The following is a 43,460-nucleotide window of genomic DNA, read 5'->3' as shown; positions in this document are numbered from 1 at the left end:
GGGCCGCGCGCCGAGCGTCTCCCGCGCCCAGTCGCGCAACCGCCGCACGCCCGGCAGCGCGGCCTGGAGATCGAGGATCTTGATCAACTGCTGGGCGCCGGCCTCGGCGCCCTCCTCGACCCGGAACGACACCGGCCGCGTGATCTCGGACATGGCCGCGAGCCTAACCGGATCGGGCCGGTCACGGCCTTGCAATAACCGCGGCGGACGTAGTAGGCAGTCGCAATGGATCACACAGTGCGGGCGTTCCTGACCCGGTTCAACGAGGCGGTCCGCACCGGGGATTGGGCCGGGTTCGCCGAGGGGTTCACCGAGGACGCGGTGGTGCAGTTCATGAACGTGCCCGTGCCGGCGTTGTGCGGGCGGGAGGCGGTCGAGGCCGGATACCGCGAGGCGCCGCCGGACGACACGATCACCGCGATCGGCTGCCGGTCCGACGGCGATGTGCACGAGGTGACGTTCCGTTGGGACGCCGAGGGCGCCGGCGGCGGCCGGCTGCGGCTGACCATGCGCGACGGTCTGGTCGCCCACAGCGTCGTCACGCTCACCCAGGAGGTCGCGTCGTCCGCGTGACGGATATACCCTCGCGCACGTGAGCGACCTGCCTGCCGTACCGGAACCCCACGAGCTGCGGGCGTCCAACGCCGACCGTGAGCGGATCGCGAAGATCCTCCACGACGCGATGGCCGAGGGCCGGCTCACCGTCACCGAGCTCGAGGAGCGACTCGACAAGGTCTACGCCGCCAAGACCATCGGCGAGCTGCAACCGCTCACCCGCGACCTGCCGGTCGCCCAGGCGCCGGCCCCGGTCGCCGCGCAGCGCGCGGTGGCGGTGCCGAACGACCGGATCGGCGGCCGGGGCACGTCGTCGGCCGCGGTCGCGATCATGTCGGGCACGACGCGCAACGGCGCCTGGACGGTCCCACCGACGTTCAACGCGGTCGCGGTCATGGGTGGAGTGGACATCGACCTGACCCAGGCCCGCTTCGAGGACCGCGAGACCACCATCCAGGCGTTCGCCCTCATGGGCGGCATCGACATCGTGGTCCCCGACGACATCACCGTGTACGTCAACGGCGTCGGTTTCATGGGCGCCTTCGAGGACAGCGCCCGGGTCGGCGAGGTGGCGGGCGCTCCGGTCGTGAAGATCACCGGCTTCGCCATGATGGGCGGGGTAGAAGTCAAGCGACCCAAGAAGAGGAAGCTCGGGAAGAGCCGCCCGGAGCTGGAGTCCTAACGAGACACCAGCAGCCCGGACAGCATCGTGATCAGCGCCGGCTCCACCGACCGGCGCGCCGCCTCCGGGTCGGACGAGTTGGCGATCAGCAGCGCCGCCTCGATGGTCACGCCGAGCACCAGCTGGGCGAGCACCTCCGGCGGCTGCGGCGTGATCACGCCCTCCGCGATGCCCCGGTCGATCATGCCGGTGATCAGCCCGAGGCCGTGCTCGGCCTCGATCGCCCGCCAGGTCTCCCAGCCGAGCACGGCCGGCGCGTCGGAAAGGCAGATGCGCACCACCTCGGGTCGCCGGCAGAAGTCGAGGAACGCCCCGACCCCGACGACCATGGCGCCGACGGTGTCCGGCGCCCCGGCGGCCACCGACCCCAGCTCGGCGGTGAGCTCGGCGTCCAGCTCCTCGAACACCGCCCGGAACAGACCCGCCTTGTCCCCGAAGTGGTGGTGCAGCGCGCCCCGGGTGAGCCCGGTCGCGGACACGATGTCGTCCGCGGACACGTTGGCGTAGCCGCGTTCAGCGAACAGCCCGCGGGCCGCCCGCATCAGCGCCGCCCTTGTTGCCCGGGAACGGTCGCGCTGGCTGCGCGGTGAACCGGTCAGCTCTCCTCCCGCCGATGAACTCCACGATCAGCTCGGCCAGCCGGTCGGGCTGATCCTCCGGCACAAAGGTATAGCTGTCCGGCAGGGCGATCAGGGTCGCGTCCGGCAGCACCGCGGCCAGCCGCCGGCCGAGGGACATCGGGAACAGCCGGTCCTCGGCCGCCCAGGCCAGCAGCACCGGCCGGTCGAAATCGGGCAGCGCGGCCGCCGCGGCCAGCGTGTACCGCCGGTGCACGGACGTGACGAACGCCCGCAGATCCCGGCGCACACCGGCGCTGCGCCGGCTCGGCGCCAGGGTAGGAATCCACAATGGACTCCGGGATCGGCCGCCTGGTGAGCAGCCCGAACACGAACGGCAGCCGGTGCAACGGCTTGAGCCGCAGGAGTTGGGTCTGCAGCCAGGTCGTCCCCGGCACCCGCAGCAGCCGGGTGAGGAAGTTGAACTGCGGTGGGAAGAACCTTTGGAAGCTGTCCGACGGGGTGAGCACCACCCGGCCGATCCGCTCGGGATGCCGGGTCATCAGGAGCTGGGTCAGCGCGCCGCCGGTGTCGTTGGCCACCACGGTCACGTCCTTCAGGTCCAGCGCGTCGAGGAACTCGGCGATCAGCCGGGCCATGCCGGGCGGGGTGAGGTCGGCGTCCGGCTTCATCGGGTCGGTGTGCGCGCCGAGCGGCCAGTCCGGCGCCAGGCACCGGTGCTCCCGGCTGACCGCCGGGACGACCTTGCGCCACAGATCCGCGTTGACCAGCAGGCCGTGCACGAACACGACCGGCGGGCCCGCGCCCCGCTCCCGGTAGCGGATCGTGCCCGCCGTCAACTCGACCGTGTGCTCCGTCCCCAGTTCCGCGCTGATCGCCACGGTCTCGAGTAAAACATACATACCGTATGTATGTACAGGCCCGCCTAGACTCGTCGCCATGGCAACCGCACCGCCGGAGCAGGCGTTACCACCCGCGCTGGCCGACGCCACCCGCGACGAGACCGCGCTGCGCCGGTTCCTGCACGGCCTGCCGGGCGTCGACCAGGTCGGCGTCGAGCAGCGCGCCGCGGGCCTGGCCACGCGCAGCATCAAGAAGGCGTCGAAGCTGTGGGCCATCGACTCCGCGATCGGCATGATCGACCTGACCACGCTGGAGGGCGCGGACACGGTCGGCAAGGTCCGCTCGCTGTGCGCCAAGGCCCGCCGCCCCGACCCGGAGCGCCCGGACGTGCCGCAGGTCGCCGCCGTCTGCGTCTACCCCGACCTGGTGGAGACCGCGGTCGCCGCGCTGGACGGCGCGCCGATCAACGTGGCCAGCGTGGCGACGGCGTTCCCGTCCGGCCGCGCCGCGCTGCGGGTCAAGATCGCCGACACCGAGGCGGCGGTCGAGGCCGGCGCGACCGAGATCGACATGGTGATCGACCGCGGCGCGTTCCTTTCCGGCCGGTACGGCCAGGTCTTCGACGAGATCGTCGCGGTCAAGCGGGCGTGCGGCACCGCCCACCTCAAGGTGATCCTGGAGACCGGCGAGCTGGTCACCTACGACAACGTGCGCCGGGCGTCCTGGCTCGCGCTGCTGGCCGGCGGCGACTTCATCAAGACCTCCACCGGAAAGGTGGCGCCCGCGGCGACCCTGCCGGTCACCCACGTGATGCTGCAGGCGGTGCGCGACTGGCACACCGCCACCGGCGAGCGGCGCGGGGTCAAGCCGGCCGGCGGCATCCGCAACACCAAGGACGCCATCCGTTACCTGGTCGCCGTGCACGAGGTGGCCGGGCCGGAATGGTTGTCCCCCAACCTGTTCCGCATCGGTGCATCCAGCCTGCTCAACGATCTGCTGATGCAGCGGCGAACCCAGCTGGAGGGCCACTACAGCGGCCCGGACTACGTGACGGTGGACTAGAACGATGACGACGTGGGAGTACGCCCCGGCGCCCGAATCCCGGGACATCGCCAACCTCAAGCCGGACTACCGGATGTTCGTCGACGGTCAGTTCGTCGAGGGCGCGGGCGAGCCGCTCAAGACGATCAACCCGGCGACCGAGGAGGTGCTCGCCGAGGTGTCCACCGCCGCACCGTCCGATGTGGACAGGGCGGTGAAGGCGGCCCGGCGCGCCTACGACCGGGTGTGGGGCAAGATGCCTGGAGCGGAGCGGGCAAAGTACATCTTCCGGATCGCGCGCATGATCCAGGAGCGGGCCCGCGAGCTGGCCGTGCTAGAGAGCCTGGACAACGGCAAGCCCATCAAGGAGTCCCGCGACGTCGACGTTCCCCTTGCCGCGGCGCACTTCTTCTACCACGCCGGCTGGGCGGACAAGCTCGGCTACGCCGGCCTCGGGCCCGACCCGAGGCCGCTCGGCGTCGCCGGCCAGGTCATCCCGTGGAACTTCCCGCTGCTGATGGCCGCGTGGAAGATCGCGCCGGCGCTGGCCTGCGGCAACACCGTCGTGCTCAAGCCGGCCGAGACCACGCCGCTGACCGCGCTGGTGCTCGCCGAGATCATCCAGCAGGCCGGCCTTCCGCCCGGCGTGGTGAACATCGTGCCCGGCGCCGGCGACGTCGGCGCCGAGCTCGTCAACCACCCGGACGTGGACAAGGTGGCGTTCACCGGGTCGACCGAGGTCGGCAAGCTGATCCAGCGCTCGACCGCCGGCACCGGCAAGAAGCTCACCCTGGAGCTGGGGGGCAAGGCGGCCAACATCGTGTTCGACGACGCGCCGCTCGACCAGGCCGTCGAGGGCATCGTCAACGGGATCTTCTTCAACCAGGGCCACGTGTGCTGCGCCGGATCCCGGTTGCTCGTCCAGGAGTCGGTGGCCGACGAGCTGATCGAGAAGCTGCACGCCCGAGTGTCCACTTTGCGCATCGGCGACCCGCTGGACAAGAACACCGACGTGGGCGCCATCAACTCCAAGGAGCAGCTGACCAAGATCCGTGAGCTGGTCTCCTCAGGGGAGGCCGAGGGCGCGAGCCGGTGGACCAGCCCGTGCCCGGTGCCGGACAAGGGGTTCTTCTTCGCCCCGACGGTGTTCGCCAACGTCAGCCAGGCCATGCGGATCGCCCGCGAGGAGATCTTCGGCCCGGTCCTTTCCGTGCTCACCTTCCGCACCCCGGACGAGGCCGTGGCCAAGGCCAACAACACGCCGTACGGCCTGTCCGCGGGGGTCTGGACCGAGAAGGGCTCCCGGATCCTGTGGACGGCGCAACGGATGCGGGCCGGCGTCGTGTGGGCGAACACGTTCAACCGGTTCGATCCGACCGCCCCGTTCGGGGGATATCAGGAGTCGGGCTTCGGCCGGGAGGGCGGTCGGACCGGGTTGGAGGCCTACCTCGATGCCTGACCGTATCTCGGTCGCCAAGACCTACAAGCTCTACATCGGCGGGGCGTTCCCCCGCTCGGAGTCCGGCCGGTCCTACCCCGTCCGCGACGCACGGGGCGCCTTCCTCGCCAACGCCGCCCAAGCGTCCCGAAAGGACGTTCGGGACGCGGTTGCGGCCGCCCGCAAGGCGTTTCCCGGCTGGTCCGGCGCCACCGCGTACAACCGCGGCCAGGTGCTGTACCGGGTGGCCGAGCTGCTTGAGGGCCGCAGGGAGCAGTTCATCGCCGAGGTGGCGGCCGGCGAGGGCAAGCGCAGTCAGTCTATTGTGGACGCCGCGGTGGACAGGTGGGTCTGGTACGCCGGCTGGTCGGACAAGGTCGCGACCGTGCTCGGCGCGTCGAACCCCGTCGCCGGCCCGTATTTCTCGTTCTCCGTCCCGGAGCCCACCGGCGTGGTCGGCGTGCTGGCGCCGCAGTCGTCCTCGCTGCTCGGGCTGGTCAGCGTGCTCGCCCCGGTGATCGCCACCGGGAACACCGCGGTCGTGATCACCAGCCAGGACCGGCCGCTGCCCGCGATCACCCTGTCCGAGGTGCTGGCCACCTCCGACGTCCCCGCCGGGGTGGTCAACATCCTGACCGGCCGGACCGCCGAGCTGGCCCCGTGGCTCGCCTCGCACGCCGACGTCAACGCCCTCGACCTCACCGGCGCGCCAGAGAGCCTGCGCACCGATCTCGAGCGCGCCGCGGCCGGCACCGTCAAACGGATCCTGCGGGCACGCAGCGGCGAGCCGGACTGGACCCGCCAACCCGACATCTCCCGGCTGCGCGCCTTCGTGGAGACCAAGACCGTGTGGCACCCGATGGGGGTGTGAGCTTCCCGCCCGAGTCGGGGGTGCTGCACTGCCACCAATCGGAGGAACTTCCCGCACGGACACCCCGTCATAGGGCAGTCTTGCTACAGGTCTGCGCACACGATGGGGAGAGGGGTCCATGGCGGGCGAGAGGGATCGCGTCGACGTCGATGACGAGGCGCTGCGCGGTTACAGCACCGCGGCCGGCCGGATCGCCGAGGAGGTGCGCTCGGTCGGCACGTCGACCCTGAGCGGCGCCAACACGATTCCCGACGACGCGTTCGGCAAGCTGGGCTCCGAGGTGGGGCTCAGCGCGGCGTTCAAGACCGCGGCGCAGGCCCAGCTCGACGGCGTGGCCGCGACCGCGTCCGGGATCGCCGAGCTGGCCGGCGCCGTCGGCGCCGGGCTCACCGGCTACCAGCACCAGGACGAGGACGCGGCGGCCAACGTGCGGCGGGCGGGGCAGCCGACATGAGCGGAGCTTGCGGAGCGAACCATTCGATACGCAGGCTCGGCGGAGCTTGCGGAGCGAATCATCGAACGCTTCCCCCTCGCCGAGGGACGAGGCGACAGGATCACCAGCACCGAGCTTGCGAGGTGCACCCGTGAGCATCGAGAGCTACGTCGCGCCGATGCGCGACCACCGCGCCAAGTTGGACGGCGACACCGGCAGCGGGACCAGCGCGGCCGACGCGTTCCGGCAGGCAAGCACCGCGCTGACCGAGATCGACGGCCGGCACGACGGCGCGGTGCGGGCCGCGCTCGGCGGCTGGTACGGGCAGCAGGCCGGGCTGTTCCAGGACCGCACGGGCAAGGTCAAGACCGCGATGACCACCCTGGCCACCAACAGCACCACGGCCAGCTCGGTCGCCAGCACGGCGACCACCGCGGTCACCACCGGCCGCGGCACGATCGACGGGCTGATCACCGAGTTCATCGGCAGGGCGACGCCGATGTTGGAGGCGGCCGCGGCCGCGGCGGCCAACGGCGACGACGGCGGGGCCATGCGCGCCTACGCCAACGTGCGCGCCCTGGCCGACGAGTACACCACCAAGACCGGCGAGGCCCTCGACGGCGTCCGCAACCAGCTCACTCCGCTGATCGCCCAGCTCACCGGCATGGCCGCGGTCGACGTCGGCTCGCTCGGCGGGCTCGGCGGCCAGCTCGGACCGGCCGACGTCGGCACCACCTCCCCGTCCTACGCCGACGGCAGCGGGGCCGGGCCCGGCGGCGACGGCAGGGGCGCCGGGGGTGGCTCCGGTTCCGGCGGTGGCGGTGGCGGCGGATCCGGCGGCGGCGGTGGGGGTGGTGGCGGCGGTGGCGGCACCGCGGTCGGGCCCCGGCTTCCGGTCGCGATCCCGCCCCAGCCGGGCAGCGGCGTCGGGGTGAACCTGCCGGACGGCAGCTCGGCCGAGGCGCCCAACGAGATCGCCGCGCAGGCCGTGCGCAACGCGATCAGCGCGCTGGGCACGCCGTACGTCTGGGGCGCCTCCAACCCGCCGGCCGGCACCGACTGCAGCGGGCTGACCTCGTGGGCCTACGGCAACGCCGGCCTGGAGATCCCGCGGCACTCCTCCGCGCAGGCGATCGGCGCGTCGGTCCCGGACGCCAGCCAGCTGCTGCCCGGCGACCTGGTGGTCTGGGACGGCCACGTGGCCATGGTCGTCGGCAACGGACAGATGATCGAGGCCGGGGATCCGGTGCAGATCAACCCCATCCGGACGTCCAACATCGGCATGCCGTTTCTGGGTTTCTACCGGCCGACGGGCTAACTTGTCAGTTCGATGAGCCAGTACAGCGACCGCCTCGACGCCGAGATCGAGCGCGCGGACCGGAAGATCCGGGAAACCGGCGCGCGAGTCGCGGCGCAGATTCGGCGAAGCGGTCCGGTCACCGGGCGCGCCACCTCCCAGGACGGCGCGATCACCGTGACGGTCGGGCCGGGCGGCCGGCTGGTGGATCTGGACATCGGGCACGCGGCGCTGACCATGCGGCCCGAGCAGCTCGCCGCCGAGCTGGTGAAGCTGGCGCAGCGGGCCACCCGGGACGCGAACTCCAAGCTGCACCGGTCGATCCGCGGGCTGGTCGACCGCGAGGTCACCGACAGCCTCGCCCGGCTGGGCATCGCGCCGGCCGCGGAGGCCGAGGACGCCGACGTGGACGTGCTGGACATGATCCGGAGGCAGCAGTGACCGAACCGCGCACCGAGGAGCTGGTCGCACGGGCCGAGCAGCGCCGGGCGGCGAGCGACCGGCTGCCGGAGATCATCGCCGGTACCACGGGCGTCGCGATGGACCAGCGCCGTCTCGTGCAGGCCACCACGAACGCGAGCGGAGAGCTGCGCGCGCTCACGCTGCACCCGGCCGCGATGTCGTTCGGGGGCCGCGAGCTCGGCCGGATGATCATCGAGGCGGCCCGGCTGGCGACCGACTTCGCCAAGCAGCGGTGCTTCAACGAGCTCGCCCTGGTTCTCGGCGACAACGCGACCGCGGAGCTGGAGGCGCTGATCGGACCGTCACCGGCCAGAGCCGCTGGCTGGGACACGGCGCCGACCGCCCCCGCGGCGCCGGCTCCGGGCGAGGCGACCGATTCGGCAACCCCGGCCGATGATTTCGATCCGGACGACCCGCTGGCATTCGACGTGTCTTCGCTTCGGTCCGACCGGTAATCTCTGATCTCACCTCCACCCCGTAGGCTTCCGTCGTTTGGTGCGCTCACCAGGAGGACCTCCAATGGCTCAGGACATCGTTCCGATCGAGCTCGGACTGCCCCAGGGCGATCTCGTCACGCTGTGGGCGCCGCGCTGGCGCGAGGACGGTGAGGAATGGGAGGCGTTCCTCGGGCACGAGGACGATCTCTACGCGTTCCCGGACGCCGCCCACCTCGCCGCGTTCGTCCGCACCGCCGAGGAGCACGACCTGATCGACCACCCGGCCTGGGACGTGGTGCCGGGACTGGCCGTCGCCGAGCTGATTCCGGACGAGACGCACCAGTACGACCTGGTCGGGGTGCCGGAGCTGGTCGCGGAGGAGCCGGACACCTGGACCGTCGGCGAGCTGGCCGACATCGTGGCGATCGTCCGCTCGCTGGCCGACGTCTGCGAGCTCGACGAGGTGCACGAGGTGCTGGGCGCCGCCGACGGTTTCCAGCTGCTGGCGCAGGGGACCTACCCGTTCACCGGTCGCGAGGGCGAGCGGCTGTGGACCGACCTGGCGGAGACGATCTCCGAGCGCTGGGACGAGGTCCTCGACGCCCTCGACTCGCTCGTCACCGTTCCCGAGGTGGACGCCGCCATGCTCGACCAGACCACCGACGAGCTGGCCGCGTTCAAGGCCGAGTCCGAGGAGTCGGCGAGCGCGCTGGACGCCGAGGACGCGGAGGACATCGACGAGGACGTCGAGGAGTCCGAAGTAGACACAGTGGACGGCGAGGTGTCCGAAGAGGACACCGAGGAGGAGGAGTCGAAGCCGGTCGGGTTCTGGGCCGAGGTGGGGATCGATCCGATCAAGATCATCACCGGCGGCTCGGAGTACTACACGCTGCGCTGCTACCTCGACGACGAGCCGGTGTTCCTCGGCTCCGACGGGCAGATCGACGTGTTCTCCTCACCGCGCGCCTTGGCGCGGTACCTCGCGCACCCGCCTGAGAACGGCAACGATCTGGCCGAGGTGTCCACTTGGGACGAAGTCGCCGTCAAGGCCACGGACGGCAGCCTGACGATCGAGGTCGACCTCGACAACACCTACGTGTTGCAGGATCTCGACGAGGACCTGTCCGGCGGGCCCGACACCGTCGATCCCGTCCAGCTCGACCTCGCCGTCGAGCTGCTCACCGACGCGGCCGACTGGGCCGGCGACAAGTCCGTCGCGGAGGCGCTGTCCCAGTCGGAGAGCCTGGGCTGGCTGGTGTCGTTCATCCTCCGCCCCGACCCGACCAGGCTGGCCCCCAGCCCGCCGTTCGACACCGAGGTGGAGGCGTGGAAGGCGCTGGTTCGAGGATTCGAGGACCGGCTGCGCACGCACTGAGGGGTCGTGAGTCTTTCGTGGGTTATAGCCCCAGAAAGACTCACGTCGGTTGACCTGCGGTTGTAGACTGTATGCAGTATGGAAGGTGGCAGCCTACGGGTCGGAGGTGCGATGGGGACCTCGGGCGTGCTCGATTTCCTTGGCCGGACCTATCGGGTCGGGCCCGACGCCGAGGAGCTCACCGGGCGCCCGCGGCACTGGATGCTGTGGACGTCCTGGGCGGCGATGGCGGCGATCGGGGTGCTCCAGTACGGGTTCGGCTCGCTCGTCCCGCAACTGCTCGCCAGGGGATGGTCGCTGGCCGGCCTGCTGTGGCTGCTCGCGCTGTGGACGGTGTTCCAGGCCGGGGCCGGGTTTCCGGCGGCGTTCCTGCGTGAGCGCGGGCGGATCGGGCCGCGGGCCACGATGATCACGGGCGCCGGGCTGGTGGCGCTCGGGCCGTTCGCGCTCGCGCACGGGTCGGGAGTCGTTGCGCTGCTCGGGTATTCGGTGCTGAGCGGGACGGGCGCCGGACTGGTCTACGCCACGTGCACGTCGACCGTGGCCAAGTGGTACCCGGAGCGGGCCGCCGGCAAGGTCAGCGTCGTGACCGGGGCCTTCGCGTACGGGTCGGTGCCGTTCGCGGTCGCGTTCCTGCTCGCCCCGCTGCCGGTCGCGCTGGATGTCGCGGCGGTGCTCATCGGGTCGGTGGTGGCCGCGGCCGGGCTGCTGGTGCGCGACCCGCCTGCGGACTGGTGGCCGCCGCACCTCGACCCGCGCGAGTGGGCGGTGCGCGAGCCGCGCGCCGTGCGGCAGTACTCCGCGGGCGAGGCCGTGCACACCGGGGTGCTGACGCTGATGTACGCCATCGTGTTCTGCGCCAGCGCCGTGTCGCTGTTCGACGTGACGTTCCTGGCCCTGCTCGGGGACCGCCTTGACGCCGGTGTCGCGGTGGTCGCGGTGTGCACGGGGCTGCTGCTCGGCATGAACGGCGGCGGGCGGGCGCTGGCGATCCGGCTGTCCGAGCGGGTCGGGCGGGTGCGCACGCTCGGGCTGGTGCTGACCCTGCTCGGCGCCGGCCAGGTCTGCTTCGCCGGGGCGGCCACGTCCGGATCCACCGCGCTGCTCGTGGTGTCGGCCCTGGTCGCGGGCGCAGGTGGCGGGGCGTTCTACCCGCTGTTCGCCAGCCTGGCGCGGGAGTACTTCGGGGAGCGCAGCGCGCTGGAGACGCACGGGGTGGTCTACAGCGCCAAGGCGTTCGGCGGGGTGCTCGGAGTCGGGCTGGCCGCGCTGGCGACGCCCGCGTGGGGCTTCGGCCCGGTCTTCCTGGTGGCCGGGGCCCTCGCCCTCGGATCGGCGGCGCTGTGCCAGCGGCTGCGGCAACCCGGTCGCACACCGGTCCTTCCCGGCCCGGCCACCCGGCCTCACCTGGCAGGATGACCGCTGTGAGTGCGTTCACGCCGAGCCGGCCGCTCGCTCATTGTATGCTGTAGGCAGTCGACGAAGATCGCGCACGGTCGCCGTCGCCCCACCTCACCGTTGGAGACACCATGCAGCCGACCGAGTTGCCGAAGGACCTGGCGGCTCGCCGGATCGACCGCCCGGTTCCTCTCCGGGAGCGCGTCTACCAGGCCATGCAGGACCTGATCATCTCGCGGCGTCTCGCTCCCGGCCAGCACCTGGTGGAGAGCGAGCTGGCGGAGATCCTCGGTGTCTCGCGGCAGCCGGTGCGCGAGGCCCTGCAGTGGCTCAACAACGAGGGCTGGGTCGACCTGCGGCCGGGCTACGGGGCGTTCGTGCACGCGCCCACACACGAGGAGGCCGACCAGCTGCTCGCCGTGCGGACGCTGCTGGAGGCCGAGGCCGCCCGGCTCGCCGCACTGAACACCGACGGCGCCGGCGTCGCGCGGCTGCGGGAGCTGTGGCAGCAGGGCATCGACGCGCTGGACAGTGACGACATCGACGGCATGGTGGCCGCCAACGCGGCCCTGCACCGCTGCGTCACCGAGCTGTCCGGCAACAAGGTGCTGCTCGACTTCGCCACCCAGGTCGATCGCCGGGTGCAGTGGTACTACACGCCGGTCGCCCGGCAGCGCGGCAAGCGCTCCTGGGCGGAGCACGAGAAGCTGATCGACGCCATCGAGAAGGGCGACGCGCCGCTGGCCGAGCGGATCATGCGCGAGCACACCGAGCGCACCCGTCAGTCCTATCTCGAGCAGCGGGACAAGGAAGGCGAAGCCGCGGAGCAGCCACAGGTGCTCGCGCTGTCCCGGCGCCGGCGTCGCAACTGAGCCTCTTGCAGATCTGCGGCCCCGCTCGAGCGGTGGCCGGCAACCTGATGACGCCCCAGCACAGGAGGTGATAGAAAATGCGTACCTGGCAGACGATCCTGGACTATGTTCGGCGCGATCCGCGCGGCATCAACGCCGACGGCCGCACCCTCGGCCTGGCACTGGCGGTCGCCATGGAGAAGGCGAACCAGCAGCCCACCGCCGAGGTCGAGGCGTTCCTGCGCCGCCGGGCCGACGAGGAGCAGCGCATCGCGTCCTGACTAACCGTCGGCCACGACGGTGTTCGTCAGCTCGCCAAGCCCTTCCACCGCAACGGTGATCGTGTCGCCGACCGCGACCGGGCGCACGCCGGGCGGGGTGCCGGTCATGATGACGTCGCCCGGCTCGAGGCGGGCGAAGTCGGACACGTAGGCGATGACCGTCGGGATGTCGAAGAGGAAGTCGCGGGTTCGGCCGTCCTGCCGGACCTCGCCGTTGACCGTGCAGGTGACCCGGACGTCGGACGGGTCGAACTCCGTGTCGATCCACGGACCCAGCGGGCAGAACGTGTCGAACCCCTTGCCCCGCGTCCATTGTGGATCGCTCTTCTGCAGGTCCCTGGCCGTCACGTCGTTGCCGCAGGTGTAGCCGCCGACGACGGACATCGCCTCGGCGGCGGGAATCCGCCGGCCGGAGCGGCCGATCACCACGACCAGCTCGGCTTCCGGGTCCACCCGCCGCGACCGGGCCGGGTGGACGATCTCGTCGGCCGGACCGACGATCGCCGACGGCGGCTTGAGGAAGATGAGCGGCTCCTCGGGAACGGGATTGCCGAGCTCGGCGGCGTGGTCGGCGTAGTTGCGCCCGACGCAGACGATCTTGCTCGGCGTCACCGGCGCCAGCAGCCGCACCTCGCCCGGCGCACCGACCACCGGGCCGGCACGCAGGTCGCGCCATGGCTCGCCCTCGGCGGCGTGGACCTTGTCGTCGTCCCCGAGCACACCCCACCGTGGCTCGTTGCCATGGGCGTACCTGACGATTCGCATACGTCCCATCCTCTCAGCAGCTGTTGTACTTGTTCGTCCACAGTGCACCCTCGGCGGGGTCGGCCCGCTCCTCGAAGATCTTGAGCTCGAACATCTTGTCCAGCGTCCTGGTCACGGTCGCCGCGTCGAGGCAACCGTTGTCGGACAGGGCGGAGCTCATCCCCGTGACGGTGCGCTGGATCGCCGCGCGCTGGTCGCTGCCGAGGTCGTCGAGGATCTGGTCGACGACGGCCTCCGGGTCGCTCTTGACCTTCGCCGTGGCGGCGTTGAGCGCCCGGCTGAACGCGGACACCTTGTCCGGGTTGGCATCCGCCCACTGCCGCGGTGTGGCCCATGCGGTGTAGGCAAAGTTGTCCAGATCGGGGACGCCGCCCTTGGGCCCGTCGATGAGCACGGTGCCGAAACCCTGCTCGGCCGCCACGTAGGGCGTCGGCGGGGACAGATGGTAGGCGTCGATCTGGCCGTTCTTCAGCGCCGCCAGCAGGGACGAGGCGCCGCCGACCGGGATGATCTCGACGTCGCGGTCCGGGTTCAGCCCCACCGAACGCAGGTAGTAGCGCATGTAGGTGTCGGTCGGCGCGCCCGGCGAGGTGATGCCGATCTTGAGCCCGCGCAGCGCCCGGAGCCGATCGGCCAACGGCGACTGCTCGGTCACGCCCTTGCTCGCGGCGATCTCCTTGCGCATCACCAGGGTCAGCGTGACCCGGTCCAGGATGTCGTGCACGATCACGATCGAGTCGTCGCCCTGCTCGCGCATCTCCACGAGGTCCTCGAAGCCGACGTCGGCGAACTGCGCGTCCCCGGAGGCGAGGCCGGCGATGCTGTCGTTTCCGGACTCCACCTGGACGATCTCGACGGTCAGGCCCTCCTTGGCGAACAGCCCGTCGTCCCGCGCGACGTAGAGCGCGGCGAGGAACACGTTCGGGGCCGAGACAACCTTGATCGTCGTCGTCCCGCTCGCACCACCGGCGTCCGAGTCACCGCCGCATCCCGCCATGGCGAGGGCGAGCACAGCGAACGCCGCGACACCGCTCCTGATTCGCATCTGTCCTCCCAACTAGGTGGCCGCGCCGCCGCGCAGCTTGACGTCGGGCTGCCAGCGCAGCGCGCGGGACAGCGGGCGCAGCGCGACGCTCAGCAGCAGCACGATCGCGGCGAGCACGATCGTCCCGGCGATCACGCCCGCGGTCTGGTAGCGGCCGGCGGCAGCCCGGGTGAGGTAGCCGATCCCGCGGTTCGACGCGATGAACTCGCCGACCACGGCGCCGATCATGGCCGCGGGAAGCGTGACCCGCAGGGCGGCCAGGATGTACGGCAGGGCGCTGGGGAGCATGATCAGGCGAAGCAGCTGCCAGTTCGACGCGCCCATCACCTTGCTCACCTCGAGCAGTCCTCTCGGCACCTGCCGGATCCCCTCGGCCGCGTTGATGAACACGACGAAGAACACGAAGTAGGCGGCGAGCAGGATCTTGGGCAGCAGGCCGATGCCGAACCAGAGGATGAAGACCGGGCCGAGCGCCACCGCGGGCACGGAGTAGGCCATCAGGAAGTACGGCTCGATGATCCGGTACGCGGCCCGGTGCAGGGCCAGCGGCCAGGCGAGCGCGATCGCCACGACCGCACCGGCGACGAAGCCGAGCGCGGCGGAGGTCAGCGTGAAGTGGGCGTGGAACCAGAAGTCGCTGGAACCCAGCCACAACGCCAGTTGCCTGCCGACCGCCTCGGGGGTGCTGACGAAGAACGGGCGCACCAGCGTGCCGGATGCCGCGTCCCAGGCCAGGATCAGCAGGCCGACGAGACCGATCCGGCTCAGCAGCACCAGAACCCGGCGGGTCCGGCGGTGCCGGACGGCCCGGCGGCGTTCGGTGCGGAGCACATCGGCGGCGTTCATCCGTGCACCTGCCCGGTGCTCCAGGGCATCGCCCAGGCCTCGATCAGCCGCACCACGCCGTTGACCGCCATCACGAGCGCGGCCACGACCACGATCCCGGCGTACATGGTCGCGGTGTCGAATTGACGGGACGCCCGGACGATCAGGAAGCCGAGCCCTTGGGTCGCCGCGATGAACTCGCCGAGCACCGCGCCGACCATGGCCCGCGAGAAGGTCAGCCGGATGCTCGCGACGACCGCCGGCGCGGCGCCGGGCAGCACCACCTTGCGCACCAGGGTGAGCCCGCCGGCGCCCATGACCCGGGAGACGTCGATCAGGCCCGGGCTGATGGACCGGACGCCGGCGACCGTGTTCACCAGCACGATGAGGAACACCATCAACGCGGCGAGCAGAATCTTCGGCGTCGTGCCCAGGCCGAACCACATGATGAACAGGGGCGCCAGCGCGATCTTGGGGATCGAGTAGAACGCGGCGATGAACGGGGCCACCACCTCGTCGAGCACCGGAAGCGCCACCAGCGTGATGGCCGCGGCGAGTCCGATTGCGACACCGAGGAGGTAGCCGAGGCCGGCTTCGGTCATCGTGGTGGACACGTGCCGGGCCAGCGAGCCGTCCACGACGAGGCCGGCGAGCCTGGCGGCGATCTCCGACGGGCGGCTCACGTAGCGCTGGTCGATCAGGTGCCCGATGCCGAACTCCCAGAGGATCAGCAGCAGCGCGCCGAAGGCGGGAATGCCGCCGTAGACGGTGATCCGCTCGCGCCGGGCGGCCAGGCGGGCCCGGCGGACGTCGGCCGCCAGCACCGCGCCGGTGCGCGGACCCGCGGGGCGGACCTCGCCCGACTGTCTGGAAAGGACACTCATACCGTCACCTCGCAAGCTCGGTGCCGGCGAGCCCGCCGCCTCGTTCCTCGGCGGCAGGGCAGTGTTCGATGATGCGCTCCGCAAGCTCCGCCAAGCCTGCGTCTTCTCGTTCCTCCAAGACGCAGGAGTACCGAATAGTTCGCTCCGCAAGCTCCGCCAAGCCTGCGTCTTCTCGTTCCTCCAAGACGCAGGAGTGTCGAATGGTTCGCTCCGCAAGCTCCGCTCATGACGAGACGCCCTCGTTGGCCGCCGCGATCTCCTCGCGGATGTCGGTCCAGAGCGCGTCGTACAGCTCCTTGAACCGGTCCAGCTCGTGGATGCGGTAGACGTCCCGCGGCCGCGGCAGGTCGACCACGTGCTCGCGCTTGATCCGGCCCGGCCGACCGGTGAACGTCAGGATGCGATCGCTGAGCGCGATCGCCTCGACCAGGTCGTGGGTGACGAACAGGACGGCCGGGCGGCGCAGGTCCCATAGCTTGAGCAGCTCGTCCTGGAGGATGACCCTGGTCTGGGCGTCCAGCGGGCCGAACGGCTCGTCCATGAGCACCACCGGACTGTCATACACCAGCGTGCGGACGATGCTGGCGCGCTTGCGCATGCCGCCCGACAGCTCGTGCGGGTAGTGGTTCTCGAATCCGGAGAGGCCGACCAGCTCGATGAGCTCCCTGGCGCGCTCCCGCCGCTCACGCTTGCCGACGCCGCGCAACTCGAGTCCGAACTCGACATTCGCGCGCATCGACCGCCAGGGCAGGAGGTTGTCGTCCTGGGTGATGTAGCCGATCCGGTCGTTGATGCCGCGGACCGGCTTGCCAAGGTGGTACACCTGCCCCGCCGACGGTCGGATCAGCCCGGCGAGCAGGTTGAGCACGGTGGACTTGCCGCAGCCCGACGGTCCGATCAGGCCGATGAACTCCCCCGGGTGGGCGGCCAGCGTGACATCCTCCAGCGCGAGCAACGGCTCGGCCGCCCGGCCGCTCGGCACGAACGCCTTGTAGACCTGGTCCAGTCGAACCGCCTCCGTCATCACGCTCCCTTGCTCAGCACCGGTTCCTCGCTCGGCTTCCGGTGGCGGGCGGCGATCAGGCTGGTGACGCCGGTGAGCACGAGCGTGCCGACGATCACGGCGAGAGAGATCAGGATCGGGATCTCCGGCGCCCGGCTCACCCCGTCCTGATGCAGGGTCTCCACGATCAGCTTGACCCCGATGAAGGCGAGCACGACGGCCAGGCCGGTGTTCAGGTACGTCAACCGGTCGAGCAGGCCGCCGATCAGGAAGAACAGCTGGCGCAACCCCATCAGCGCGAACGCGTTGGCGGTGAAGACCAGATAGGGCTCCCGGGTGAGGCCGAAGATGGCCGGGATGGAGTCGAGCGCGAACAGCAGGTCGGTGGTGCCGATGGCGACCATCACGACCAGCATCGGGGTGATCCACCGCCCGCCGCGCCGCCGGACCAGCCGCACCACGAGGTTCTCCCGGAACTCCTCGTCCTCGGGGTCCTTGTGGCGCAGCAGCTTCCACGCGGTGTAGAGCAGAAACGCGCCGAACACGTAGAACAGCCAGTCGAACCGGGCCACGGCCTCGGCGCCGACCGCGATGAACACACCGCGCAGGGCCAACGCCAGGATGATGCCGATCGACAGCACCGTCTGCTGCTTGGCCCTCGGCACGGCGAACGAGCTCATGATGAGCACGAACACGAACAGGTTGTCCACCGACAGCGAGTACTCGGTGATCCAGCCGGCGAAGAACTCGCCGCCGTACCGCGGCCCGGCGAACGCCAGCACGCCAAGGCCGAACACCGCGGCCATCAGCACGTAGCAGGACACCCAGCCGAGACACTCTCGCATCGACGGCTGGCGCGGATTCCGTGCCACTATGTAGAAATCCAGCATGATCACGACACTCAGACCGGCCACGGTGACAAGCCAGACCCAGCCGGGAAGGTTCATCATCGCCTCTCGGTAGTAGTGGCGCGTCGCGTTACCGCCTGCGGACCCGCTTCGCCTCCGATAGCGCCCTGGAGTGCTCGGCGTAGCGCGCGAAGACATCGGCGGCCAGCTGGTTGTGCTCGGCCACCCGCAGCCACCAGCGCGGGGCGAGCCGCTCGTGCAGCCACAGGAAGCCGATCGCGAAGCCCGCGCTCACCAGCCCTTGGTAGGCAAGGAAACCCAGCAGGTCGGGCGGAATGCGGGGCCGGCCGGCCAGCACCACACCGGTGAGCATCTCCTGCAGCAGCCTGGACAGCGGGAAGCCGATCAGCCAGTACAGCGCGGCCGGCGCGAAGCCGCCGAGCCGCACCCTGCCGAACGCGATCAGCAACCCGTAGCCCCCGCCGAGGAGGGCGAGCGGCAGCCCGAGCGTGAGCGCGGTGACCGCCGCCCAGTCGGTGGGTTGACCGACGACGACGGCCAACCCACCGGCTACCACTCCCGCCAGCAGCCCGACGGCGAAGCCGGGTAGTGCCACCTCCGCCAGGCTTCGAGCCCGTGCGCGCTCCATGTCAGCTCACGACCACGCCGAACCGGAACAGGCTGTACAGCAGCATGCCGAGATAGAAGACCGCGCCGAACCCGATCACCAGGTTCGTCCACAGCTTCGGCCGGATGGGTTTGGGCAGCATCCGGTTGTTCACCAGCAGCAGCACGATGCAGTAGGCGCCCATGGCGAAAGTGGACAGGAACGCCAGGATGTCCAGCACGTTCGTGGGACCGTCGACCGGCCCGAACAGCAGGATGAGAATGCCGAACGTGATCACGCCCCACAGGAAGCCCGCGTACAGGTGCGACAGCTTGAACCGGCGGGCGCCGGGCACGTGGAAGTAGGTCATGTCCGCCTGCCCCTTGGAGAAGGAGTCGAACAGACCGAGCGTGGCGTTCAGCCCGATCAACGCGATGAAGCCGAAGAACAGCCCGCCCATGAACGAGCCGCCGAGGACGGCGAAGGAGTCCGACATCGCGCTGAGCGCCGCGTCCCGGTCACCGCTCTCGATCAGCTCCCGCACGTTCGGGTTCTCCCTGGCCGCGGCCTGGGCGAGCACGGTGAACGAGATCGTCACCAGCATCGTGATGCCCCAGAACAGCAGCAGCGCATCCCAGGTCACCCAGCGCCGCCAGCCCCGCCACTTGCTCATCTCCTCGGGATCGCTGGTGTCGAACATGAAGCCGCGCGCGGGCATCTTCTCCTCCCCGGCCGCGTGCGCCAGCCCGCGGACCTGCGGCACGTACGCGCCCATGCCCGCGCCGCTTTCCCGCAGCTGCAGCGTGTACCACATCTGCTGCATGCCGGACGGGCCGGCGAACGCGATCGACCCGACGATGATCGGGAACCAGGCCGCGGACATCGCCTCGCTCGGGAAGTATCCGAAGTGGAACATCCCCTCGATCGTGGCCCACAGGTCCGCCCAGCTGCCGACGAGCGAGGCGATGATCGACGTGCCGATGACGAGAACGCCGATCAGGATGGCCAGCACGTTCTGCAGCACGTTGTAGATGACCTTGAGGAGGCTGAACACGATCCCGATCAGGATCAGCACAACGCACGCGGTCACTGTCCACGGTATGCCGGTGATCTCCTCGAAGGCGCCGGCTCCGGCCGACAGGTGACCCGGCCAGATGTAGACCAGGATGGCCGCGATGAAGAAGAACCACATGATGGGTTTGAAAACCCTTGCCGCACCGGTGAAGATGCTCTCCCCGGTGGCCATGGCGTACCGCGCCATCTCCAGCATGACCACCGCCTGCAGGGTGACGCCGATCAGGAACAGCCACCTGATCTCCGGGCCGAACACCAGCACCAGCCGGGGCCACATGTAGGACTCGCCCATGCCCACACCGAGCGCGACCAGGAAGACGGTCGGGCCGAGGAGGTGGATCGAGGGCGGGGCCTCGGGTAGCTTCCGGATCGGCATGGGTTCCAGCCCGCCGGCCCGCCATACCCGTTCGGTTTCGTCCACACCGGAGCGTGCGTCTGCGGTAGGGACGTGATGAGAATCCACCATTGGACCTCCCTGAGGAATATCCCCCGCCTGCTTACACTCAACCCCCGATCAGACCGGCGGCCCGTGCCCACCGGTACTTGGCGCCGAGCACCGCGACCGGACGCTCGGTGGTGTACGGATAGGCCACGATCCGGTGGTCGAACAGGTACTCGCTGGCCCGCTCCACCTCCGTGTCCCCGGCCAGCGACGCGACCACCGGCTTGTCGATGCCGTTGGCCCTTGCCTCCTCGACGACCCGCGCGGTCAGCTCCGCGAATACCATCGGGGGCGTGACGATGGTGTGCCAGTAGCCGAGGATCAGCGCGTGGATGCGCGGATCCTCAAGGCCCAGCCGGATGGTCGCCTCGTACGTGGCCGGCGGCTCGCCCCCGGTGATGTCGATCGGGTTGCCGGCGGCGCCGAACGGCGGGATGAACCGGCGGAACGCCTCATCCAGGTCCGGCGGAATGTCCATCAAGGACAGCTCGGACTCGACGCAGGCGTCCGACAGCAGCACGCCCGACCCGCCGGCGCCGGTGATGATCACGACGTTCTCCCCCCGCGGCGTCGGCAACAGCGGGAGCCCACGCGCGTACTCCAGCATGTCGTGCAGGCCGGGCGCGCGGATCACGCCCGCCTGGCGCAGCACGTCGTCGTAGACCTTGTCGTCACCGGCCAGCGCGCCGGTGTGCGAGCTGGCCGCTCGCGCACCCATCGCGGTGCGGCCGGCCTTCAGCACGACCACCGGCTTCTTCTTCGTGATCCGCCGGGCCGCGTCCACGAAGGCCCTGCCGTCCTTGAGATCCTCCAGGTGCATCGCGACGCACTGCGTGTTGTCGTCCTGCTCGAAGAACGTCAGCAGATCGTCTTCGTCCACATCGGACTTGTTGCCCAGCCCGACGATCGCCGACACGCCCATCTTCGTGGTCCGGCTGAAGCCCAGGATGGCCATGCCGATGCCGCCGCTCTGCGAGGTCAGCGCCACGCCGCCGCGGACGTCGTACGGGGTGCAGAACGTGGCGCACAGGTTGCTCGGCGTGTAGTAGTAGCCGTAGATGTTCGGACCCACCAAGCGGATCCCGTGCTTGCGAGCCACGGCGACGACCTCGCGCTGCAGCTCCACGTTGCCGGTCTCGGCGAACCCGGACGGGATCAGCACCGCCAGCGGCACGCCCTTGGCACCGCACTCCTCGAGCGCCCCGGCCACGAACTTGGCCGGGATGGCGAACACCGCGACGTCCACCTCGCCCGGCACCTCGCCGATCGACGGGTAGGCCGCCCGGCCGAGAATCTCGTCCGCCTTCGGGTTGATCGGGTAGATCTCCCCCTTGTAGCCGCCGTTGATGAGGTTCTTCATCACCGAGTTGCCGATCTTGCCCGGCTCCGCGGACGCTCCGATCACCGCCACGGCCCTCGGGTTCATCATGCGGTCCATCACCCGCAGGATCTCCTCCCGGGACGGCCGGACCGGGTCGGTGACCTTGCCGGGATCGACCAGGATCCGGACGTCCGCCGCGGTGGCGCCGCCGGCCGTGGCGAACACCGGGTTCAGGTCGAACTCGGTGATCTCAGGGAAGTCCGTGACCAGAGCGGCAACCCGCTCGATCACGTTCGCCAGCGCGCCGGCGTCGACCGGCTCGGCCCCACGGGCTCCGCGCAGCACCTCGGCCGCGCCGATGCCGTCCAACATGGACCGTGCCTCGTCTGCGGTCACCGGCGCCAGCCGGAACGTCACGTCCTTGAGCACCTCGACCAGGATTCCGCCGAGCCCGAACGCGACGACCTTGCCGAACGTGGGATCGGTGGTGGCGCCGATGATCACCTCCTGGCCGCCGGTGAGCATCTGCTGGACCTGCACGCCGGTGATCTCCGCCGACGGGTCGTAGGCCGTGGCGTCGGCGACGATCGTGTCGAACCCCCTGGCGACGGCGTCCTCGTCGGCCACCCCGACCAGCACGCCGCCCGCCTCGGTCTTGTGCAAGATGTGCGGTGACACGATCTTCAGCGCGACCGGGAAGCCGATCTCTTTTGCCAGCGCGACGGCCTCGGCCGCCGTGGTCGCCAGGCCCTCGCGCGGCGTGGGAATCCCGTAGGCGTCACAGATCTGCTTGCCCTCGGGTGCGGTCAGCGCGGTGCGGCCCTCCGCCCGGACCTTGTCCAGGATCTCCCTGACGGACGCGACCATCGTCTCAGATCACTCCATTCACCTTGAGCTCGGCGAGTTCGGGGCTGGCCAGGCCCAACTCGCGGACGTAGATGTCGTCGTTGTGCTCGCCGAGCAGCGGCGAGCGCTCGACGTCGACCGGTGAGTCGGAGAGCTTGATCGGGCAGCCGACCGTGATGAACTCACCCCGCTCCGGATGGTCGACCCGGACCACCATCTCGTTGTCCGCCAGCGAGGCGTCCTCGATGATCTCCTTGGTGGACAGGATGGGACCGCACGGGATGTTGTGCTCGGTGAGCTGTGCCAGCACGTCCCACTTGCCGTGCCCGATCGACCACTCCTCGATCATCTGGAACATCTTGTCCAACTTGGACAGCCGGGCCTCCGGCGTGCTCCACTCCGGATCGTCGACGAGCTCCGGCTTGCCGATCAGCTTGGCGATCGGCTCCCAGCCGACCGGCTGCACGATGATGTAGACGTAGTCGTTGGGACCGCCGGGCGCGCATTTGATCGCCCAGCCCGGCTGTCCGCCGCCCGACGCATTGGCCGACCGCGGAACCTCGTCGCCGAACTCCTTGTTCGGGTACTCGGACAGCGGGCCGTGCGCCAGCCGTTGCTGGTCGCGCAGCTTGACCCGGCACAGGTTGAGCACCGCGTGCTGCATCGCGACCGTGACCCGCTGGCCCCTGCCGGTGTGCTCGCGCTGGTACAGGGCGGCGAGGATGCCGGCCACGACATGGATGCCGGTTCCGGAGTCGCCGATCTGCGCCCCGGTCGCCAGCGGTGGTCCGTCCTCGAACCCGGTGGTGCTCATCGAGCCGCCCATCGCCTGCGCGACCACCTCGTAGGCCTTGAAGTACTTGTACGGGCCCTCGCCGAACCCCTTGATGGAGGCGTAGATCAGCCTCGGGTTGATCTCCTGTAGCCGCTCCCAGCTGAAACCCATCCGATCGACCGCGCCCGGCCCGAAGTTCTCAACCAGGATGTCGAATCGCGGCAGCAGGTCGGTGAACAGCTGCTTTCCCCTGTCGCTCTTCATGTTCAGCGTGATACTGCGCTTGTTGCAGTTCAGCATCGTGAAGTACAGGCTGTCCACATCGGGCAGATCGCGGAGCTGCCTGCGGGTGATGTCACCGGTCGGCGCCTCCAGCTTGACCACGTCCGCCCCGAGCCACGCCAGAATCTGCGTACACGAGGGCCCGGACTGCACGTGGGTCATGTCGAGAACGCGAACGCCGTCGAGTGCTTTGCCCATAGCGCGCCTCCCCTCACTTGTACATGGTCTGGTTCATGGTTCCCGGCGCGTAGACCTCGGGATCCACCCACACGTTGATCAGCGACGGCTTGCCGGACTCGCGGGCGCGCTCGAGCGCAGGGCGGATGCCGGCCGGGTCGCGCACCTCCTCGCCGTAGCCGCCGAGCATCCGCGCGAACTCGTCGAAGCGCACGTCGCCGAGCGTGTTCCCGACCCGGCCGCGCGCCTCGCCGTACTTCTGGATCTGCCCGTAGCGGATCTGGTTCATCGACGAGTTGTTGCCGACGATCCCGACGAACGGCAGGTCGAACCGCACCAGCGTCTCGAAGTCCCAGCCGGTGAGGCTGAACGCGCCGTCGCCGAACAGGCAGACGACCTCCTTGTCCGGTCGGGCGTACTTGGCCGCCATCGCGAACGGGACACCGACTCCGAGTGTCCCTAGTGGACCGGGATCCATCCAGTGACCCGGTGACTTCGGCTGGATCACCTGACCGGAGAACGTCACGATGTCCCCGCCGTCTCCGATGTAGATCGAGTCCGGGGTGAGAAACTCGTTGATCTCGTGCACCAGCCGGTACGGATCAATCGGTACGGCGTCGGAATGCTGCCGGGGCAGGCGCTTGTCGTAGGCCTGGGTCTCGACCGCGCGCAGCTCCTCCAGCCACGCCTTGCGCGCCACCGATCCGTTGTCCACCCGGCCCGACGCCGCCTGGGTCACCGCGGCGAGCACCAGCCCGGCGTCGCCGACGATGCCGAGGTCGACGTCCCGGTTCTTGCCGACCGTGCGGTAGTCGAGATCGACCTGCACCACGGTGGCCTTCGTCGACAGCCGGCGCCCGTAGCCCATCCGGAAGTCGAACGGCGTGCCCACGATGATGATCAGATCGGCGTTCTGGAACGCGTACCGGCGGGCCAGTTGCAGGTGGTGCGGGTCGCCGGGGGGCAGCGTGCCGCGCCCGGCCCCGTTCATGAACGCGGGCACGTTGAGCGCCCGGACGAACTCGGCGGCCGCGTCCGTGCCGCGGCAGCTCCACACCTGGCTGCCCAGCAGGACGCACGGTTTCTCCGCGTGCGCAACGAGATCGGCCAACCGCTCGACGGCATCCGGGTCGCCGGCCGATCGGGTGGACGCGCGGTAGTGCCCGGCCTGCGGTATGCGGGCCTTGTCGACCGGAACCCTGGCGTCCAGCACGTCCCGCGGGATCTCCAGGAACGACGGGCCGGGCGCGCCGTGGTAGCACTCGCGGAACGCCATCGACACCATGTCGGCGACCCGCTCGGTGGCCGGCACCGAGGCCGCGAACTTGGTGATCGGGCTCATCATGTCGACGTGCGGCAGATCCTGCAGTGAGCCCATCTTGTGCTGGCTCAACGCTCCCTGGCCACCGATCAGCAGCATCGGGCTCTCCGCGCGCAGGGCGTTGGCCACCCCGGTCACCGCGTCGGTGGTGCCGGGACCGGCGGTCACCACCGCCACCCCCGGCCGCCCGGTGATGCGCGCGTAGCCGTCCGCCGCATGCGCGGCCACCTGCTCGTGCCGCACGTCGACCACCGCGATGCCCTCGTCGACACAGCCGTCGTAGATGTCGATGATGTGCCCGCCGCACAAGGTGAAGATCACATCGACGCCCTCTGCCTTGAGCGCCTTGGCCACCAGGTGGCCACCGGAGATCAACTCGGGCTGGGTGTCGGCCGGTACCGCTGCGTCGGCGGGAGTGCCACCCTCGGGCATCGTCCTGGCCGTGTGAGCCATCGGTGTCCTCAACTCCTCAGTGGAAGCCGGCATACTGCATACCGTATGGCCATCTTGGTGCCACTTGTGGCCGATGTCCAGCCCCTCAATCCCGCCAATCGAGGCTGTCCGCCCGCGGCCGTTCGACCAGGTAGCGCCGTACCGCCGCGCACACCCGGGCGACCGAACGCACCACTCTCCTGATCAGCCCCAGAGCCATAACGCGGCCCACCCTCGCCACAGTTGACCCACCGTGGCCATACTGTATACTGCATACCCCTCGCGCACAATAATCGCGACCCCACCACGGCAAATGCTGACCGAGTCCGCTACGCCGACCCGCTCGACGGCTCCCACGCCCTACCCCAGGGCCCCCGAACTCACCATCAAGCGCTATCCCGAACGGCAGCTCCTCACCACGCGAAGGCCACCTTCACCCACCCCCACACGAATGCACCCTCATCCCGCCCGCCGCGAAGGCCACCTTCACCCCACTCCGCCACACAAAGGCCACCTTCGCCTCACCGCCAACACAAAGGCCACCCTCGCCCCACCTCGCTATGCGAAGGCCACCTTCACCCCCACTCCCACATGGCTTCGTCTGCGAGAACTGACTGCAGATGTTCATGAGTTTGACCGCGCTTGCCGATCATTTGGATGATCAATGTTGGTGAGGAGTGACCGCGTGTGACCGGGTCTGCGGGGTGGTCGGTGTTCGCGGCAGTCTCCTTGTGTGGCGGGGCGGAAGGCGGCTCGAAGGCAGGGTTGCGGGGTCGTTGTTCACCGGAATCGGGCCAGCAGCAGGCCCAGCCTGCGGTCGTGCTGCTCGTGCGGCAGCCGGCCGCCACGGGTGAGCGTGGCCAGGCCGTGTAGGGCTGCCCAGAACAGCTCGGTCAGCAATCCCAGGTCATCATCACCGGCGTGGGGGCGGATCGCCTCGGCCAGTTCGTTGAAGCCCGCGTGCAGGGCGGCCGGAGCCTGTGGGGTGGCGAAGGGCAGGTTGACAGACTGGCTGAACATCGCGTCGTAGATGGCCGGGCGCCGGTCGGCGAAGGACAGGTAGGCGGCGCTGACGGCCGCCAGCGCGTCGTCGGTGTCTCGTCGCGCCGCGGCCAGGTCGGCGGCCAGGTCGGCGAAGCCCTCCACGGCCACTGCGGTCATGATCGCGTCCTTGCCGGTGAAGTGGCTGTAGAGCACCGGTTGGCTGTATTCCACCTGCTCGGCCAGTCGCCTGGTCGTCACCGCCTCCCAGCCCTCGGCCTCGGCCAGCTCGCGGGCCGCCGTGATGATCAGTTTCTCCCGCTCGGCGCGTTCGCGTTCCCGGCGCGATTGAATCGACATGTGGCGATTCTAGCAGTGCTAGACAATCTGCCAACGCTTCTGTTAGCGTCGATCCTGTTCCTAGCACTGCTAGCATCAGGAGTCGTCATGCTAACCACCATCGCCTACGGGCTGGCCATCGTCCTCAACCTGCTGATCCTCTATGTCGGGCTCCGCTTTCTGTTCGTCCCATGGGCGGCGGCGGCCGGATACGGCGTGCCGGCCAAGCAGGACCGGGCCTACCTCACCATCAAGGGCATTCGCGACAGCACCTACGGCCTTGTCGGCCTGGCCTTACTGGCCTTCGCCGGCGCACCGGCAGCGGCGTGGTACATGCTGGTCGTCGCCGTGGCGCCGTTCGGCGACACGTTCGTCGTCCTGCACAACGGCGGCACAAAAACCATGGCGTTCGGCGTCCACTTCGCCACCGCGATGGTCTACCTCGTCAGCGCCGCTCTGCTCTTCGCGCTGTAAGCCCGGGGTATCGCCACATCCAGACGCAACCCTCCACAGTCATCCCGCGAACACAAACCTCGTCACCACACACGGTGCGGTCACGACCGACCGACAAACGCGGTCACTTCGCGCGGACAGAACCACCCACACGAAAGCCACCTTCATCCCACCCGCCATGCGAAGGCCACCGTCAGCTCGAGGCCGCTAAACGAAGGCCACCCTCGCCCGACTCGTCAGGCGAAGGCCACCTTCATCCCACCCCCGCCACCTGAAGGCCACCCTCCTACCCCGCCTCCTCGGCGGAGGCCACCTTCACCCGCCTAGGAGGGCCGCGTAGCCGGGCTTGATCACGTTGTTGATGAGGTCGAGGCGCTCGTCGAAGCCGATGAAGGCGGACTTCATCGCATTGATGGTGAACCATCGCAGGTCGGTCCAGTCGTAGCCGAACGCGTCGACCAGGGCGGACATCTCACTGGATTGGGTACATCCGCTCATCAGCCGGTTGTCAGTATTGACTGTCACCCGGAAGCGGAGCTTCGTCAGCAAGCCGATCGGGTGATCCGCGATCGAGTCGGCAGCGCCGGTCTGCACATTGGACGACGGGCACATCTCAAGCGGGATGCGCCGGTCTCGGACGAAGGCCGCCAACCGTCCCAGGTGGATGGTGCCGTCCTCGGCCACCTTGATGTCGTCGACGATCCGCACGCCGTGGCCGAGCCGCTCGGCGCCGCAGTGCTGGATGGCCTCCCAAATGGACGGCAGGCCGAACGCCTCGCCGGCGTGGATCGTGAAGTGCGCATTCTGCTGGTGCAGGTACTCGAACGCGTCCAGGTTCCTGGTCGGCGGGTAGCCGGCCTCGGGCCCGGCGATGTCGAAGCCGACCACCCCGGAGTCCCGCCACCGCACCGCCAGCTCGGCGATCTCCAGGGACCGGGCGTTCTGCCGCATCGCGCACAGCAGCGTGCCGATCCGGATCGGCCGGCCGGCCCCGGCGGCGCGTCGCATGCCGATCCGGAAACCCTCCTGCACGGCCTCCACCGCCGCGTCGAGCCGTAGACCCCGCTCGCCGTGCTGCTCGGGCGCGTACCGCACCTCCGCGTAAACCACCCCGTCGGCGGCCAGGTCCTCGGCGCACTCGGCGGCCACTCGAACGAGCGCATCCGCGTCCTGCATGACGCCGACGGTGTGCGCGAACGTCTCCAGGTACCGGACCAGCGAGCCGGAGTCCGCCGACTCACGGAACCACGCGCCCAGCTCGTCGACGTCGGTGGTCGGCAACCCGCGATACCCGCTCGCCTCGGCAAGCTCGACCACGGTGCGTGGACGTAGCCCACCATCCAGGTGATCGTGCAGTAACACCTTGGGAGCGGTTCGAACGGCTTCCGGGGTCACCGGAGCGGGGGGCGTGGTCACCATGGAGCAACGGTACTCGGCACATACCGATCACCCGATCGAGTAACCAACCGAGCACGTAAGGTGTCCCACGGCCAAGGCATTTGCCCGAAGGTCATCCTCCAAACGGCCCAATCGGCTCCGTGCGGACCAGCAACGAACTAACGGGTGGTGTATGGACGCATTCTGGGAGTGGCTAGGCTCCCCTGCGTTGACTCTCCCCCTCCCCAGGACGAAGGCCAGCTCCGTGAACGAGAACAACAACTCCACGGTGTCGTTCGACCGGATGCGCAACATGCTCGTGCGCGCGGCCGAGATACGTGAGAGCGAACAGCAGCAGATATTCGACGCGCTCGACGAGATCCATGCCCGGCTGTCGCCGCTGGAGTCGATCGGGTCGGTGCGCAAACGACTCTCCGAGATGCCCGATCGGACCGAGATCACCGCACTGGCCGCGCGTCTGGACGACGCCATGGCCAAGCTCGACGCGCAGGACGGGGCGATCGCCGCCATCGGCCGGGCCATCGAGTCCATTGTGGACCGGCTGGCGACACCGTTCGCACAGCTCGACGGCCGGCTGGACGGGGTAGCCGGCCGGTTCGAGGGCGTCGCCGGGCGGATGGACGGGCTGGAGGACAAGCTGGCCAACATCCACCGCCGGCTCGACGAGCTGGACGGCCATCTTGACAAGCAGGACGGCAAGCTCGACATGCTCCCCAGCTCCGTGCACGGTCCGGTGCGCGAGCGGATCGAGCAGGCCGAGACCACCCTGCGCGGCCGGCTCGACGAGGTCAACGAGGGTGTGCGCGGCCAGGTGGACGGGGCGAGGGACGCGCTGGCGCGATCGGTGACCGAGGCCGCGAACTCGGTCACGGGCAAGATCGACGAGGCCCGGCGCAGCCTGGCCGACTCGCTCGACGACACCAAGAACACCGTCGACGGCACCGAGCGCCTCGAAGCCCTTGCGAAGCGGCTGGAGCAGGTGACCGGCCGCCTCGACGAGCTCACCACGCGGCTCGACGTCGTCGAGGACGGCTTCGCCGCCAAGATCAGCGAGCTCGGCGGCCACATCGACCAGAGCCTGTCCAAAGTGGAGGGCACGCTGTCGAAGCAGCCCGACTCCGACTCCGTCGCCACCCTGGTCCAGAAATCCAACGAGGAGTCCGTCCGGCGCATCGGCGGCCACCTCGACGAGGCGATGGCCACCTTCGCCGAGCTCATGATGGGCGGCGCCCCACCCGCACCCCGCCCGCCGGCCACCCTCCCCCGCCAGAGCGCCCGCCGCCGCACCACCAAGACCAAAACCCCCCGCACCGACGACAACGGCGACGACACCGACCTGAACACCGACTCGTAGTCCCCCGCGAATGCGATGAAGGGGGCCTTCCTCACACCGGGCGTGTGGAAGGCCCCCTTCATCGCGCTCATGGTTGGGGACGAAGCGTCTCGATAATGAGCGGGCGGCGCGGCTCCGGGGTGGTGTCGGTGAGGGTGAAGGCGCCCTCGAGCGCGGCCAGGGCGGCGGGGATGGCGTCGGGGGTGTTCGTGTGGAGCTCGAGGAGGGGGTCGCCGGCGTCGACCCGGTCGCCGGGTTTGGCGTGGCAGAGGATGCCTGCGGCGGGTTGAACGGGATCCTCCTTGCGGGCGCGGCCGGCGCCGAGGCGCCAGGCGGCGACGCCGACGGCGAAGGCGTCGAGGGTGCTGAGGATGCCGGAGGTCGGGGCCGACACCATGTGGGTGTGGGTCGGGCGGGGAAGGGGAGCGTGCGGGTCGCCGCCCTGGGCGGCGATCATGGCACACCACGTCTCGTAGGCCGCGCCGGAGGCGAGGACGGGGGCGGGGTCGACGGACAGGCCGGCAAGGGCGAGCATCTCGCGGGCGAGGGCGAGGGTGAGCTCGACGACGTCGGGTGGGCCGCCGCCGCGGAGGACATCGACGGACTCGGCGACCTCGACGGCGTTGCCGACGGCCCGGCCCAGCGGCACCGACATGTCGGTGATCAGGGCGGAGATGCGCAGGCCACGGTCGGCACCGATGTCGACGAGGGCGCGGGCAAGGCCGCGGGCGTCGTCGAGGCGGCGCATGAAGGCGCCGGAGCCGGTCTTGACGTCGAGGACCAGGGCGTCGGCGCCCTCGGCGATCTTCTTGCTCATGATGGAGCTGGCGATCAGCGGGATGCAGTCGACGGTGGCGGTGACGTCGCGCAGCGCGTAGAGCTTGCGGTCGGCGGGGGCGAGGCCCTCGGTGGGGGCGCAGACGACGGCGCCGACCGTGTCGAGCTGGGCGGCGATCTCCGATGTGGACAGTTGGGCGCGCCAGCCGGGGATCGACTCCAGCTTGTCCAGGGTGCCGCCGGTGTGGCCGAGCCCGCGGCCGGACAGTTGCGGCACGGCGGCGCCGCACGCGGCGACCAGCGGCGCCAGCGGCAGGGTGATCTTGTCGCCGACTCCGCCGGTGGAGTGCTTGTCGACGGTCGGCCGATTCACCGACAGCGACAGGGTTTCGCCGGAGTCGACCATGGCGGCGGTCCAGCGGGCGGTCTCGGTGGCGTCCATGCCGTTGAAGAAGATCGCCATGGCGAGCGCGGACATCTGCTCGTCGGCGACAACGCCACGGGTGTACGCGGAGATCACCCAGTCGATCTGCTCGTCGGACAGGCGACCGCCGTCCCGCTTGGTCCGGATGACGTCCACGGCGGACATAGGTTCCCTGGTCACGGCAGATCCGCCGGTCCGAAGGCGTGCACGAGCACCTCGCTCATCGGCAGTGGCCCACGTGGACTGTCCACAAGGCATTCCGGGCCGCCGTGCTCGTAGATGATCTGCCGGCACCGCCCGCACGGCATTAGCAGCTCGGCCGAGCCGCTGCGACACGCCACCGCGACGAGCCGGCCGCCGCCGGACAACCGGAGCTGGCCGGCCAGCACGCATTCGGCGCACAGGCCAAGGCCGTAGGAAGCGTTCTCCACGTTGCAGCCGACGATGACCCGGCCGTCGTCGACCAGGGCCGCGGCGCCCACCTGCAGCCCGGAATACGGGCAGTACGCCTGCCAGGCGGCCTCGACGGCCTTGGTTCGCAACGCACTCCAGTCCACAGTGGACTGAGTCATCCGCCTTCCCCTCTGCGGTAGATCTGTCCGTCGGCCTTGGGCATGCGCAGGCGCTGCGCCGCAAGGGCGAGCACCAGCAGGGTCACCACGTACGGCGCGGCGCCGACGAGCTCCGGCGGCAGGGCATCGGTGGCGAAGAACCACCAGGCGAAGCCGATGCCCAGCACGGCGGCCACGGCGGCGATCACCCGGTGCCCGGACAGGAACTGCACCACGGCGAGCACCAGCAGCGCGATGCCCAGCAACAGGAGCAGCGCGTGCACGGCGTCCGAGCCGCGCAGCTGCATCGCGTCGGTGTAGCCGAACAAGCCGGCGCCGGCGGCGAGCCCGCCTGGCCGCCAGTTGCCGAAGATCATGGCGGCCAGGCCGATGAAGCCGCGGCCACCGGTCTGCCCGTCGCGGAACTGGCTGGAGCTGATCGCCAGGAACGCCCCGCCAAGCCCGGCGAACGCGCCGGACGCGATGACGGCCGCGTACTTGTACAGGTACACGTTCACGCCGAGCGACTCGGCGGCGACCGGCGCCTCGCCGCAGGAACGCAGCCGCAGCCCGAACGGCGTTCGCCACAGCACGAACACCGACCCGATCACCAGCAGCGCCGCGATGATCGTCAGCAGGGACACGCTGGTGACCAGGCCGCCGAGCAGACCGGCCACATCGGACACCAGCCACCAGTGCCGGTCCTCGACGGACCGCAACCCCGGCGACAGCAGCGGAATGGTGACGTGCGGCGCGTCGGTCAGCGGCGGCGACTGCTTCTGCCCGCCACCGGGCGCGTTGGTGAAGTACAGCTTGGACAGAAACAGCGCCAGGCCCGGCGCGAGCAGGTTGATCGCCACACCGGAGATGATGTGGTCGACCCCGAACGTCACGGTCGCCAACGCGTGCAGCAGGCCGGCCAGCGTGCCAAGCACCAGGCCGAAGAACACGCCGGCCCACGGACCCCACTGGTACGCGGCGAACCCGGCGCCCCAGGTGCCGAGCACCATCATGCCCTCGAGGCCGATGTTGACCACGCCGGCGCGCTCGGACCACAGCCCACCGAGCGCGGCAAGGGCGATCGGCACGGCCGCGGTCAGCGCCGCCTGGACCGTGCCGCGCGAGGTCAGGTCGGTCGCCCCGGTGAGCACGCGCACCAGCGCGATCACCGCGATGGCGCCCAGTGCGGCCAACCAGTAGGCGCCGGGCCGGATCCGCCGCTTGCGCGGGGTCGGGGCGGTCTCGACGCCGACGCTCAGCCCTCCACCGCTCATGATCCCACCACCTCGGGAACCTTGATCGTGCCGAGGGCCTTGCCGACTTCACGCTGCTCGAGCCGGACCCGGTAGCGCCGCACCAGCTCGTAGGCCACCACGACGGACAGCACGATCACGCCCTGCATGATCGCGACGATCTCCTTCGGTATCCCGGCGACGTCAAGGCCGTTGGAGCTCGCGTCCAGGTATCCCCACAGCAGCGCGGCGAAGGCCATGCCGATCGGATGGTTGCGGCCGAGCAGCGCCACCGCGATGCCGATGAACCCGATGCCGGGCGGGAAGTTCAGCGAGTACGAGTGCGCCCCGCCGAGCAGCTCCGGCATGCCGACCAGCCCGGCGACCGCGCCGGAGAGCAGCATCGAGGCGAGCACCATCTTCTTCACGCTGACCCCGCTGGCCACCGCGGCCGACTCGGACAGCCCGGTGGCCTTGAGGTCGAACCCGAAGCGGGTGCGGGCCAGCACGAACCAGTACAGGACGCCGATCGCGACGGCCACCAGGATCAGCCCGTGCACCTCGGTCGACGAGCCCGAGTACGGGATGCCGGGCACCTGCCCGCCCGAGGTGATCGTCGGGGTGTGGATGTCGTTGCCCTCCAGCACGGCCAACCGGTTCGGGTTGAGCAGGAACGCGACCAGCGCGGTGGCGATCGCGTTGAGCATGATCGTCGAGATCACCTCGCTGACCCCGCGGGTCACCTTGAGGAACCCGGCGATGCCCGCCCAGAACGCGCCAACCAGCACGGCCGCGATCATCGTAAGCGCGACGCGCAGGACCGACGGCAGACCGTCCATGAAGGACGCGCCGGCGAGCGCGGCGGACAGCATCGCGGCCAGCCGGTACTGCCCGTCGACGCCGATGTTGAACAGGTTCATCCGGAAGCCGATGGCGACCGCGACGGCGGCGAGGTAGTAGTTCGTCGCGTTGTTCACCGCGATGACGGTCGTGCGGGGCCGGTCGAGCGACGCGCTCATCGAGTCGACCACGTCCGCGGGCGAGTGCCCGGTCACCACCAGGATCACCGAGCACACCGCGGCGGCGAACACCAGCGCCCCGACCGGCGCGGCGAGTCCTAACAGGACTGCACGGAGGGATAGCCGTCGCATCACGCCACCTCCTCTCCGGCGCCGGTCATCGCCGAGCCGAGATCCTCCGGGGTGACCGTCTTCGGGTCGCAATAGGACACAAGGCGCCCGCGCAGGATGACCGCGAGCCGGTCCGACATCCCGATCAGCTCGTCGAGGTCGGCCGAGATCAGCAGCACGGCGAGGTGCTCGGCCCGTGCGCGCCGGATGTGCTCCCAGATCGCCGCCTGCGCGCCGACGTCGACGCCCCTCGTCGGGTGCGACGCGATCAGCAGCACCGGGTTCCCGCTCATCTCCCGCCCGACGATCAGCTTCTGCTGGTTGCCGCCGGACAGCGCGGCGGCGAACACGTCGATGCTCGGCGTCCGCACGTCGTACTGGTCGACGATCCGCTGGGTGTCCGCCTTGGCCGCGCGGCGGTCGATGAGCGGGCCACGAACGTTCGGCTTCTTCGTCTGGTGGCCGAGGATGCGGTTCTCCCACAGCGTCGCCTCGAGCAGCACGCCCTGCCGGTGCCGGTCCTCGGGTATGTAGGCCACCCCGGCGTCCCGGCGATCCCGTGTGGACATCCGGTTGATGTCCTTGCCCCGCAGCTTCACCGTGCCGGCGGACAGCGGCCGGATGCCCATCAGCGCCTCGACCAGCTCGGCCTGGCCGTTGCCCTCCACGCCGGCGATGCCGAGCACCTCGCCGGCGTTGATGGTGAACGACACGTCGTCCAGCACGGTGCGGCCGTCCGCGCTGGTGACGGTCAACCCGGCCACGTCGAGCACGGTCGTGTCGGTCACGGTGGACTCGCGCAGCTCCGGAACCGGCAGCGCGCTGCCCACCATCAGCTCGGCGAGCCGGCGAGCGGTCACCTCCGCCGGCGACACGGTGGCCACCGTGGTGCCGCGCCGGATCACGGTGATCTCGTCGGCGACGGAGAGGACCTCGTCCAGCTTGTGCGAGATGAACAGGATCGTCAGTCCCTCGGCCTTGAGCTCACGCAGGTTGCCGAACAGCTCGTCGACCTCCTGCGGCACCAGCACCGCGGTGGGCTCGTCCAGGATCAGGATGCGCGCCCCGCGGTAGAGCACCTTGAGGATCTCCACCCGCTGGCGCTCGCCGACGCCGAGATCGTCGACCAGCCGGTTCGGCTCGACGCCGAGGCCGTAGCGGTCCGAGATCTCCTTGATCCTGGCGCGGGCCGCCCGGAAGTCCAGCCGCCCGCCGGCCCGCGGCTCGTTGCCGAGCACCACGTTCTCCAGCACGGTCAGGTTGTCGGCGAGCATGAAGTGCTGGTGCACCATGCCGATGCCGGCTTTGATCGCGTCCGCCGGGGAGTGGAACGCCACCTCGGCGCCGTCGACCTTGATCGTTCCCTCGTCCGGCCGCTGCATCCCGTAGAGGATCTTCATCAGGGTCGACTTGCCGGCCCCGTTCTCCCCGACGATCGCGTGCACGGTGCCCGCCCGCACCGCGATGTTCACGTCGGCGTTGGCGACCACACCCGGAAACCGCTTGGTGATCCCGGTCAGCTCGACCGCAATTGACGACATGGGCCGCATCCTTGTCCGGTGAGAAGAAACCGTGACGGGCTCGGGGCACCCTATCCGGTACCCCGAGCCCGTCACACGAGATCGCGGTTACTTCTTGTCCGGCACCGTGACCGAGCCGGAGATGATCTTCTGCTTGTAGTCGTCCAGCTGGGACTTGATGTCGTCGACCTTCCCGCCGCTGGTGGCGTAGTCGATGCCGCCCTGCTTGAGGTCGTGGACCTTGGGGCCGGCGGCGAACTTGTTCTCCTTGACCGACTTGATGAAGTCGTACACGGCCACGTCGACCTGCTTGAGCATGGACGTGATGATCACGTCCTTGACGTCGGCCAGCGCCGGCTGGTTGTACTGGTCGGAGTCCACACCGATGCCCAGCTTGCCCTTGGCCTTGGCGGCCTTGAACACGCCGTTGCCGGAGCCGCCGGCGGCGGCGTAGATCACGTCAACGCCCGCGTCGAACATGCCGTTGGCCGCGGTCTCGCCCTTGGCCGGGTCGTTGAAGCCGGTGAAGTCCGGCGGCTGGGTCAGGTACTTGGCCTCCACCGTGGCGCTCGCCTTGGCGGCCTTCACGCCGGCGGTGAAGCCGGCCTCGAACTTCTGGATCAGCGGCACGTTGACGCCGCCGATGAAGCCGATCTTGCCCGACTGGCTCTTCAGCGCCGCGGCCACGCCGACCAGGAACGAGCCCTGCTCCTCGGCGAACAGCAGGTTGGCCAGGTTGCTCGCCTGGCAGGTGTCACCCGCGCCGTCGACGATGGCGAACTTGACGTCCGGGGTGTCCTTGGCGACCTTGGTGACCGAGGTGCAGTACGCGAACCCGACCGCGATGACCGGGTTGTAACCGCCCTCGGCCAGCTGCCGCAGGCGGTCCTCCTTCTGCGCGTCGGTCTCGCCCGCCGCCGCCTCGAGCTCCTTGACCTCGATGCCGCCCTCGGCCTTCGCCTTGTCCAGACCGCGTGCGGCCGAGTCGTTGAACGACTGGTCCCCGCGACCCCCGATGTCGTAGGCCAGACCCACCTTCAGCTGGGCGGCGGCCGGCGCGCCGCTGGTCCCGCCGCCACCACCCGTCGAAGGGGCGTCGTCCCCGCCGCAGGCGGCCAGGGTCAGGCCCAGCGCAACCAGCCCGGCGGCGAGTTGGATTCCTCGCAATCGGCGCAAGGCGTTCTCCTTCCGCGTTTACCGCGCCCGAGATTGTGCCGGACGCAACTTATTCGCGAGACCGTACCTCGCGTGACGACGCGTGCTACCCGAGGCCACGAGCGCGTGACCCAATCGTTGGTTCACCTCGGCCGACGACCGGCCGTCCGCACCCGGCCCGCCACGGACCGTAGCCTGGACGCATGGTCGCGGAGGAGCGGACGCGAGGCCCAGGTGGGCGGGTGGTACGGCCTCGCGGGAGCGACCAGATGACACAGCGGGATCTTCGAGCGCTGCCGAAGGCGAACCTGCACCTGCACCTGACCGGGTCGATGCGCCCGGACACCCTCGCCGAGCTGGCCGCCCGCTACCGCGTCCCGGTGCCGCCGCCGCTGCCGGCCGGCGGGGTGCACCCGTGGTCGGCGTTCCAGCAGCGGTACGACGCCGCGCGCGACGCCATCCGGTCCGCTCAGGACATTCGCCGGGTGGCGCTGGAGGCGGTCGAGGACAACCTGGCCGACGGGTGTGGCTGGGTGGAGATCCAGGTCGACCCGACCTCCTACGCGCCGCGGCTCGGCGGGGTCGAGCCGGTGCTGGAGGCCGTGCTCGACGCGGTGTCCGGCGTGCCGGCCGGGGTGATCGTGTCGTCGAGCTGGGCCCGGTCGGGCGCGCACGCGGCCGAGCTTGCCGCGCTGGCCGGGCGGTTCGCCGGACGGGGCGTCGTCGGGTTCGGACTGTCCAATGACGAGCGCCGCGGTGTGGTGGCGGAGTTCGCACCGGCCTTCCGGGCCGCGGCGGAGGCCGGGCTGCTGTCCGCGCCGCACGCGGGCTTCTACGAGGCCGCGTGGCACGTCCGGGAGTGTGTGGAAACCCTTGGCGCGCGACGGATCGGGCACGGTCTGACCGCCGCGGCCGATCCGTCGACGGTGGCGCTGCTTGCCGAGCGGGCGGTGGCCCTTGAGGTGTGCCCGACCTCCTACCCGCCGTTCGGGGTGTTCGATCTCGCCGCGCTACCGGTCCGGGCGCTGCTGGCCGCCGGCGTTCCGGTGACGCTGGGCTCGGACGACCCGCTGCTGTTCGGGGCGCACGTGACCGACCAGTACCGCATCGCGCGGGCGAGCCTTGGCCTGTCCGACGCCGAGCTGGCCGCGATCGCCCGGCACTCGGTGGCCGCCTCCGCGGCCCCGGCCGAGGTCAAGCGGCGGCTGAAGGACGGCATCTCCGCGTGGCTGCAAGGTCGGTGACGTGTTCTTGCAAACTCTTGACGTAGTATTTCAGCCGTGGCGGGACGACTGAGTGAAGTTGCACGCAAGGCGGGGGTCAGCGAGGCGACCGTGAGCCGGGTGCTCAACGGCAAGGCCGGCGTGTCCGACGCGACCAGGACCGCCGTGCTCACCGCGCTGGACGTGCTGGGATACGAGCGCCCGACGAAGCTGCGCGGCGACCGGGCCCGGCTGGTCGGGCTGGTGTTGCCCGAGTTGCAGAACCCGATCTTCCCGGCGTTCGCCGAGGTGGCCACCGGGGCGCTGGTGCAGCGCGGGTTCACACCGGCGCTGTGCGCGCGCACGATCGGCGGCGTGTCCGAGGTCGAGTACGTCGACATGCTGCTGGAGCACCAGGTCTCCGGGGTGATCTTCGGCGGCGGCGACTACGCGATGGCCGACGCCGGTCACGACCACTACCACCGCCTGCGCGACCTGAAGCTGCCCGTGGTGCTGGTCAACGCCGGAGTCGACGGCCTCGGCCACCCGAGCGTCTCCGCCGACGACGCCGTCGCCGCCGAGCAGGCGCTGGGCCATCTGGTGTCGTTGGGCCACAAGCGGGTCGGCGCGCTGCTCGGGCCGGAGGGGCACGTGCCGTCCCGGCGCAAGCTGGCCGCGCTCGAGGCCGCGGCCGCCGGGTACCGCGGCGTCGAGCACCTGGTGGTCCGGTCGAGCTTCTCCATGGAGGGCGCGCGGGCCGCGGCGGCCACGCTGGTCGACGCCGGGGTGACCGCGATCATCTGCGCCAGCGACGTCCTCGCGCTCGGCGCCATCCGGGCGGTGCGCCGGCTCGGCCGGCGAGTCCCTGAGGACGTGTCGGTGGTCGGCTACGACGACTCCGCGATCATGACCTGCACCGATCCGCCGCTGACCACGGTCCGGCAGCCGATCGAGGCCATGGGCCAGGCCGCCGTCGACCTCCTGGTCAACCAGATGACCGGCGGCGCGGTGCTCACCGACGAGCTGCTGTTCGAGCCCGAGCTGGTGGTGCGGGGTTCGACGGCGCCGGCGCCCCGGGAGGGTCGATCGCCTTCTTTCTCTGATTAGTCCGCTTCTTGCGCCTTCCAGTCCTGGTTTGTATGGTCTGGCTCACAAAGTTGTGACCCCAGGAAGGTGCCGGCATGAACCGATCCACGTTGGGTAGCGCCGTCCGGCTGCTGGTCATCGCCGCACTCGCGCTGTCGACCGCCGCCTGCTCCGACGACCCCCGGCCCGCGGCCGACGGCCCCGTCACGATCACCGTCAACGGGTTGCCGCCGGGCACGGAGGCGGTCGACCGCAAGAAGTTCCTCGACGACCTCGCCGAGTTCGAGAAGGCCAACCCGACCATCAAGGTCGACGCCCGCGAGGGCTACATGGACCCCAAGACCTTCACCACTAAACTGGCCGGCGGGCAGCTGGAGGACCTGTTCTACGTCTACTTCACCGACCCGGGCACGCTGATCGGCAAGCGCCAGGTCGCCGAGATCACCCCGTATCTCAACGAGATCCCGGCGGCGAGCCAGATCCGGCCCGAGCTGATGAAGGTGTTCTCCAGCGCGGACGGCAAGGTCTACGGAATCCCGTGGCGGAACTACTCGATGGGCCTGCTGTTCAACAGGAACCTGTTCGTCAGGGCCGGCCTCGATCCGAACAACCCGCCGAGGACCTGGGCCGAGGTGCGCACCGCGGCCCAGAAGATCACCGCGCTCGGCGACGGCATCGTCGGCTACGGCGACTACAGCAAGAGCAACACCGGCGGCTGGCACTTCACCGCGGAGCTGTACTCGCTCGGCGGCGAGGTCGCGATCAGGGCCGGCGAGACCTGGAAGGCCGCGTTCAACGACGACAAGGGCCGGCAGGTGCTGCGCCAGCTGCACGACATGCGGTGGACCGACAAGACGATGGGTGAGCGCCAGCTGCTCGAGTACGCCGACCTGATCCAGATGATGGCCGCCGGCAAGCTCGGCATGTACATCGCGACCGGCGACAACCTCAAGACGATCGTCAACCAGTACAAGGGGAACTACACCGCCTACGGGCTCGGCCCGATGCCCGGCGGGCAGGGCACGCTCGCCGGCGGCGACGGCTTCATGTTCAAGGCCGGCACGCCGCCGGAGAAGATCCGCGCCGGCCTGAAGTGGCTGGCGTTCAAGTTCAACAACCCGGACCGGATCGCCCACGACTACGAGTACGACGCCGCCAACTCCAACCCGGTCGGCCTGCCGGAGCCGAACATCTGGACCGGGGCCGCCGCGAAGGCCCGCGAGGAGGCCAGCGCCAAGCACGCCAACGTGCCGGTGGAGAACTTCAAGCCGTTCGCCGAGGGCAACGCCGGGATCCCGCTCAAGCTCGAGCCACCCAACGCGCAGCAGATCTACGCGGTGCTGGACACGGCCATGCAGAAGGTCCTGACCGACCAGGGGGCCGACATCGACGCGCTGCTCGCCGACGCCGAGATCCAGGTCAACTCCATCCTCGCCGCGGCGACCTGACCGATGCTGGTCCGTTCGACCCTCCGCTCGGCCGCGCGCACCCGCCGCGGCCGCGCGGTGGCCGACAACCTCGTCGCGTACGGGTTCATGGCCGGCGGGATCACGTGCTTCGCGCTGTTCTCCTGGTACCCGTTGGTGCGCGGGGTGCTGCTGAGCTTCCAGCAGGTCAACTTCGTCACCGACCCGGAATGGGTGGGGCTGGACAACTTCGCCGCGCTGTTCGCCGACCGTCTCTTTTGGATCGCGTGGCGCAACACGCTGCTGTTCACCGGGCTGGCCCTGGTGTTCGGCTACGCGCTGCCCCTGGCGATCGCGGTGCTGCTCAACGAGTTGCGGCACTTCCGCGGCTTCTTCCGGATCGCGGTCTACCTGCCGGTGATGCTGCCGCCGATCGTGACCGTGCTGCTGTGGCAGTACTTCTACGATCCGGGCAACGGCCTGTTCAACACGGTGCTGCGCGGGCTGCACCTGCCGGAGTCGGCGTGGACCCAGTCGTCGAGCACCGCGATGCTCTCCCTGGTCCTGGTCTCGACCTGGTCCAACCTGGGCGCCGCGACGCTGATCTACCTTGCGGCGCTGCAGGGAATCCCCGCCGATCTGTACGAGGCGGCCGAGCTTGAGGGGGCGAGCGTCTGGCAGCGGATCCGGCACGTGACGCTGCCGCAGCTGCGATTCGTCATGCTCGTCCTGCTGCTGCTGCAGATCGTGGCGACCATGCAGGTGTTCATCGAGCCATACCAGCTCACCGGCACCACCAACCCGGACACGATCACCGTGATGGTGCTGATCTACCGGTACGCGTTCACCGTCAACCACGACTTCGGCCTGGCCGCCGCCATGAGCGTGCTGCTGTTCGCCGTGCTCGGCCTGTTCTCCGCCGCATACCTGTGGCTGACCCGGGAGCGCGCATGAGCCTGATCTCCGCCGCCACCCTGCGCACCCGCCGCGGGCGGGTGATCTACGTGACCGTGCTCGCGCTGACCACGGTGGTGTTCCTGCTGGTGTTCTTCTTCCCGCTGTACTGGATGATCACCGGCGCGGTGAAGCACCCCGCGGAGCTCGCCCGGCCGACGCCGACGTTCGTGCCGGAGAGCTTCCATCCGGAGTCCTATGTGGATGCTTGGAGCAAGCTGCGGCTGGCCCGGTACTTCCTCAACACCGTGCTGTACGCGGCCGGCGGCTGGCTGCTGCAGATCGTGCTCGACGTCGCGGTGGCCTACGCGCTTTCCCGGCTGCGCCCGGTCCTCGGGTGGCTGGTGCTCGGCCTGATGCTGGCCAGCCTGATGCTGCCGACCGCGGCGCTGCTGGTGCCGGCCTACCTGACCGTGTCCGACGTGCCGATCTTCGACGTCAACCTGCTGAACACACCGTGGGCGCTGTGGCTGCCCGGCGTGGCCAACGCGTTCAACATCTACGTGCTCAAGCGGTTCTTCGACCAGATCCCGGGCGATCTGATCGACGCGGCCAGCATCGACGGCGCCGGTCGGCTGCGAACGCTGCGCAGCGTCGTGCTGCCGCTGTCCCGGCCGGTGCTCGCGGTGGTCTCGATCTTCGCGATCATCGCGATCTGGAAGGACTTCCTCTGGCCGCTGCTGGTCCTGCAGGAACCGGAGGCGCAGACGCTGAGCGTCGCGCTGTCCCGGCTGTCGCTGACCAGCCAGGTCGCGCTCAACGAGCTGATGGCCGGCCTGGTGATCGCCAGCCTACCCATGGTCGTGGTGTTCCTGATCTTCCAACGCAGCATCCTCAGTGGACTGTCCGTCGGCGCACTCAAGGGGTAGACATGAAGTGGTGGCGCAACGCCGTGATCTATCAGGTGTACCCGCGCAGTTTCGCCGACGGCAACGGTGACGGGGTCGGCGACCTCGCCGGCATCGCCGACCGGCTGTCCTACCTGCGTGACCTCGGCGTCGACGCACTCTGGTTCAGCCCGTGGTACCCATCACCGATGGCCGACGCCGGCTACGACGTCGCCGACTACCGCGACATCGATCCGGTCTTCGGCACCATCGCCGAGGCCGAGAAGCTGATCCGCGCCGCGCACGCCGCGGGCCTGCGGGTGGTGATCGACCTCGTGCCCAACCACTGCTCGGCCGCGCACCCGTGGTTCTCGGCCGCTGTCTCCGCCGGTCCGGGATCCGTTGAGCGGCAACGGTTCTGGTTCCGCGCCGGGCGTGGTCCGGACGGCTCGCGGCCGCCCACCGACCTGCAGTCGATCTTCGGCGGTCCGGCGTGGACCCGCGTCGACGACGGCGAGTGGTACCTGCACCTGTTCGACCCCCGGCAGCCCGACCTCAACTGGGACAACCCCGACGTCCGCGCCGAATTCCTCGACATACTCCGGTTCTGGCTCGACCGAGACGTCGACGGCGTCCGCATCGACTCGGCCGCAGTCCTGGTCAAGAACCCTTCGCTGGCCGACGCCGATTCCTACACCGACCGCGACGGCGTGCACGAGATCTACCGCGAATGGCGCGCGCTGACCGACACCTATCCCGGCGACCGGGTCCTGATCGGCGAGCTCTGGCTCCCCGACCACCATCGCTTCGCCGCGTACCTCCGCCCGGACGAGCTGCACGCCGCGTTCAACTTCGAGTTCCTGTGCTGCCCATGGGATGCGTCGTCGCTGCGCTCGGCCATCGACGAGTCCCTGCGCGCCCATGCCCCGGTCGGCGCGCCCGCCTCCTGGGTACTGTCCAATCACGACGTCACCCGCCCGGTCACCCGCTTCGGCCGCGCCGACAGCGCCTTCAGCTTCGCCGACCGCCTGCGCCGCCGGTCGCTCCCCTTGGACCTCGAGCTCGGCGCCCGCCGCGCCCGCGCCGCCGCGCTCCTGTGCCTCGCCCTCCCCGGCGCCGCCTATCTCTACCAGGGCGAAGAACTCGGCCTCTGGGAAGTGGAGGACCTCCCTCCCCACCTCCTCCAAGACCCCATGTACCACCGCTCCGGCGGCCTCGACCCCGGCCGGGACGGCTGCCGCGTCCCCCTCCCCTGGTCCGGCGTGGACCCCCCGTTCGGCTTCACCACCGCCACCCCCTGGCTCCCCCAACCCCCCGCCTGGAAAGACCTCACCGTCGAAGCCCAAATCAACGACCCCCACTCCACCCTCGAGCTCTACCGCCACGCCCTCCACCTCCGCCACACCACCCCCGCACTGGGCGAAGGCCCCCTTCACTGGCTCCCCTCACCCCAAGACACCCTCACCTTCACCCGCCACCCCGACTTCATCTGCGTGGTAAACC

Annotated in this window: 42 protein-coding genes; 21 read left to right on the top strand and 21 right to left on the bottom strand. The window is 69.9% G+C overall.

The features are described from left to right. Positions 1 to 225: 225 nt before the first annotated feature. Positions 226 to 573: a nuclear transport factor 2 family protein gene (locus VGX25_RS17005; RefSeq protein WP_326918772.1), complete on the top strand. Its 348-nt coding sequence runs from the start codon at positions 226 to 228 to the stop codon at positions 571 to 573. 19 nt (positions 574 to 592) lie between these two features. Continuing rightward, positions 593 to 1,237 (top strand): DUF1707 SHOCT-like domain-containing protein, encoded by a 645-nt coding sequence (locus tag VGX25_RS17000; protein ID WP_326918771.1) that lies wholly within the window; start codon positions 593 to 595, stop codon positions 1,235 to 1,237. On the opposite strand, the gene VGX25_RS16995 is transcribed toward VGX25_RS17000, so the two are convergent. Both VGX25_RS16995 and VGX25_RS16990 read right to left on the bottom strand, forming a co-directional pair. Next, on the bottom strand, positions 1,234 to 1,779 hold the full coding sequence (locus VGX25_RS16995; protein ID WP_326918770.1) for a TetR/AcrR family transcriptional regulator: 546 nt from the start codon (positions 1,777 to 1,779) through the stop codon (positions 1,234 to 1,236). The genes VGX25_RS17000 and VGX25_RS16995 overlap by 4 nt on opposite strands. A 53-nt stretch (positions 1,780 to 1,832) precedes the next feature. Next, positions 1,833 to 2,717 (bottom strand): alpha/beta fold hydrolase, encoded by an 885-nt coding sequence (locus VGX25_RS16990; RefSeq protein WP_326918769.1) that lies wholly within the window; start codon positions 2,715 to 2,717, stop codon positions 1,833 to 1,835. A 37-nt stretch (positions 2,718 to 2,754) separates the two neighbouring features. Here VGX25_RS16990 and deoC point away from each other — a divergent pair, with 37 nt between their 5' ends. From deoC to VGX25_RS16935, 11 genes are all read left to right on the top strand, one after another. After that, positions 2,755 to 3,720: a deoxyribose-phosphate aldolase gene (gene deoC / locus VGX25_RS16985; protein WP_326918768.1), complete on the top strand. Its 966-nt coding sequence runs from the start codon at positions 2,755 to 2,757 to the stop codon at positions 3,718 to 3,720. Between the two features lie 4 nt (positions 3,721 to 3,724). Beyond that, on the top strand, positions 3,725 to 5,158 hold the full coding sequence (locus tag VGX25_RS16980) for an aldehyde dehydrogenase family protein (protein WP_326918767.1): 1,434 nt from the start codon (positions 3,725 to 3,727) through the stop codon (positions 5,156 to 5,158). Continuing rightward, the gene (locus VGX25_RS16975; RefSeq protein WP_326918766.1) at positions 5,151 to 6,008 is read left to right on the top strand and encodes an aldehyde dehydrogenase family protein; all 858 of its coding nucleotides are present in this window, start codon (positions 5,151 to 5,153) and stop codon (positions 6,006 to 6,008) included. Before VGX25_RS16980 ends, VGX25_RS16975 begins: the two co-directional genes overlap by 8 nt. A 118-nt stretch (positions 6,009 to 6,126) precedes the next feature. After that, positions 6,127 to 6,462 carry a type VII secretion target gene (locus VGX25_RS16970; RefSeq protein WP_326918765.1) on the top strand — a complete coding sequence of 112 codons (336 nt, stop codon included), beginning with the start codon at positions 6,127 to 6,129 and terminating at the stop codon, positions 6,460 to 6,462. A 130-nt stretch (positions 6,463 to 6,592) separates the two neighbouring features. Then, positions 6,593 to 7,759: a C40 family peptidase gene (locus VGX25_RS16965; RefSeq protein ID WP_326918764.1), complete on the top strand. Its 1,167-nt coding sequence runs from the start codon at positions 6,593 to 6,595 to the stop codon at positions 7,757 to 7,759. Between the two features lie 12 nt (positions 7,760 to 7,771). Further along, positions 7,772 to 8,179 carry a YbaB/EbfC family nucleoid-associated protein gene (locus VGX25_RS16960; protein ID WP_326918763.1) on the top strand — a complete coding sequence of 136 codons (408 nt, stop codon included), beginning with the start codon at positions 7,772 to 7,774 and terminating at the stop codon, positions 8,177 to 8,179. Further along, entirely contained in the window at positions 8,176 to 8,655 is a 480-nt protein-coding gene (locus VGX25_RS16955; RefSeq protein WP_326918762.1) for a hypothetical protein, read from the top strand. The genes VGX25_RS16960 and VGX25_RS16955 overlap by 4 nt, the downstream gene beginning before the upstream one ends. A gap of 64 nt (positions 8,656 to 8,719) precedes the next feature. After that, positions 8,720 to 10,012 (top strand): primosomal protein, encoded by a 1,293-nt coding sequence (locus VGX25_RS16950; RefSeq protein ID WP_326918761.1) that lies wholly within the window; start codon positions 8,720 to 8,722, stop codon positions 10,010 to 10,012. Between the two features lie 126 nt (positions 10,013 to 10,138). Next, a complete protein-coding gene (locus tag VGX25_RS16945; RefSeq protein WP_326918760.1) occupies positions 10,139 to 11,431 on the top strand; it encodes an MFS transporter in 1,293 nt (430 codons plus the stop codon). Between the two features lie 110 nt (positions 11,432 to 11,541). Next, positions 11,542 to 12,282 carry a GntR family transcriptional regulator gene (locus tag VGX25_RS16940; RefSeq protein ID WP_326918759.1) on the top strand — a complete coding sequence of 247 codons (741 nt, stop codon included), beginning with the start codon at positions 11,542 to 11,544 and terminating at the stop codon, positions 12,280 to 12,282. A 77-nt stretch (positions 12,283 to 12,359) separates the two neighbouring features. Beyond that, positions 12,360 to 12,542 carry a hypothetical protein gene (locus VGX25_RS16935; protein WP_326918758.1) on the top strand — a complete coding sequence of 61 codons (183 nt, stop codon included), beginning with the start codon at positions 12,360 to 12,362 and terminating at the stop codon, positions 12,540 to 12,542. Here VGX25_RS16935 and VGX25_RS16930 read toward each other — a convergent pair whose 3' ends face one another. The 12 genes from VGX25_RS16930 to VGX25_RS16875 form a co-directional block, all read right to left on the bottom strand. Further along, entirely contained in the window at positions 12,543 to 13,307 is a 765-nt protein-coding gene (locus VGX25_RS16930; RefSeq protein ID WP_326918757.1) for a fumarylacetoacetate hydrolase family protein, read from the bottom strand. 13 nt (positions 13,308 to 13,320) lie between these two features. After that, the gene (locus VGX25_RS16925) at positions 13,321 to 14,352 is read right to left on the bottom strand and encodes an ABC transporter substrate-binding protein (RefSeq protein ID WP_326918756.1); all 1,032 of its coding nucleotides are present in this window, start codon (positions 14,350 to 14,352) and stop codon (positions 13,321 to 13,323) included. A gap of 12 nt (positions 14,353 to 14,364) precedes the next feature. Then, entirely contained in the window at positions 14,365 to 15,198 is an 834-nt protein-coding gene (locus VGX25_RS16920; RefSeq protein WP_326918755.1) for an ABC transporter permease, read from the bottom strand. Next, positions 15,195 to 16,061 (bottom strand): ABC transporter permease, encoded by an 867-nt coding sequence (locus VGX25_RS16915; protein WP_326918754.1) that lies wholly within the window; start codon positions 16,059 to 16,061, stop codon positions 15,195 to 15,197. The genes VGX25_RS16920 and VGX25_RS16915 overlap by 4 nt, the downstream gene beginning before the upstream one ends. Positions 16,062 to 16,284: 223 nt before the next feature. After that, positions 16,285 to 17,085 (bottom strand): ABC transporter ATP-binding protein, encoded by an 801-nt coding sequence (locus VGX25_RS16910; RefSeq protein WP_326918753.1) that lies wholly within the window; start codon positions 17,083 to 17,085, stop codon positions 16,285 to 16,287. Beyond that, complete coding sequence (locus tag VGX25_RS16905) at positions 17,085 to 18,014, bottom strand: TerC/Alx family metal homeostasis membrane protein (RefSeq protein ID WP_326918752.1); 930 nt, start codon at positions 18,012 to 18,014, stop codon at positions 17,085 to 17,087. Before VGX25_RS16905 ends, VGX25_RS16910 begins: the two co-directional genes overlap by 1 nt. A gap of 28 nt (positions 18,015 to 18,042) precedes the next feature. Next, a complete protein-coding gene (locus VGX25_RS16900) occupies positions 18,043 to 18,528 on the bottom strand; it encodes a hypothetical protein (RefSeq protein ID WP_326918751.1) in 486 nt (161 codons plus the stop codon). Positions 18,529 to 18,562: 34 nt separating this feature from the next. Further along, the gene (locus tag VGX25_RS16895) at positions 18,563 to 19,969 is read right to left on the bottom strand and encodes an Nramp family divalent metal transporter (RefSeq protein ID WP_326918750.1); all 1,407 of its coding nucleotides are present in this window, start codon (positions 19,967 to 19,969) and stop codon (positions 18,563 to 18,565) included. 127 nt (positions 19,970 to 20,096) lie between these two features. Then, positions 20,097 to 22,223, bottom strand: a complete 2,127-nt coding sequence (locus tag VGX25_RS16890) for an acetate--CoA ligase family protein (RefSeq protein ID WP_326918749.1) — start codon at positions 22,221 to 22,223, stop codon at positions 20,097 to 20,099. A gap of 4 nt (positions 22,224 to 22,227) precedes the next feature. Next, on the bottom strand, positions 22,228 to 23,457 hold the full coding sequence (frc, locus tag VGX25_RS16885) for a formyl-CoA transferase (protein ID WP_326918748.1): 1,230 nt from the start codon (positions 23,455 to 23,457) through the stop codon (positions 22,228 to 22,230). A gap of 13 nt (positions 23,458 to 23,470) precedes the next feature. After that, a complete protein-coding gene (locus tag VGX25_RS16880; RefSeq protein ID WP_414635843.1) occupies positions 23,471 to 25,210 on the bottom strand; it encodes a thiamine pyrophosphate-binding protein in 1,740 nt (579 codons plus the stop codon). A 759-nt stretch (positions 25,211 to 25,969) separates the two neighbouring features. Then, on the bottom strand, positions 25,970 to 26,530 hold the full coding sequence (locus VGX25_RS16875) for a TetR/AcrR family transcriptional regulator (protein WP_326918747.1): 561 nt from the start codon (positions 26,528 to 26,530) through the stop codon (positions 25,970 to 25,972). A gap of 87 nt (positions 26,531 to 26,617) precedes the next feature. On the opposite strand from VGX25_RS16875, the gene VGX25_RS16870 reads away from it, so the two are divergent. Then, positions 26,618 to 26,983, top strand: a complete 366-nt coding sequence (locus VGX25_RS16870; protein ID WP_326918746.1) for a DUF4267 domain-containing protein — start codon at positions 26,618 to 26,620, stop codon at positions 26,981 to 26,983. Positions 26,984 to 27,277: 294 nt separating this feature from the next. Here VGX25_RS16870 and VGX25_RS16865 read toward each other — a convergent pair whose 3' ends face one another. Further along, entirely contained in the window at positions 27,278 to 28,381 is a 1,104-nt protein-coding gene (locus VGX25_RS16865; RefSeq protein WP_414635841.1) for an adenosine deaminase, read from the bottom strand. Positions 28,382 to 28,643: 262 nt separating this feature from the next. Here VGX25_RS16865 and VGX25_RS16860 point away from each other — a divergent pair, with 262 nt between their 5' ends. Then, positions 28,644 to 29,714, top strand: coding sequence for a hypothetical protein (locus VGX25_RS16860; RefSeq protein WP_326918775.1), 1,071 nt, complete (start codon positions 28,644 to 28,646; stop codon positions 29,712 to 29,714). Between the two features lie 67 nt (positions 29,715 to 29,781). Here the strand turns inward: VGX25_RS16860 and VGX25_RS16855 are convergent, their stop codons facing one another. The 6 genes from VGX25_RS16855 to VGX25_RS16830 form a co-directional block, all read right to left on the bottom strand. Beyond that, complete coding sequence (locus tag VGX25_RS16855; RefSeq protein ID WP_326918774.1) at positions 29,782 to 31,059, bottom strand: thymidine phosphorylase; 1,278 nt, start codon at positions 31,057 to 31,059, stop codon at positions 29,782 to 29,784. Between the two features lie 11 nt (positions 31,060 to 31,070). Then, on the bottom strand, positions 31,071 to 31,466 hold the full coding sequence (locus VGX25_RS16850; RefSeq protein WP_326918745.1) for a cytidine deaminase: 396 nt from the start codon (positions 31,464 to 31,466) through the stop codon (positions 31,071 to 31,073). Continuing rightward, a complete protein-coding gene (locus VGX25_RS16845) occupies positions 31,463 to 32,719 on the bottom strand; it encodes an ABC transporter permease (protein WP_326918744.1) in 1,257 nt (418 codons plus the stop codon). Before VGX25_RS16845 ends, VGX25_RS16850 begins: the two co-directional genes overlap by 4 nt. Beyond that, a complete protein-coding gene (locus VGX25_RS16840; protein ID WP_326918743.1) occupies positions 32,716 to 33,828 on the bottom strand; it encodes an ABC transporter permease in 1,113 nt (370 codons plus the stop codon). The genes VGX25_RS16845 and VGX25_RS16840 overlap by 4 nt, the downstream gene beginning before the upstream one ends. After that, positions 33,828 to 35,348: an ABC transporter ATP-binding protein gene (locus VGX25_RS16835; RefSeq protein ID WP_326918742.1), complete on the bottom strand. Its 1,521-nt coding sequence runs from the start codon at positions 35,346 to 35,348 to the stop codon at positions 33,828 to 33,830. The genes VGX25_RS16840 and VGX25_RS16835 overlap by 1 nt, the downstream gene beginning before the upstream one ends. 87 nt (positions 35,349 to 35,435) lie before the next feature. Next, positions 35,436 to 36,494: a BMP family ABC transporter substrate-binding protein gene (locus tag VGX25_RS16830; protein ID WP_326918773.1), complete on the bottom strand. Its 1,059-nt coding sequence runs from the start codon at positions 36,492 to 36,494 to the stop codon at positions 35,436 to 35,438. Positions 36,495 to 36,751: 257 nt separating this feature from the next. On the opposite strand from VGX25_RS16830, the gene add reads away from it, so the two are divergent. The 6 genes from add to VGX25_RS16800 form a co-directional block, all read left to right on the top strand. Then, a complete protein-coding gene (add, locus tag VGX25_RS16825) occupies positions 36,752 to 37,726 on the top strand; it encodes an adenosine deaminase (RefSeq protein WP_326918741.1) in 975 nt (324 codons plus the stop codon). 36 nt (positions 37,727 to 37,762) lie between these two features. Further along, positions 37,763 to 38,791: a LacI family DNA-binding transcriptional regulator gene (locus tag VGX25_RS16820; RefSeq protein ID WP_326918740.1), complete on the top strand. Its 1,029-nt coding sequence runs from the start codon at positions 37,763 to 37,765 to the stop codon at positions 38,789 to 38,791. Positions 38,792 to 38,865: 74 nt separating this feature from the next. Next, positions 38,866 to 40,218, top strand: a complete 1,353-nt coding sequence (locus VGX25_RS16815; protein ID WP_326918739.1) for an ABC transporter substrate-binding protein — start codon at positions 38,866 to 38,868, stop codon at positions 40,216 to 40,218. 3 nt (positions 40,219 to 40,221) lie between these two features. Next, on the top strand, positions 40,222 to 41,130 hold the full coding sequence (locus VGX25_RS16810) for a sugar ABC transporter permease (protein WP_326918738.1): 909 nt from the start codon (positions 40,222 to 40,224) through the stop codon (positions 41,128 to 41,130). Then, positions 41,127 to 41,999, top strand: coding sequence for a carbohydrate ABC transporter permease (locus VGX25_RS16805; RefSeq protein ID WP_326918737.1), 873 nt, complete (start codon positions 41,127 to 41,129; stop codon positions 41,997 to 41,999). Before VGX25_RS16810 ends, VGX25_RS16805 begins: the two co-directional genes overlap by 4 nt. A gap of 2 nt (positions 42,000 to 42,001) precedes the next feature. After that, positions 42,002 to 43,460: glycoside hydrolase family 13 protein (locus VGX25_RS16800; RefSeq protein WP_326918736.1), on the top strand; the 1,459-nt coding region annotated here is incomplete at its 3' end.

It is taken from the genome of Actinophytocola sp., from assembly GCF_035942955.1.
Classification (GTDB): Bacteria; Actinomycetota; Actinomycetes; order Mycobacteriales; family Pseudonocardiaceae; genus DASYTH01.
This window is presented reverse-complemented; position numbering and strand designations above follow the sequence as displayed.

Excerpts from the sequence above, each read along its gene's own strand:
- VGX25_RS17005 (WP_326918772.1), top strand. The coding sequence starts at position 226 with ATGGATCACACAGTGCGGGCGTTCCTGACCCGGTTCAACGAGGCGGTC.
- VGX25_RS16995 (WP_326918770.1), bottom strand. The coding sequence starts at position 1,779 with ATGCGGGCGGCCCGCGGGCTGTTCGCTGAACGCGGCTACGCCAACGTG.
- VGX25_RS16990 (WP_326918769.1), bottom strand. The coding sequence starts at position 2,717 with ATGTATGTTTTACTCGAGACCGTGGCGATCAGCGCGGAACTGGGGACG.
- deoC (WP_326918768.1), top strand. The coding sequence starts at position 2,755 with ATGGCAACCGCACCGCCGGAGCAGGCGTTACCACCCGCGCTGGCCGAC.
- VGX25_RS16980 (WP_326918767.1), top strand. The coding sequence starts at position 3,725 with ATGACGACGTGGGAGTACGCCCCGGCGCCCGAATCCCGGGACATCGCC.
- VGX25_RS16975 (WP_326918766.1), top strand. The coding sequence starts at position 5,151 with ATGCCTGACCGTATCTCGGTCGCCAAGACCTACAAGCTCTACATCGGC.
- VGX25_RS16970 (WP_326918765.1), top strand. The coding sequence starts at position 6,127 with ATGGCGGGCGAGAGGGATCGCGTCGACGTCGATGACGAGGCGCTGCGC.
- VGX25_RS16960 (WP_326918763.1), top strand. The coding sequence starts at position 7,772 with ATGAGCCAGTACAGCGACCGCCTCGACGCCGAGATCGAGCGCGCGGAC.
- VGX25_RS16950 (WP_326918761.1), top strand. The coding sequence starts at position 8,720 with ATGGCTCAGGACATCGTTCCGATCGAGCTCGGACTGCCCCAGGGCGAT.
- VGX25_RS16940 (WP_326918759.1), top strand. The coding sequence starts at position 11,542 with ATGCAGCCGACCGAGTTGCCGAAGGACCTGGCGGCTCGCCGGATCGAC.
- VGX25_RS16935 (WP_326918758.1), top strand. The coding sequence starts at position 12,360 with ATGCGTACCTGGCAGACGATCCTGGACTATGTTCGGCGCGATCCGCGC.
- VGX25_RS16930 (WP_326918757.1), bottom strand. The coding sequence starts at position 13,307 with ATGCGAATCGTCAGGTACGCCCATGGCAACGAGCCACGGTGGGGTGTG.
- VGX25_RS16925 (WP_326918756.1), bottom strand. The coding sequence starts at position 14,352 with ATGCGAATCAGGAGCGGTGTCGCGGCGTTCGCTGTGCTCGCCCTCGCC.
- VGX25_RS16920 (WP_326918755.1), bottom strand. The coding sequence starts at position 15,198 with ATGAACGCCGCCGATGTGCTCCGCACCGAACGCCGCCGGGCCGTCCGG.
- VGX25_RS16915 (WP_326918754.1), bottom strand. The coding sequence starts at position 16,061 with ATGAGTGTCCTTTCCAGACAGTCGGGCGAGGTCCGCCCCGCGGGTCCG.
- VGX25_RS16910 (WP_326918753.1), bottom strand. The coding sequence starts at position 17,085 with ATGACGGAGGCGGTTCGACTGGACCAGGTCTACAAGGCGTTCGTGCCG.
- VGX25_RS16905 (WP_326918752.1), bottom strand. The coding sequence starts at position 18,014 with ATGATGAACCTTCCCGGCTGGGTCTGGCTTGTCACCGTGGCCGGTCTG.
- VGX25_RS16895 (WP_326918750.1), bottom strand. The coding sequence starts at position 19,969 with ATGCCGATCCGGAAGCTACCCGAGGCCCCGCCCTCGATCCACCTCCTC.
- VGX25_RS16890 (WP_326918749.1), bottom strand. The coding sequence starts at position 22,223 with ATGGTCGCGTCCGTCAGGGAGATCCTGGACAAGGTCCGGGCGGAGGGC.
- frc (WP_326918748.1), bottom strand. The coding sequence starts at position 23,457 with ATGGGCAAAGCACTCGACGGCGTTCGCGTTCTCGACATGACCCACGTG.
- VGX25_RS16880 (WP_414635843.1), bottom strand. The coding sequence starts at position 25,210 with ATGGCTCACACGGCCAGGACGATGCCCGAGGGTGGCACTCCCGCCGAC.
- VGX25_RS16875 (WP_326918747.1), bottom strand. The coding sequence starts at position 26,530 with ATGTCGATTCAATCGCGCCGGGAACGCGAACGCGCCGAGCGGGAGAAA.
- VGX25_RS16870 (WP_326918746.1), top strand. The coding sequence starts at position 26,618 with ATGCTAACCACCATCGCCTACGGGCTGGCCATCGTCCTCAACCTGCTG.
- VGX25_RS16865 (WP_414635841.1), bottom strand. The coding sequence starts at position 28,381 with ATGGTGACCACGCCCCCCGCTCCGGTGACCCCGGAAGCCGTTCGAACC.
- VGX25_RS16860 (WP_326918775.1), top strand. The coding sequence starts at position 28,644 with ATGCGCAACATGCTCGTGCGCGCGGCCGAGATACGTGAGAGCGAACAG.
- VGX25_RS16855 (WP_326918774.1), bottom strand. The coding sequence starts at position 31,059 with ATGTCCGCCGTGGACGTCATCCGGACCAAGCGGGACGGCGGTCGCCTG.
- VGX25_RS16850 (WP_326918745.1), bottom strand. The coding sequence starts at position 31,466 with ATGACTCAGTCCACTGTGGACTGGAGTGCGTTGCGAACCAAGGCCGTC.
- VGX25_RS16845 (WP_326918744.1), bottom strand. The coding sequence starts at position 32,719 with ATGAGCGGTGGAGGGCTGAGCGTCGGCGTCGAGACCGCCCCGACCCCG.
- VGX25_RS16840 (WP_326918743.1), bottom strand. The coding sequence starts at position 33,828 with ATGCGACGGCTATCCCTCCGTGCAGTCCTGTTAGGACTCGCCGCGCCG.
- VGX25_RS16835 (WP_326918742.1), bottom strand. The coding sequence starts at position 35,348 with ATGTCGTCAATTGCGGTCGAGCTGACCGGGATCACCAAGCGGTTTCCG.
- add (WP_326918741.1), top strand. The coding sequence starts at position 36,752 with ATGACACAGCGGGATCTTCGAGCGCTGCCGAAGGCGAACCTGCACCTG.
- VGX25_RS16815 (WP_326918739.1), top strand. The coding sequence starts at position 38,866 with ATGAACCGATCCACGTTGGGTAGCGCCGTCCGGCTGCTGGTCATCGCC.
- VGX25_RS16810 (WP_326918738.1), top strand. The coding sequence starts at position 40,222 with ATGCTGGTCCGTTCGACCCTCCGCTCGGCCGCGCGCACCCGCCGCGGC.
- VGX25_RS16805 (WP_326918737.1), top strand. The coding sequence starts at position 41,127 with ATGAGCCTGATCTCCGCCGCCACCCTGCGCACCCGCCGCGGGCGGGTG.